This window comes from Jatrophihabitans sp. (assembly GCF_036000465.1).
In the GTDB taxonomy this organism is placed as follows: Bacteria; Actinomycetota; Actinomycetes; order Mycobacteriales; family Jatrophihabitantaceae; genus Jatrophihabitans.
The window spans coordinates 55478-110905 of sequence record NZ_DASYFV010000035.1 but is presented as its reverse complement, the minus strand read 5'-3'; the positions used below and the strand labels follow the sequence as shown (position 1 = coordinate 110905).

The window sequence follows — 55428 nt, the reverse complement described above, 5'->3', positions numbered from 1 at the left end:
CGAAGGTGACCTTCTTCAGGTACTTGCCCTTCGACGAGGACGGCTTGGCCCGCAGGATCTCGTCCAGCGCCGCGGCGTAGTTCTCGACCAGCTTCTCGGCGTCGAAGGACGCCTTGCCGATGACGAGGTGCAGGTTGGCCTGCTTGTCGACCCGGAAGCTGATCTTGCCGCCCTTGATGTCGGTGACGGCCTTGGCGACGTCGGGGGTGACGGTGCCGGTCTTCGGGTTCGGCATGAGGCCACGCGGGCCGAGCACGCGGGCGATGCGGCCGACCTTGGCCATCTGGTCCGGCGTCGCGATGGCGGCGTCGAAGTCGAGGAACCCGTCGGTGATCTCCTGGATCAGGTCGTCGCTGCCGACCTTGTCCGCACCGGCGGCACGGGCCTCCTCGGCCTTGTCGCCGGTCGCGAAGACGATGACGCGGGCGGTCTTGCCGGTGCCGTGCGGCAGGCTGACCGTGCCGCGGACCATCTGGTCGGCCTTGCGCGGGTCGACACCCAGGCGCAGGGCGACCTCGACGGTGCCGTCGAACTTCGTGGGGGAGACCTGCTTGGCCAGGTTCGCGGCCTCGAGCGGGGAGTAGATCTTGCCTTCCTCGACCAACTCGGCGGCCTTGCGGTAACCCTTGCTGCGCTTCATTGCTGTTCTCTCTTCTCCCGGATCGGACCCGGGTCCGTGGTCAGCGGTCACCGGCCTTCGGTGACCTCCCACTGGTACTGCGGGCTGGGGCTCAGCCCTCGACCGTGATGCCCATCGAGCGGGCGGTACCGGCGATGATCTTCGCGGCCTGGTCGATGTCGTTGGCGTTGAGGTCTTCCATCTTGGTCTCGGCGATCTCGCGGACCTGGGCCATGGAGACCTTGGCGACCTTCTTGGTGTGCGGCTCGCCGCTGCCCTTGTCGACCCCGGCGGCCTTCAGCAGCAGGCGCGCAGCCGGCGGCGTCTTGGTGACGAAGGTGAACGAGCGGTCCTCGTAGACCGAGATCTCGACGGGCACGATCTGGCCGCGCTGCGACTCGGTGGCCGCGTTGTAGGCCTTGCAGAACTCCATGATGTTGACGCCGTGCTGGCCCAGCGCGGGGCCGACCGGCGGCGCCGGGTTCGCCGCGCCCGCCTGGATCTGCAGCTTGATGACGGCGGAGAGCTTCTTCTTCGGAGGCATGACTTCTCTTCTTCTAGACGGGTAGGGCGGGCGGGATCAGATCTTCGAGACCTGGCTGAAGGCCAGCTCGACGGGAGTCTCGCGTCCGAAGATCGAGACCAGCACGTGCAACTTCTGGTGGACCGGGTCGATCTCGCTGATCGTGGCCGGCAGGGTGGCGAACGGGCCGTCCATGACGGTGACCGACTCGCCGACCTCGTAGTCGACCGTGACCTGCGGCTTGTCGCTCGTGGCGGCGCCGGTCTTGCCGGGCTGCGCGAGGCGCTGCGCCCGCTCGGTCGCGGGGGCGAGGATCTTGACGACCTCGTCGAGCGTCAGCGGGGACGGCCGCGAGGTGGCGCCGACGAAGCCGGTGACGCCCGGGGTATTGCGCACCGCGCCCCACGAGTCGTCGGTGAGCTCCATGCGCACGAGGATGTAGCCGGGGAAGACCTTGCGCTGCACCTGCTGGCGCTTGCCGTTCTTGATCTCCACGACCTCTTCGGTCGGCACCTCGACCTGGAAGATGTAGTCCTCCATGTCGAGCGACTGGATGCGGCTCTCGAGGTTGGTCTTCACCTTGTTCTCGTAGCCGGCGTAGGAGTGCACGACGTACCAGTCACCGAACTGGGTGCGCAGCTCGCGGCGCAGCGTCTCGACCGGGTCCTCGTCGTCGTCGCCCTCGGCGCCCGTCTCGGCCTCGTCGTCGTCGCCCTCGGCCGGGGCGATGTCGGGGAGCGTGGTGTCCTCGTCGTCGTCGGTCGAGGCCGGCGGTGCGCCCAGGTCGAGATCGTCGTCGTCGGCCGGGTTGGTCGTCGGCTCGTCGTTGTCGCCGCCGAGCAGCCGGCAGGCGGAGTCGAGGTCGACCGGGCCGTCGTCGTCGGCCTGGGCGGACCCGCTGCGGACCGATGAGGCGCCGAAGTCGTCAGAGGTCTCGTCGACCGCCGGAGGGGTCTCCCGCTCGGCGTCGCTGTACTCGGACACGATCAACTCTTCTCTGAAATCTTGGTTCGGACGGATTCCTGCCACGGCTGGGCGCCGGAGTTCGGCGCGGCCGGTCAGCCGAATGTCAGCAGCACCAGCTTGGCGAATCCGATGTCGAGCCCGGCGACGATCGCAACCATGATCACCACGAAGATGATGACCACGATCGAGTACGTGACGAGCTCACTGCGCGAGGGCCAGAGCACCTTGCGCATCTCCGAGACGCTCTCGCGGACGAAGCGCGTCGGACGTCCGCCACGGCCCTTGGACGGGCGCGACGCCGGGGACTCGGTGCGAGTCGCAGTCACGGCTTTCCTCTCACGATGCGAACGGAACTGACACTTGCAGGTACTGCGCAGGGGCGACAGGACTTGAACCTGCAACCGCCGGTTTTGGAGACCGGTGCTCTACCAATTGAGCCACGCCCCTAGGGACTGGGAGATCATCCGGCCTCGCGCGAGTGCATGCTGACGCAAGGCCCGCAATGGACCCCGGTGGGCGAGTCTACGTGTCACCCCCTGCCCGCTCCAACCCGGTGACGATCGGCCGACCCCGCGCGCGGCTGGCTCGCGGCTGGGAGGGCGGCAAACGCGGCTGCGCCGGTCTGGGACGATGGGTGTCATGGGAGACGCCACCTCGCGCCGAGTATCGGCCCGCATCGCCGCCATCGCCGAATCCGCCACTCTGGCCGTCGACGCCAAGGCCAAGGCCCTCAAGGCCGCCGGCCGCCCGGTCATCGGCTTCGGGGCGGGTGAACCCGACTTCCCGACGCCCGACTACATCGTCGAGGCCGCGGTTGCGGCCTGCCGCGACCCGAAGAACCACCGGTACACGCCGGTCGCCGGGCTGCCCGAGCTGCGCGCCGCCATCGCCGGGAAGACCGCGCGCGACACGGGCTACGAGGTCGACGCCGCCCAGGTGCTGGTCACCAACGGCGGCAAACAGGCCGTCTACAACACCTTCGCCGCCCTGTGCGATCCGGGCGACGAGGTCCTGCTCATCGCGCCGTACTGGACCACCTACCCCGAGGCCATCAAGCTCGCCGGCGGCGTGCCGGTCGAGGTCGTCACCGACGAGACCACCGGCTACCTGGCCTCGGTCGCCCAGCTCGAGGCCGCCCGCACCCACCGCACCAAGATCCTGCTGTTCGTCTCGCCGTCCAACCCGACCGGCGCGGTCTACCCGCGGGCCGAGGTCGAGGCCATCGGTGCATGGGCGAAGGAGCACGACATCTGGGTCGTCACCGACGAGATCTACGAGCACCTCGTCTACGGCGACGCCGAGAACGTGTCGATCGCCCACAGCGCCGGCGAGAAGGTCGTCGTGCTGAACGGCGTCGCCAAGACCTACGCCATGACCGGCTGGCGGGTCGGCTGGATGATCGGCCCCCTCGATGTCATCAAGGCCGCGACCAACCTTCAGTCGCACGCGACGTCGAACGTCAACAACGTCGCCCAGGTCGCGGCCCTCGCGGCGGTCACCGGCGACCTCTCCGCAGTGGCCGAGATGCGCGCCGCGTTCGACCGCCGCCGCCGCACGATCGTCTCGATGCTCAGCGACATCCCCGGCATCGTCTGCCCCGAACCCGAGGGCGCGTTCTACGTGTACCCGTCGGTCAAGGGCCTGCTCGGACGCCCGCTGCGCGGGCGGACGGCCGCCACGTCGGCCGAGCTCGCCGGGATCATCCTCGACGAGGCCGAGGTCGCGGTTGTGCCGGGCGAGGCGTTCGGCACCCCGGGCTACGTCCGCATGTCGTACGCGCTCGGCGACGACGACCTCGCCGAGGGTGTCGGCCGCATCGCCAAGCTCGTCGCCGAGGGCTGATCCCCCGCGCCCTCCGTTGCTCGTCGAGCGCCCTTCCATGCTGTTGAGTGGCGAGTTACGCGTTCAGTGGCGCGCAGAAGGTCGCCACTCAACGCGTCAACTCGCCACTCAACGTGGGGCGGCGGCCACCTCGGGGGCGGCGGCCACGTCGGAGGCGGCCGCTACCTGAGGGCGCCGGCCTCGCGCAGGATCGTGATCGCGCCCGGGAAGGCCGCGATCGCCCTGGCGAAGTCGGCCGGGACGACGATGCGCCAGGCGTTCGCGGCCACGTAGCAACGCAGCGCGGCGTCCCATTTCGCCGGGCCGGCGACGGCCCGGGCGGCGTTGAGCGCGGCCGCGCCCTTGTTGTAGGTCGTGAAGTAATAGCGGTCGACGTCGTGGCCGTAGGACTCGGTGGAGGCGTCGACCGGGCCGGGGGCGTTGAGCGCGTCGTCGGCCGGGGCGTCGCGGTCGACCAGTTGCTCGGCGTACTCGGCGAACGCCTCGTCCAGCCACGGGTGCAGGGCCTGGCTGTCGCCGACCATCCCGTAGAACCACTGGTGCGCGGTCTCGTGCACGGCGACGAGGCGGGAACCGTCGAGCATCAGGATCGAGCTCGGGTACTCGATGCCGCCACCCTGGGCCGGCAGCCGGGCGACCGACAGCGACGGGAACGGGAAGGGTCCGAAACGGGCCGAGAGTTCGCGCAGCGCCCGCTCGAACTCGGGGACCAGCGCGTCGCGCAGCCCGACGGTCGGGGCGCCGACCCGCAGCCGGGTGCTCCCGACGTTGACGTCGGCCACCTGGAACGGCCCGGCAGCCACGCTGACGTCCCGGGCCGAGGCGAGGTGTGACACCCAGCGCCGCATCGTGCCGCCCGCCGGCGGGACGGCCGGGTCGCCCGACATGATCACGGTGTCGGCGGCCGGGGCGCGGACGGCGAGGTCGACCGCCATCGCCTCGCTCGTGGCGCTCTCGGCCGGGAAGTTGATCAGATCCTCGGCGTGCCAGCCGAAGCCGCGCTGCCAGGACAGCAGGGGTTGGGCCGAGGCGAAGTAGGCGTACGGGCCGGCCTGGCCGAACCGGTCGAACGAGTCGGTGCCGAGCGTCAGGGTGAAGGCGAGGTCGGCGGTGACCGTCGTGCCGGCCGGGACGCTCGCCCCGAAGGGGATGCGCAGCAGCCCGCCCTGGGTCGAGGGGGCCGCGTTGGCCCGGCTGAACCGGTAGGCCTTCGCGCCGTGGTCGGCCCGGGCCGCGGTCACCACGATCCGGTTGCCCTCGGCCACGGTCGGCGCGGTGTTGGCGGTGAGGCGGAAGACGAGCTCGGTGATCGGGCGATCAGGGGTGAACGAGATGTGCTCGGTGCCCCTGACCGTGCGGTGGCCGGGCGCGATGACGAAGTCGAGACTCATCCGCGGCCGGTTCGGGTCCGGGGCCGCGTAGGCGGTCGGGCAGGCGATCGCGGCCGGGGTGGACGGCGGCCCGGGCGGCGTCGACGACGCGCTCGTCGACGGAGCCGGCCGCGAGGACGAGGCGGACGGGACGGGCGAGCCGTGGCCGCTGACGGCCGAGGTGCACGCCGTCAGCGCCGTGGTTGCGCCGAGCAGCACGAGGGCCGCCCGGCGCCGCGAGGTCAGGCTGCGTCTTCCGTCCATGTCAGGCCCGTCTGCTCCTCGGCATCGATCACCGAGACGATGATCGGGGCCGCGAGCTTCTCGATCTTGCCACCCACCACCGGCACGAGAGCCTTGAACTCGGCGTCGACCACGACGACCGCCGAACCGTCCTCGTGCGGTTCGAGGCGGATCGTGCCGTGCATGCGAGCCGGGGCGCCGTGGAAGTCGACGTGCAGCTGGGCCGTGCGCGAGCCGTCGGCGGCCGCCGGGCCCCAGGTGATGGTCTCGGTCGAGGTGACCCCCGACGGGACGATCTTGCGCAGCATCGAGGGGAACCCGATGGTCGGCAGCTTGCGCTTGGTCTTCACGACGGCGGTGTCGCCCTCGACGATGACCGTGACGTGCCAGCTGAGCGCGCCGGCGTCGGCGCACTTCTTCTCCTGGAACGCCTGGGTGCAGGCCATCGCGAACACCTCGTGCGGTGCCCGGTGGTGGTGGCGCATCATCCGTTCGATCTTCATGCCGCGTCCTTCCAGCGGACCACGGCCCGCGCCTTTGCCATGACGGTGTCCCCGTTCACGGTCGCCGTCAGTGAGACCTCGAGCAGGCCGTCCTCGCGGACCGACCTGACCTCGCCGCTGACCGAGATCACCGCCCCCTCGGCGTCGGGCACGACGACGGGACGGGTGAACCGCACGCCGTACTCGACCACCGCACCCGGGTCGCCCGTCCAGTCGGTGACGACGCGGACGGCGGTGGCCATGGTGAACATGCCGTGCGCGATGACGTCGGGCAGGCCGACCTCCTTGGCGAACCGCTCGTTCCAGTGGATCGGGTTGAAATCGCCCGACGCACCGCAGTAGCGCACGAGGTCGACCCGCCGCACCGGGAACTCCTGCGCCGGCAGCTTGTCGCCGACCGCGGGACTCACGCCGTCCCCCGCGCGACGAGCGTGGCGTACGCGGTGAGGACGTCCTCACCGTCGAGGGTCTGCACGTCGGCGCGGGTGCTGACCATGTCGTTGCCGGCCGCGGCCCGGATGCTCTCGATCGTGACGACGGCCCGCAGCACGTCGCCCGCCCGGATCGGGCGTCGGTGCACGAAGCGCTGTTCCCCGTGCACGACGCGCGAGTAGTCGATGCCGAGGTCGGGGTCCTCGATCACCTGGTGCCCGGCCGGCAGGGTGATGACGATCGCGAAGGTCGGCGGCGCGATGACGTCGTCGTATCCGAGCGCCCGGGCGGCGTCGGCGTCGCGGTAGACCGGGCTCGCGTCGTTGATGGATTCGGCGAACTCGCGGATCTTCTCGCGCCCCACCTCGAACGGTGCGGTCGGCGGGTAGACCCGTCCGACGTACTGCTGGTCGACGGCCATGGGCAGAGGTTAGCGAGCGTCCGCGTCGGTGTCGGGCAGGGTGTCGAGAACCGCGAACGGTGTCGCCCCGAAGCCCTCGACCCGGGGCCGGCCCCACGGGTCGACGTCGGACAGCGCCGTCTCGACCTCGGCGTGCGGCGTGCGCAGCCGCACCTTCCGGGCACCACCGTCGAGCAGCGCGGTGACCTCGGGGCTCGCCGCGACCCGGCCGTACCAGCTGTACCTGCCGCTGATCGGATCGAAGTGCCCGCGCAGCGTGACGGTGACGGCCACGGTGTTCTCGCCGTCGATCAGCTCGGCCGGCCCGTCGTACCCGTCGTCGGCCGGGGTGTCGTCGGCCGCTTCGGAGCCGGGGAACGGGACGACCGTGCTCACGAGGACTCCTGCGGGGTCAGGGCTCCCACCGGGAGCGGTTCGTCGTAGGCGATCCGGATGCCGCGGTCGCGCGCGGTGCCCTCGAGCATGTGCCAGACCCCGGTGCAGACGATGGCGGTGAAGCGCTCGCGCGGCATCGAGCGGTGCTGCAGCCACCAGCCGCCACAGGCCTCGACGAAGCCGACGATGCCGAAGGCCCCGGGCTCGACCTCGTCGCCGTCGACGCCGAAGAACATCAGCAGCATCTTCAGCAGCGCGGCGATGTTGTCGGCCAGCGTCGTCTCGACCGAGTCCAGCGACGAGCCGTCGTTGCGGCTGCGCAGGAAGAAGTAGAGGTTCGGGTGCTCGTCGAGCCAGCCGACGATGGTGCCGATGGCGGCGTCGATGATCTCGCGCGGGGTGCGTTCGGGGCTGAGCGCCAGCTTGGGCAGCACGCTGTCGAGCACCGCCTGGGCCACGTGCTCGGCGATGGCCTGGCGGAGGTCCTCGCGGTCGCGGAAGTAGCGGTAGAGGACGGTGCGGCTGACGCCGGCGGCCTCGGCGATCTGCTCGGCCGAGGCGTTCGGGCCGTGGGTGTCGACGGCGGCCGCGCCGGCGGCGACGAACGCGGCCCGGCGCTGGGCCCGGTGCTCGGTCCAGCGCAGCCGACGGCCGTCGGGCGCCGGTTCGTCCCGGCCGGGTCGGGCCGCGGCACTACTCGACATCGCGCCTCCCCTCCACGGTGCGTCGACCGAGACGTCGGTGCGACCTGGTGCAGATGTCTGTGACAGCACCCTATCCGCAGACGGCAATTTGTGCGCGACGTCTTGTCACAGCTTCTCCGGGACCCTACGCTCGCAATAGTTAGCAGGACATCGTGTTACAGAATCTCCCGACCGAGGTGACCGCCATGACCGCACTGTTGCGTGACCGCTCGACCCCCTCCGCCGTGAACCCGCGCGAGAAGACCGCGAAGCGGCTGCTCGGCTCGTCGTCGAAGAACTCCTACGACCCCGAGCTCGACATCGACTGGGACGCCCCGCCCGTCCCGGGCCTGTGGCACATGCAGCCCGAGCGCATGTCGCTCTACGGCACGCCGCTGTGGGAGTCGCTCACCGAGGAGCAGCGCATCGAGCTGTCCAAGCACGAGGTCATCAGCGTGGCCCGGGTCGGGCTGTGGTTCGAGATCCTGCTCATGGGCATGCTCGCCGCCCACGCCTACAACCAGGACCCCGCCTCGGCGCACACCCAGTACGCGCTCACCGAGATCGGCGACGAGACCCGCCACTCGGTCATGTTCGCCCGCTGGGCCGAAAAGTACGGCGGCTCGGACTACAAGCCGCACCCGGCCGTGCACCACCTCGGCAAGCTGTTCCGCCTCGTCGGCCCCACCGGACCGTCGATGTGGGCCGCCACCCTCGTGGCCGAGGAGCTGCTCGACCGCCTGCAGCGCGAGGGGATGGCCGCCGAGCGCATGCAACCGCTGTCGCGGATGGTGTCGCGCATCCACGTGATCGAGGAGGCGCGGCACGTCCGCTTCGCCCGCGAGGAACTCGTCCGCGAGATGGAGAGGTCGCACGCCGGCCCGGTGCTCTGGTTCCACCAGACCTTCGCCGCGCTGGCCGCCGCCTTCATCGCCGAGAGCATCATCAGCCCGAAGGTCTACGAGTCGGTCGGCATCGACGCGAAGCAGGGGCGCACGGCGGCCCGGAACAACCCGAACTTCCACGACACGAGGGCCTGGATGGCCGAGAAGATCATCCCGTTCCTCGACGAGGTCGGCATGGTCAACCCGGTCGCCCGCTGGATCTACCGCCGGGCCCACCTGATGCCGTGACCCCGGGACGAACGAAAAGCCCCGCCCGGCTGAGCCGGGCGGGGCTTTCTGCTGCTGTGGGGCGCTGGGTCAGCGCGTCTCGCGGTGCTCGGTGTGCTTACCGCAGTTCGGGCAGAACTTGTTCATCGACAGCCGGTCGGGGTCGTTGCGCCGGTTCTTGACGGTGATGTAGTTGCGGTGCTTGCACTCCTGGCACGCCAAGGTGATCTTCGGACGGACGTCGGTGGCTGCCACGGGAGGTGCCTTTCAATCGGAGGTGATGCTCTAACGGTACTGCGCGTGCGGTGATCGACCGCTGGCGTGACCAGGACCGATCAGTAGCGAGGGCCGGATTTGAACCGGCGACATAGCGATTATGAGCCGCTTGCTCTGCCAGACTGAGCTACCCCGCCCCGAGCTGTCCCTGGGGTGGGACTGCCGGAGCCCCCTTACGGAATCGAACCGTAGACCTTCTCCTTACCATGGAGACGCTCTGCCGACTGAGCTAAGGGGGCCTTCCACTGCTTCGTGCAACGGCGCGCGATGACACCTGCGCCAGCGGATGAGCCTACACGATGCGCGACGGTGCTCGTGCGCACCGACAAGGCTCTACACCTCGGCGTGAACCGTCACGTGCGCGTCCCATCGGGAACACTGCCCGGTCACATTGTGTTGGCACCGGGTGCCCGTCTCGGCCAGACTCGAAAGCCGGAATGTCTGTCCCCGGGAGCTTGCCAATGGCCATCATGTCCGCGTCGATCACGCTGTCCCACAAGGTGGGTTCGGCCTCTACACCGGACGGGTCGAACCGGTGACCCGCGCCACCGAGAAGCCGCAGCCGCAACTGGCGAAGATGAAGAATGGCACAGCCGCGCCGGGTCGCGCGAGCATCCCGGAGCGGACACTCCGCACCGACAACTGGCGCAAGGCCCCGATCATCACCTTCATCCTGCTCAGCGGCTGGGTGCTGTACGCCTTCCTGCGCACGGTGTGGCAGGCCGCGTACTTCGCCGGGCCCGAGCACTACCTCTCGCCGTTCTACTCGCCGTGCGTCACGGCCAGCTGCACGCCCGAGGCGCGCGACTTCGGCACCTGGTTCGGCCACTTCCCGGCGCTGATCCCGTTCGCGATCGTCACGCTGCCGTTCCTGCTCGGCTTCCGGCTCACCTGCTACTACTACCGCCGCTCGTACTACCGGGCCTTCTGGCAGTCGCCGCCGGCCTGCGGCGTGGCCGAGCCGCACGCGGGCTACTCGGGCGAGACGAAGTTCCCGCTGATCGTGCAGAACCTGCACCGCTACTTCTGGCTGGCTGCGGGCCTGATCTCGATCATCAACACCTGGGACGTCGTGCAGGCGTTCCGTCCCGCGGGCCACAGTTTCGGCTTCGGCCTGGGCACGATGATCATGCTGATCAACGTCGTGCTGCTGTGGGCGTACACGATCTCGTGCCACTCCTGCCGGCACATCATCGGCGGCAAGCTGCGCAATTTCTCGCGCCACCCCTTCCGCTACAAGATGTGGGGCGTCGTGTCGAAGCTGAACGCCAAGCACATGGAACTGGCCTGGACGACGCTGGCGACGCTGCTGCTGACCGACCTGTACGTCGCGCTCGTCGCCTCGAACACCATCTCCGACCTGCGCTTCATCAATTAAGAAGGACCCCGCTTTGACTTCCCAGAGCACCGAGATCGAGAAGCACAACTACGACGTCCTGGTCGTCGGCGCCGGCGGTGCCGGCCTGCGCGCGGCCATCGCCGCCCGCCAGGCGGGCCTGCGCGTCGCCATCATCACCAAGTCGCTGTTCGGCAAGGCGCACACCGTGATGGCCGAGGGCGGCATCGCGGCCTCCATGGGCAACCGCAACAGCAACGACAACTGGCAGGTCCACTTCCGCGACACGATGCGCGGCGGCAAGTTCCTGAACAACTGGCGGATGGCCGAGCTGCACGCCAAAGAGGCGCCCATGCGCGTCTGGGAGCTCGAGACGTACGGCGCGCTGTTCGACCGCACGCCCGACGGCAAGATCAGCCAGCGCAACTTCGGCGGTCACGAGTACCCGCGCCTCGCGCACGTCGGTGACCGCACCGGCCTGGAGCTGATCCGCACCCTGCAGCAGAAGGTCGTCTCGCTGCAGCAGGACGACGCCAAGGCCAACGGCCGCGAGAGCGGGGCCGACGAGGGCAAGCTGCGCGTCTTCGCCGAGTGCTCGATCACCGAGCTGCTCAAGGACGAGTCGGGCCGCATCTCCGGCGCGTTCGGCTACTACCGCGAGAACGGCAAGCTGGTCCTGTTCCGTGCTCCCGCCGTCATCCTCGCGACCGGCGGCATCGGCAAGTCGTTCAAGGTCACCTCGAACTCCTGGGAGTACACCGGCGACGGTCACGCGCTCGCGCTGCGGGCCGGCTCGACGCTGTTGAACATGGAGTTCATCCAGTTCCACCCCACGGGCATGGTGTGGCCCCCGTCGGTGAAGGGCATCCTCGTCACCGAGTCCGTCCGCGGTGACGGCGGTGTGCTGCGCAACTCCGAGGGCAAGCGCTTCATGTTCGACTACGTCCCCGCCGTCTTCCGCGGCCAGTACGCGGAGACGGAGGAGGAGGGCGACCGCTGGTACACCGACCCGGACAACAACAAGCGCCCGCCGGAGCTCCTCCCCCGGGACGAGGTCGCCCGCGCGATCAACTCCGAGGTCAAGGCCGGCCGCGGATCGCCGCACGGCGGAGTCTTCCTCGACATCGCGAGCCGGTTGCCCGCCGCCGAGATCCTCAAGCGGCTGCCGTCGATGCACCACCAGTTCAAGGAACTCGCGGACGTCGACATCACCGCCGAGCCGATGGAGGTCGGCCCGACCTGCCATTACGTGATGGGGGGCGTCGAGGTCGAGCCCGACACCGCTGCGGCCACCGGCGTGCCCGGCCTGTTCGCGGCCGGCGAGGTCGCCGGCGGCATGCACGGCTCGAACCGGCTCGGCGGCAACTCGCTGTCCGACCTGCTGGTCTTCGGCCGGCGGGCCGGCGACGGCGCCGCCGAGTACGTCGCGTCGCTCAAGGGCCAGTACCCGGCGGTGACCGAGATCCAGCTGCGCGAGGCCGAGCGCACCGCGCTCAAGCCGTTCGACGTCGCCGCCGGCGGCGAGGCCGAGAACCCGTACACGCTGCACGCCGAGCTCCAGCAGACGATGAACGACCTCGTCGGCATCATCCGCACCGAGTCCGAGATCGAACAGGCCATCGCCAAGCTCGAGACGCTCAAGGAGCGCACGCCGAAGGCGGGCGTCGAGGGCGGCCGGGCGTTCAATCCGGGCTGGCACCTCGCGCTCGACCTGCGCAACATGCTGCTGGTCAGCCAGTGCGTGGCGAAGGCGGCGCTGCGGCGTCAGGAGTCGCGCGGCGGTCACACCCGCGACGACTTCCCGAAGATGGACGCCGAGTGGCGCACGAAAAACCTGGTGTGCACCGCCCAGGACGACGAGGTCACGGTCGTCGAGCAGCCGATGATCCCCATGCGTGAGGATCTGCTCGCGCTGTTCGAGGTCGACGAGCTGAAGAAGTACCTCACCGACGCCGAGCTGCCGCAGGGAGCAAAGTAAATGTCATATGACGCCAAGTTCCGCGTGTGGCGCGGCGACGACGAGGGCGGCGAGCTGGTCGACTACACCGTCGAGGTGAACGAGGGCGAGGTCGTCCTCGACATCATCCACCGGCTGCAGGCCACCCAGGCCGGCGATCTCGCCGTGCGCTGGAACTGCAAGGCCGGCAAGTGCGGCTCGTGCAGCGCCGAGATCAACGGCCGTCCGCGCCTGCTGTGCATGACCCGCATGTCGACCTTCACCGAGGCCGAGACGATCACGGTGACGCCGATGCGCACCTTCCCGGTGATGAAGGACCTCGTCACCGACGTCTCGTACAACTACAAGAAGGCGCAGGAGGTGCCGGCCTTCGCGCCGCCGGAGGGCGTCGAACCGGGCGACTACCGCATGGCCCAGGTCGACGTCGAGCGCTCGCAGGAGTTCCGCAAGTGCATCGAGTGCTTCCTGTGCCAGAACGTCTGCCACGTCATCCGTGACCACGAGGACAACAAGGAGTCCTACTCGGGCCCGCGCTTCCTGATGCGCGTCGCCGAACTGGACATGCACCCGCTCGACGCCCTCGACCGCCAGCACGCGGCGCAGGACGAGCACGGTCTCGGCATGTGCAACATCACCAAGTGCTGCACCGAGGTGTGCCCCGAGCACATCAAAATCACCGACAACGCGCTGATCCCGCTCAAGGAGCGCGTCGTCGACCGCAAGTACGACCCGCTGGTGTGGCTCGGCAACAAGATCATGCGCCGCCCCAGCTGACGCCGGCGGTCGATCAGGGCCCGGTTCGCCTTCCGCGAACCGGGCCCTTCTCGGTCTCCCGGCGACCTAGGTTGCTCGTATGCGAGTGATCTTCGTGCACGGAGCGTTCGTCCGCGACGGCGCGTGGTGGTGGCAGCCGGTGGCGTCGCTGCTCGAGCAGTCCGGGGTGGCGAGCACGGCGGTGGCGCTGCCGTCGTGCGGCGAGGGGTCGGGCGCCGCCGGCGGGTTCGGGCTCGCCGACGACGCGGCCGCCCTGCGCGCGGCCATTGCGGCCGACCCGGAGCCGGCGATCGTCGTGGCGCACTCCTACGGCGGCATCGTGACGGCCGAGGGCGGCGCGGGCGCCGCGCACCTGCTGTACCTCAGCTCGTTCCTGCCGCGGGTCGGCGAGACGATCGCCGAGCAGTCGGCCTCGCCCGACCCGGTGCCGGTCGAGCCGCAGGACGACGGCACGGTGAGCGTCCTGGTCACCGACGCCTTCGATCGACGCTTCCTGCACGACGTGGCTGATCCCGAGCTGGTGCGCGGGGCGCGCGAGCGGCTGGCCCCGCAGTCGGGTGCGGTGTTCGGCACCCCGGTCACCGCGGCGGCGTGGCAGCAGGTGCCGAGCACCTACCTCGTCTGCGCGGAGGACCGCAGCACGCTCCCCGCACTGCAGCGCGAGCAGGCGACGCGCGCCGGGGCGGTCGTCGAACTGCCGACCGGCCACCACCCGATGCTCTCCCGCCCCGACCTCGTGGCTGCCGCGGTGACGGCGCTCCGGTCGACCGGGCACTGACCGATCGAGGCGATCATGAGGTGGGCCATGCGGTGACGTTCCGGGCCAAATTCGTCCGCGCGCGACCTTTGCGGACGAGCCGCCCCTTCGATTTGACGGCCTGATTCGGCGGCTCGACGCTGCGCGAAGCGTGCGGCTCGGCCGGACGCTTCCCCCGGCAGAAACGCTCGGCGGTCTCGCCTCGCTCCTCTCCCTCGGCTACACCGCCACCTTCGCCGGTGACGGGCTGCTCGCGCCGAGTTCGGGACGCGGCAGCCTCGTGCGCGTCGGGTAGCCACGCACCTTCCGGCACCATCAGGTCGGCGAGCTCGTCGTGGGTGCCGACGGCGTCGCGTTCGGTGGAGATGTTGTCGTGCGTCGGTACCTTCAGCCGCGCCCGGAGGAACGTCTCCGGTGAACAAGTTCGGGCCCCCGGAACTCCGGGGGCCCGAACTGTCGGTGGCGGGTGTTGGGTTTGAACCAACGTAGGCTGAGCCGGCGGTTTTACAGACCGCTCCCTTTGACCACTCGGGCAACCCGCCTCGCACTGACGCTGCCGGAATCACTTCCGGCAACGGCCTGTGAGCTTACCCGACGCCGTCGGCGCATTCGTCGCCGATCCCCCTCGGCTACGGTCTCAGGCGAGCACCGAATCCGCAGGAGGAGCAGTCATGGCAGACCCGTCGTTCGACATCGTCAGCAAGATCGACCGTCAGGAGGTCGACAACGCGCTGAACCAGGCGGCCAAGGAGCTCTCCCAGCGGTTCGACTTCCGCGGCGTGAACGCGGGCATCGAGTGGTCGGGCGAGCTGGGCATCACCATCAAGGCCGACACCGAGGAGCGCGCGAAGGCGGCCCTGGACGTGTTCAAGGAGAAGCTGGTCAAGCGCTCGATCTCGATGAAGGCGCTCGACGCCGACGAACCCAAGCAGTCGGGCAAGCAGTACGTCATCAGCGGCACCCTGCGCCAGGGCATCGACCGCGACCACGCCCGCGAGATCGTCAAGCTCATCAAGGACGAGGGCCCCAAGGGCGTCCAGGCCGCGATCCAGGACGACCAGGTGCGCGTCTCGGGCAAGAAGAAGGACTCGCTGCAGGAGGTCATGAGCCTGCTCAAGGCGGCCGACCTCGAGGTGCCGCTGCAGTTCACCAACTACCGCTGAGCGTCACCCGGTTCGGCCCGACCACTTCCGTCGCCGGAAAGTGGTCGGCCGGCGCCGGGCCGGCGCGATCAGCGGCGGTAGCGGGGGTCGCTCGCGGCGAGCCGCTCGAGGCGCTCGACCCGCGCGGCCATCGGCGGGTGGGTCGAGAACAGGCCGCGGACGCCACCGAACGGGTTGGCGATCATCATGTGGCTCGCCGTGGCCAGCCGCGGGGTCTTGACCAGTGGCACCGCGTTCGTGCCGGCCTCGAGCTTGCGCAGTGCCGAGGCGAGCGCGAGCGGGTCGGCCGAGAGTTGGGCACCCGAGGCGTCAGCCTGGAACTCGCGCGAGCGGCTGATCGACAGCTGGATCATCGTCGCCGCGAGCGGGCCCAGGAAGATCATGAGCAGCTCGGTGAAGGGATTGCGGTCGCGGTCGCCGCCCGGGGTGAAGAACATCGCGAAGTTGGCCAGCATGGTGATGCCGGCCGCCAGGCACCCCGCGACCGACGAGATCAGGATGTCGCGGTTGTAGACGTGGCTGAGCTCGTGCCCGAGCACGGCCCGCAGCTCGCGCTCGTTCAGCATCCGCAGGATGCCCTCGGTGGCGCAGACGGCGGCGTGCCGCGGGTTGCGGCCGGTGGCGAAGGCGTTGGGCTGGGCCGTCGGCGAGACGTAGAGCCGCGGCATCGGCTGGCGGGCGCTCGTCGCGAGCTCGCGGACGATGCGGTACATCGCCGGCTGCTCGGCCTCGCTCACCGGGCGGGCCGCCATCGTGCGCAGCGCGATCTTGTCGGAGTTGAAGTAGCTGAAGGCGTTGATGCCGACCGCGAGAAGCAGCCCGATCAGCAGTCCGCCGCGCCCGCCGACCACGCCGCCGATCACGACGAACAGCCCGCCGAGCACGCCGAAGAGCACCGCGGTCTTGAGACCGTTACGAACGCCGTCCATACCCGGTCAACGCGCGAAACCGGCGCTCTCGTTCCCGCGGGCCGGTGAGGTGACGCACGCCGGTGCGCGCGGTCCGGACGGCTCTGCTTCCATAAAGGGTGTGACCGCCATCGACAACATCGCCCAGGCCAACACCCGCTACGCCGCCACGTTCCCGGGCCCGCGCTCGCGCCATCCGCGGCTCAAGCTCACCGTGATCACCTGCATGGACTCGCGGCTCGACCTGTTCGGGGCCCTCGGCCTCGAGGTCGGCGACGCGCACCTGATCCGCAACGCCGGCGGCATCCCCACCGACGACGTGCTGCGCTCGCTCGCCATCAGCCAGCGCGCGATGGGCACGAGCGAGGTCGTGCTCGCCCACCACACCGAGTGCGGCATGGCCGGCTTCGACGACGACGCGTTCCGCGCCGAGCTCGAGGCCGAGTCGGGCCAGGCGCCGACGTGGCGGGTGCCCGGCTTCGACGACGTGTACGACGACCTGCGCCGGTCGGTCGAGACGGTGCGCACCTGCCCGTGGCTGCCGAACCGCGACCACGTCCGCGGATTCCTGTTCGACGTCGCGACGGGCGTGCTGCACGAGGTCAGCTGACCCGCCGTCCCCCAGAATGGACGGGTGACGGGACACAGGCAGGCGACGCTCGCCGCCGCCGGTCTCGTGCTCGGCGTCGTCGCAGTCGTCGCCGGCGGCCAGTCACCGACCGGCACGACGACGCCCCCGACGACCTGGTTCGGGCTGCTGTCGCCCACCGGCTACCGCGCGGGTGACCCCTGGGGCTGGGGCGCGGCCTCGCTGCTGGCGTCGGCCCTTCTCGTGCCGCTGTGGGTCGTCGCCGTCGGGTCCCGCCTGCCGGAGCGGGCGGTGTGGCGGCTCGCCGCGGTCTGGGGGCTGCCGTTCGTCATCGGGCCGCCACTGATCAGCAAGGACGTCTACGCCTACGCCGCGAACGGGCTGATGCTCCGGGCCGGGGTGGACGTCTACACCCACGGCGCCGACGGGCTGCAGCAGCTGCACACGGCCGACGCCACCCGCGCCCTCGCCGCGGTCGACCCGACCTGGCACCAGACCCCGAGCCCGTACGGGCCGCTCGCGTCGTTGCTCGTCCGCACCGCGGCCCAGGTCAGCGGCGGGAACCCGGTCGGCACCGTCGTCGTACTGCGCGCGGTGGCGGTCGTCAGCGTCGTCGCGCTGGCCGCGGCCGCCGCGGCGCTCGCCGGCCGACACCGCGCCACTGCCGTCGCGCTCATCGCCCTCAACCCGCTGGTGCTGCTGCACGCGGTGTCGGGCGCGCACGTCGAGGCACCGATGTGCGCCCTGCTCCTGCTCGGCCTGCTCGCGGCCACTCGCAACCGCTGGGCCCTCGCGGTCGTGCTGGTCTGCGCCGCCGGCGCGATCAAGGCGCCGGCCTATGCCGCCCTGGGCGCGATGGTCGTCCTGCACGCGCGGCAGCGCGATCCCGTCCGCGCCGTCGGCCAGGACGTCGCGGTCGCGCTCGCCGCCTCGGCTGCCTTCACCGTGCTCGTGCCGCACGGCCTCGGCTGGCTGGCCAACCTCACGACCCCGACAAAGGGCAAGGCGCCGGTGTCACTCGCGAATGCTGTCGCCGCGTTGCTGCCCGGCGTCGGCGCGCACCCGGTGCAGCTGGGGTTCCTGGCCGCCGGCGCGGTGATCGTGGTCGGCCTCGCCCTCACCGCGGAGCGGCGTCCGCTCGAGACGTCGGTCGGGATCGGGCTGCTCGCCCTGATGGCGCTCGCCCCCGTCTTCTACCCCTGGTACGTGCTGTGGGGGGCGGCCTGCCTGCTGCCGACGGCGCGCGGGCGGGGGCGCGAAGGGCTGATCGTGCTGTGCGGGCTGGCGGCGCTGTTCGCCACGACCGGCACGCCGAGCCGGTTCGCACTGATCCTGCACGGGGTCGAGGCGGCGGTGGCCGCGGGCTGGCTGGTGCAGCGCTATCGCGCCCAGCCGGTTGAGGAGGAGCCGCTTACGCGACCTCGGCCTGCCACCGGAACGAGGTCATGAGCCGCTCCACGCGCTGCTCCAGCTCGTCGTCCAGATCGTCCTGCAGCACGAACTCGGCGACGAGCGCGAGCCGCTGACCCGGGGCCGGCATCACGAAACGGCGCGTGCCCGGGGCCTGGTCGAAGTCCAGCAGCTCGTGCGCGGCCGAGCCGGGGGCGACCTCGCGGAACTCGAGGTCCTCGTCGTCGTCGAGCAGCCCGACGGTCAGGGCCCCGGTGGCTTCACGGATGTCGTCCTCGATGACCATGGTGCTCAGCACGGCGAGGAGCGGAGCGCCCACGGTGTCTTCGGGCAGGCCGGCCTCGTTCGGGCTGACCACCATCCAGTCCCGGCAGTCCATCTCGAAGGCCGGGAGCACCAAGTCCGCCATGACTTCTCCTCGCGGTTGGTCGGGCTTTTCTGTCAAGAGACCTTGTACCCCGTTGCATGTAGGCGATCACGGTACGGAACTTCGCGGCAAATCCGGACGTAGGTGATGATCAAGCTGTGAGTTCCGAGTCAAGATCATGGCGACGATAGCCAGTCGGTGGCCCCGACGTCCAGACCCGTTGATCAAGGTCCGGATAGCCCTGACATCCGGGGCGCAGGTCCCGAGATCGGCTGATTCCCCCCATAGCGGGCGGTCGAGCGCGCCTGCGTGAGCCAACACACCAGCAGGGTGTGGACTCCCCTACGTAGGATGAACCGGTTGTGTTGCGGGCGGTTTCTCGTCGCGTGTCGAATGCATCGCAGCGCCCGCGCCAGTTGGTTCACACGACGGATCAAGGACAAAGGATGAGCAAGAGCGTCGAGCAGCTCGATCAGGTCGTGATCCGGATCGCCGGGGACTCCGGCGACGGCATGCAGCTGACCGGTGACCGCTTCACCCAGGAGACCGCCGTCTTCGGCAACGACCTGGCCACCTTCCCGAACTTCCCGGCCGAGATCCGGGCGCCCCAGGGCACGTTGGCCGGCGTCTCGTCCTTCCAGCTGCACTTCGCCGACCACGACATCCTGACCCCGGGTGACCGTCCGGACGTGCTCGTGGCGATGAACCCGGCGGCGCTCAAGGCCAACATCGGCGATCTGCCCAAGGGCGCCACGCTCATCGTCGACACCCACGACTTCACCACCCGCGCCCTGGCCCGGGTGGGCTGGCCGAGCAACCCGCTCGAGGACGGCACGCTCGAGGGCTTCAACGTCCACGCGGTCGACCTCACCCAGCTGACCCTCGACGCGCTGTCCGGCAGCGAGCTCTCCCGCAAGGATGCCGGCCGGTCGAAGAACATGTTCGCGCTCGGCCTGCTGTCGTGGATGTACTCGCGGCCGACCGAGGGCACGATCAACTTCGTCCGGACGAAGTTCGCCAACAAGCCCGAGATCGCCGAAGCCAACATCACCGCGTTCAAGGCGGGCTGGAACTTCGGTGAGACGACCGAGGCGTTCGGCGTCTCCTACGAGGTCAAGCCGGCGACGGTCGCCAAGGGCACGTACCGCAACATCAGCGGCAACCTGGCCCTGGCCTACGGGCTCATCGCGGCCTCGCAGCGCTCGGGGCTGCCACTGTTCCTCGGCGCCTACCCGATCACGCCGGCGTCGGACATCCTGCACGAGTTGTCCAAGCACAAGCGCTTCGGCGTGCGCACGTTCCAGGCCGAGGACGAGATCGCCGGCATCGGCGCCGCCCTCGGCGCGGCCTTCGGCGGCGCGCTGGCGGTCACCACGTCGTCCGGTCCGGGTATCGCGCTCAAGGGCGAGACCATCGGCCTGGCCGTGTCGCTCGAGCTGCCGCTGGTCATCTGCGACATCCAGCGCGGCGGCCCGTCGACCGGCCTGCCGACCAAGACCGAGCAGTCCGACCTGCTGCAGGCGATGTACGGGCGCAACGGCGAGGCGCCGGTGCCGATCGTCGCCCCGCAGTCGCCGGGTGACTGTTTCGACGCCGCGGTCGAGGCCGCCCGCATCGCGCTGACCTACCGCACCCCGGTCTTCCTGCTCTCCGACGGCTACATCGCCAATGGGTCCGAGCCGTGGGCCGTACCGTCGGTCGACGACCTGCCCGACCTGCGGGTCGAGTTCGCCACCGCCCCCAACGGCGACGGCGCGAACGGGGGCCCGGAGGGTTCCTACCTGCCCTACCTGCGCGACGCCGAGACGCTCGCGCGGCCGTGGGCGGTGCCGGGCACGCCCGGGCTCGAGCACCGCATCGGCGGCATCGAGAAGGCCGACCGCACCGGCAACATCAGCTATGACCCCGACAACCACGACTTCATGACGCGCACGCGCCAGGCCAAGGTCGACGGCATCGCGAACTCGCTGCCGCCGCTGCAGGTGGACGACCCCGACGGAGATGCCCGGGTGCTGGTGCTCGGCTGGGGCTCGACCTACGGGCCGATCGGGGCCGCGTGCCGGCAGGTTCGCGAGTCGGGTGCGTCCATCGCGCAGGCCCACCTGCGCCACCTCAACCCGTTCCCGAACGACCTCGGCGAGATCCTGAAGCGCTACGACAGGGTCGTCATCCCGGAGATGAACCTGGGCCAGCTGGCCCAGCTGATCCGGGCCAAGTACCTGGTCGACGCGCTGTCCGTCACCCAGGTGCGCGGGCTGCCGTTCAAGGCCGACGAGCTCGCCGAGATGCTGCGAGGAGTGATCGAGCATGGCTGACATCAAGGACCTCGGACTGAAGGCCAAGGACTTCAAGACCGACCAGGAGGTCCGCTGGTGCCCGGGCTGCGGTGACTACGCGATCCTGGCCGCCGTCCAGGGCTTCATGCCTGAGCTCGGGGTAGCGCGCGAGGACATCGTGTTCGTCTCGGGCATCGGCTGCTCGTCGCGCTTCCCGTACTACATGAACACCTACGGCATGCACTCCATCCACGGACGCGCGCCGGCGATCGCCACCGGGCTGTCGACTTCGCGCACCGACCTGTCGGTGTGGGTCGTGACCGGTGACGGCGACGCGCTGTCGATCGGCGGCAACCACCTCATCCACGCGCTGCGCCGCAACGTGAACCTGAAGATCCTGCTGTTCAACAACCGGATCTACGGTCTGACCAAGGGCCAGTACTCGCCGGCGTCCGAGCTGGGCAAGATCACCAAGTCCTCGCCGATGGGCTCGATCGACAACCCGTTCAACCCGGTGTCGGTGGCCCTCGGCGCCGAAGCCACCTTCGTCGGCCGCACGCTCGACAGCGACCGCAAGCACCTGCAGTCGGTGCTGCGCGCGGCCGCCGACCACCAGGGCACCGCACTCGTCGAGATCTACCAGAACTGCAACATCTTCAACGACGGCGCGTTCGACGTCCTCAAGGATTCCGAGACCCGCGACGACTGGACGATCCGCATGGAGCACGGCCAGCCACTGCGTTTCGGCGCCGACGGCTCGAAGGCGGTCGTGCGCTCGGCCGACGGCGCGCTGTCGGTCGAGGAGGACGTCGCCGCCGACGACCCGCGAGTCGTCGTCCACGACGCGCACAACGACAACCCGGCCTACGCGTTCGCGCTGTCCCGGCTGCAGTCGGTCGATTCGCGCTACGCGCCGATGGGCGTCTTCCGCTCGGTCGAGCGTCCGGTCTACGACCAGCTGATGGCCGACCAGCTCGAGACCGCCGCCGCCTCCGCGCCCGGCGACGCCGCCGCGCTGCAGAAGTTGCTGCTGGGTGCGGACACCTGGTCGGTCGCCTGACCTCTGTGACCCCTGCGGGGGTGTCACAAATTTGTGTTACCTTTTCGTATGGCTCGGACCAGCGACCATGCCGTCGGGCTGCGCGAATTGCGGCACAAGACGCGCGAGGTGCTGGCCCGTGTCCGCGGCGGCGAGACCATCGACATAACCGAGTACGGGCATTTGGTGGCAAGGCTCGTCCCGGCCGGCGAACGCACCCCGACACCCGTCCTGGCGAAACTCATCGAGGCCGGGCGAGCCCAGCCTGCCCGCCGCCCCGGATATCGGCCACCCATGCGGGTTGGTGATGGCACCGACCGCCTGAGTGACGAATTGGCGGCCATGCGGTCCGAAGAACGGTGACGACCTACTACATCGATACGTCGGCCGCGATCAAACTGCTGGTTTGCGAGTCTCACTCGGTGGCCTTCGCCGAGTTCTACGACGAGCGCCACGACGACACCTGGGTCAGTTCGAGCCTGCTCCGCGTCGAGCTGATGCGCGCAGTGACCCGAACACTCCCGGCGGCCGTGTCCGACGCGCGCGCCCTGCTGCTCGCCTTTGATTACGTAGGCATGGATGACGAGGTCGTCGATGCGGCCATGAACGAGCAGGATCCGATGCTTCGTGCACTCGATGCCATCCATCTCGCGACCGCACGCCTATTGGGTTCCGACGTGGCCGGCTTCGTGACCTACGACGACCGACTCCGCACCGCGAGCACTCGGGCCGGGTTGACGGTAGTCAGTCCCAGGACCGGTGAGCGATGACCGATGAGCGATGAGCGATGACCGATGAGCGATCCAGCCAAGCCCCCGCCGGAGGACGAGCGACTCGGCGTCGTTTCACCGAGCGGCAGCCGCGGCATGAGCGACGCCAGATTAGCGGCGTCCGCAGTTGCGGCCGACTGCTCCGAGTAGGCCGATCCCGGGCCTGCCGGTCGGTAATGGACGGGGCACAGCGCCGGCCCGGTCCGTACCGTGGTGAGCGTGGAGGACGAGGCCGCCGAGCGGCGTAGAGGGCTGGCCTTCGGCACCGCGGCCTACTTCATGTGGGGCATGTTCCCCCTGTACTTCCCGCTACTGCGCCCGGCCGGGACGGTCGAGATCCTGGCCTCGCGCATGGCATGGTCACTGGTCGTCGTCATCGTGCTGCTGCAGTTCGGCTCCGGGTTCCGCGGCGTGCGGGCGGTGCTGCGGGACCGGCGCCGGTTCGGGACGCTGACCGCGGCCGCCGTGCTGATCAGCGTCAACTGGGGCGTCTACATCTACGGCGTGAACTCCGGGCACGTCGTCGAGACGAGCCTCGGCTACTTCATCAACCCGCTGTTCACGATCATCCTGGGCGTCGTGGTGCTCGGCGAGCGGCTGCGCCCGGCGCAGTGGGTGGCGGTCGGCATCGGCGTCGTCGCGGTGCTGGTGATCGCCATCGACTACGGGCGCCCGCCGTGGATCGCGTTGATCCTGGCCTTCTCGTTCGGCCTGTACGGCTTCGCCAAGAAGCAGGTCGGGGTCGGCGCCACCGACTCGCTGGCGATCGAGACCGGCGTGCTGTTCGTGCCGGCGGTCGTCGCGCTGATCGTGGTGGCGGCGCAGGGCGATCTCGTGTTCGGCACCCGCCTGCCGACCTCGCTGCTGCTGGCCGGCAGCGGGCTCGTCACCGCCGTCCCGCTCATCTTCTTCGCCGCCGGCGCGAGCCGGCTGCCGCTGTCCATCATGGGGCTGCTGCAGTACCTGACCCCGTCGCTGCAGTTCGCGGTCGGCGTCGGCATCCGGCACGAGTCGACGCCGGCGGCCGAGCTCGCCGGGTTCGTGCTGGTCTGGATCGCGCTGGCGGTGCTGAGCGTCGACGGCCTGCGTCACCAGCGGCGGCGCGGCTCGCGGATGGCCGAGGTCGAGCCCGTTCCGGGCTGAGCGGCCGGCACCTGCAACGATCAGCCCATGTCCGAACCGAACGCCCTCCTGCCCGCGCTGCGCGCCTCGACCGCCGACCTCGCGCTGGCCCTGGACGACTCGCAGTGGTCGGACGCCGACGTCGCCGCGCCGTCGCTGTGCGAGGGCTGGACCCGCGGACACGTGCTCACCCACCTCGCCCGCAACGCCGACGGCATCGCCGGCACCCTCGCCGGGGCGCTGCGCGGCGAGATCGTCGCGCGCTACCCGGACGGCTGGGAGGCGCGCAACGCCGCGATCGACGCCGGGGCGGGCCGCTCGTTCGCCGAGTTGCGGGCCGACGTCGTCGAATCCGCCGAGCGGCTCGACCGCGTGCTCGGAGCGATCGCCGACGCCGATGCGTGGGACCGGCCGACGGACCAGGATCGCCCGGCCGTCGAGTGGCTGATGGGGCGCTGGCGCGAGATCGAGATCCACCGCGTCGACCTCGCCGGCGACTACTCCCCCGACCGCTGGCCCCCACTGCTGGTGACGCTGCTCCTGCCGCAGGTCGCCGAGACCCTCGCCGACCGGGTGCCGTCGGCCGTCACGGTGGAGGTGTCGGCCGAGGGATCGCTCTCCGGCGAGCTCGTCGGCTCGACCTGGAGCGCCGGATCGGGGCCGGCCACCGTCGTGTCAGGTCCGGATTGGGCACTGCTGGCCTGGTTGGTCGGGCGCCCGGAGGTTGTCCAGCATTTGCTGGGTTCTCTACCGGAGCTTGCTCCCTTGCGGTAGTCGCCTGGTCACGCTCTGTCGTGAAGGCGCCGTAAGTAAAGCGGACGAACCTGCACTTCCCCTGCCCAAGATGGTTCAAGATTCGGATATTCCATGACGCCAAAGGTCCCGCCAACCCCGGCTGTAGGTCATGCAATTCCCGGTATATAGGACAAATCTCGTGACTTGCCAGGAAAACTTCGCCACATGATTTGAATCGACCCCACCCCTAGCCGATCATTACCTTGCACAGCGGCCAATCGATCAATATCGATCCTCCAGGGAAGCAATTCGGATCGAAATGGACTATTAGGCCGCAACCAGGGAAACGTGTTTCGGGTGGTGGGGTGGGTCATGGCGCATGCCATTTTCGCTGATACGACCACGCCCGTGAGCAGACGCTCGCGGCGGGTCTCCCTCAGCGTGCCGCAAGCCCCACGTTCCCGGGCGTCTACGCGGATCGTCCGCGGGCCGGCCGGGCAGCCGGCGCGGTTCTGATCAATTCGCTCTCCGGAAAGATCGAATTGCCCAGATCCGCGCGTAAATGGCACAGGCACACGTTTGCGATCCACCCCGGTCTGCGTATCCGATAACGCAGCTCGTCAGTTATCTGAATGAGAGCGCCGGGTTCCACAAATCATCCAGCACGACCCAACAACCAAGGGGAAGTACATGTACAAGCAGCTCAAGGCGGCACGCGAGAACGAGTCCGGCTTCACGCTCATCGAGCTCCTGATCGTTATCGTCATCCTCGGCGTCCTCGCCGGCATCGTCGTCTTCGCGGTCAGCGGCATCAATGACAACAGCAAGGCTTCGGCGTGTAAGTCCGACGTGAAGAACGTCGAGGTCGCGGGCGAGGCCTACTACGCCCAGAACAAGGCTTACCCGACGACCGCGGCCGACGCTCAGGCCAAGCTGGTGCCCGGCTACCTGCACAGCTGGCCGACCGGCACGACCATCGGCTGGACCTACACGGCCGCTTCCGGCGGTACGCCCGCGTCGTTCGCTGTCACCGGAAACAACGGCGGCTCCACCTGCTAGTCGGCCATGCCGGGGCGGGGCCGACTATCGCGGCCCCGCCCGATTCAACGAGCGATCCTCGACAGGAGACACAGTGACACGGCAGGCAATCGGCGAACGCATCGATTCACTCCTCGATTCGCTATGGCAAGCGCGTGGGACTGACCTCCTTCTCACGGTCGGATTGCCCCCGCAGCTTCGGGTTCACGGCGAACTCGTGCCGGTCGCTGGACCGGCCCTGACGTCCGACGACACCGACTCTCTCCTCGGCGAGTTGCTCACAGACGGCCAGTCCACTGCTTGGAAGACCCAACGCGAGTACGACTTCTCGTTCAGCTGGCGCGACCACGCGCGAGTGCGGGGCAACGCATTCACCCAGCGCGGGATGACAGCGGTGGCGTTGCGCATGATCCCCCGCGACATCCCTTCCATGAATGCGCTTGGCCTACCTCCGGCGCTGGGCGATCTCGCCCGTCAGCATCAGGGCCTCATCCTCATGACCGGGCCCACGGGCTCAGGCAAGTCGACAACACTCGCATCGGTGATCGACATGATCAACCGCGAGCGCGCTTGCCACATCATCACGATCGAGGACCCGATCGAGTACGTGCACGAGCATCAGCGCTCGGCCGTCAACCAGCGCGAGGTCGGCACAGATACCGACAGCTTCCCCGACGCCTTACGTTCGGTCCTGCGCGAGGATCCCGATGTCCTTCTCGTCGGCGAGATGCGTGACCTCGAGTCGATCCGGTTCGCGCTCACCATCGCCGAGACCGGTCACCTGGTTTTCGGCACCCTGCACACCAACGACACCGCACAGTCGCTCACTCGCATGATCGACGTCTTCCCGGCCGAGCAGCAGGCCCAGATCCGGGTCCAACTTGCCAGCGCGCTGAGCTGCGTGGTCTACCAGCGGCTCATTCCCCGCATCGGCGGCGGCATGGTCGCAGCCTATGAGGTACTTGTCGCCACGCCGGCCGTTCGCAACCTCATCAAGGAAGGCAAGACGCACCAGCTGCGCAACTCCCTGGTCACCGGTACCCGCGACGGCATGGTCACCTTCGAGCAGTCTCTCTCGGCTCTGGTTCAGGCCGGCGTCATCACCTATGACGACGCGCTGGCCCGCAGCCTGTACCCGAAGGACATCGAGGCCCGGCCCCGGTTGCGCGCCAGCGGCGTGACCGCATGAAGCTCGCTCGGTCCAAGCCGCACCCCGCCGTCGCCGGCGTCGACACGGTCGAGCGGGCGCCGCGGCACGCCGTCGACCACGACATCCACGCCGAAGGCCGGCGACTCGGCGAACTCGTCGTAGCCTCCAATCTCGCCGGCGAGGCCGACGTCGCCGCCGCCCTCGACGAGGCGCGGCGCTCCGATCGCATGCTCGGCCGGGTGCTCGTCGAGAAGCGGGTGCTGACCGAATCGCAGCTCGTGGACATCCTGTCCGAGCAGTGCGGCCTGCCCATCGCCGACTTCCGGATCATCAGCCCGAGCGCCGGTGCGATCGCCCTCGTCACCGAGGCCACGGCGCGGACCATGGCTTTCCTGCCGCTGTCCATCGAGGACGACGGGGTCATCCAGGTTGCCGTTGCCGACCCGACGGACGCAGCGCTCGACCGGGTGCGGCAGACGATCGGCCACCCGATTCAAGCCCTGCTCGCGGAGCCGGCCGATCTCATGCGAGCGATCGGCTCCAGCTACCGCGCCACCAGCCGTATCGACTCCCAGGTGCAGGCCTTCGAGACCCGCGACGCCCTCCGCAAGGACGCCGCGCGGTACGAGACGATCGCAGTCAACGACGAGGCCCCGGTCGTCCAGGTCGTGCAGCTGATCATCACGCAGGGTCTTCGCGACCGTGCGTCGGACATCCACATCGAGCCGAGTGACGACCGTATCCGAGTGCGTTACCGAATCGACGGCGCCCTGCACGACGTCCTTTCGCTCCCTGGCTCCATCGGGCCGGCGGTGGTCAGCCGGATCAAGATCATGGCTGAGCTCAACATCGTCGAGAAACGGCGACCGCAGGACGGCCAGATCAGCCTCCGCATCGAGGATCGCGAAGTGGACATCCGGGTCTCGACCACCGCCGTCGTCGGCGGTGAGCGCGTGGTCATGAGACTTCTCGACAAGAGTCGACCGCTGTTCGAACTGGCGCAGCTCGGCATGCCCGACGATGTCGCCACGAAGTACGAGTCGCTACTGCGCTCGCCCTACGGCATGGTGATCTGCGCCGGCCCGACCGGTGGCGGCAAGACAACGACGCTCTACGCGTCGTTGGGCGAGCTGAACTCGCCCGACCGCAACATCATGACCATCGAGGACCCCGTCGAGTACACCTTCGACACGATCAACCAGATCCAGATCCACGAGCAGGCCGGCATCACCTTCGCCAACGGCCTCCGGTCGATCCTGCGCCAGGACCCGGACATCATCCTGGTCGGCGAGGTGCGTGATGTCGAGACGGCGCGCATCGCGGTGCAGTCGGCACTGACCGGCCATTTCGTGCTTTCTTCGCTGCACGCCACCGATTCGATCTCAGCGCTGTACCGGCTCATCGACATGGGCATCGAGCGATTCCTCGTCGCTTCCTCGATCACCGCGGTCGTCGCGCAGCGCCTGGTGCGGCGGACCTGCACCTACTGCCGTGAGCCCTACAAGCCCTCACCCGAGGAACTCGCCTTCATGAACGAGTTCAGCGGTGTTACACCGGCGGGCGGCTTCACCCACGGTGCGGGATGCAACTTCTGCTCGCATACCGGATTCCTCGATCGCATCGGCGTCTACGAGTTGATGGCCGTCACCGATGAGGTCCGGGAGCTCATTCTCGAGCGCGGTTCACACGACGAGCTCCGCAAGCTGTGCCAGTCCCAGGGGATGAGCACCTTGCTCGAAGAATCCCTGCGCCTTGTCGGAGACGGCGTCACCACGCTGGCCGAGGTCATGCGCACCATCTACGTCGCCGGAGCCTGACATGCCGAAGTTCGCTTACGTCGCCACTGCCCCTGACGGTCTGCAGGCCAAGGGCGTCGAGAAGGCCGACAGCCGCAGCGCGGCGGAGCTCGCACTCTACGACCGCGAGCTCCGCGACATCCGGGTCACTGAGAAGAAGAGCATCTTGCAGCTCGAGATCTCGGGTCCGCGAGTCAAACGCGAAGACCTGATGCACCTCTCAAGGCAGATGGCGGCATTCGTGCGTGCGGGTCTCCCGATTCTCGATGCAGTTCACACCATCGCTCAAGAGACCGAGAATTCGTCGGTTCGTGTCGTCATGGAGGACATCGAGGAGAGCCTTCGATCCGGGGAGAGATTCTCCGACTGTCTCGACAGGCACGCGAAGATCTTTCCGGACTTCTACCGCGGAATCGTCCGCTCGGCGGAGTTGACGGGCGAACTCGATGTCGTGCTCACCCGTCTCGCGGTGTACATCGAGCGTGACCTCGAAGCTCGTCGGAAGATTCAGGCGGCGACCATCTACCCGGCCGTGATCATGGTGATGTCCATTGTCACGATCACGGTCCTGGCCGGCTTCGTCCTGCCGAAGTTCAAGGTGTTCTTCAAGAGCCTCGACGCGAAACTGCCGTTGCCCACTCGGATGCTGCTCGCCGTCACCGACTTCCTCACCTCATGGTGGTGGGCGCTTCTGGTCGGCGTCGGCGTGATTGTGCTGAGCATCGGGGTGGCCCTGAGGACCGAGACTGGCCGCTACACGAAAGATCGCATACTGCTCAAAACGCCGGTGCTGGGGACGACCATCCAGTACGCCCTCGTGGAACGCTTCTGTCGAATCCTGGCCTCCATGGTCAATGCCGGAGTGAATCTTCCCGAGGCGCTGCGAGTATCGACCGAGTCCTTACGGAACCGGGTCTATATCCGCGCTCTGTCCAGCGTGAACGAGGCAATGCTGGAGGGACAGGGAATCGCCACACCCTTGGCACGAACGCAGATGTTCCCGAACACGGCCGTGCAGATGCTTCGGGTCGGCGAGGACACGGGCACTCTCGACGCTCAGCTCGAGGTGACGGCGCAGTACTACGAGACCGAACTCGACTACAAGATCAAGAAGCTCACGTCGCTGTTCGAGCCCGCAATCATCGTCGTCATGGGCCTGTTGGTCGGCTTCGTAGCCGTCGCTCTCGTGTCGGCCATGTACGGCGTGTTCCATCAGGTCAAGGTCTGAGCATGGCGGAACATCGCCCGCGACACGAGGAGCGCGGTGAGACGCTGCTGGAGCTGATAGTGGCCATCGGGATACTCGGAGTCTGTGTCCTCGCCGTCGGAACCGGATTGGCCCTCGCCATAAAGGTTTCGTCGACCCACCGTGAAGCCGCGGACGCCGGCACCTACCTCCACAACTACGCCGAACAGCTCTCGGCCTCCTACGTTTGCGGAACAGCCGTTCCCGCACCCGCGGCGGGAGTAGCGATGCCCGGATTCGGAACTCCGAGCGTCAGCGTGACGTACTGGGACGGGTCCGCGTTCACGCTGGCGTCGTGTCCCGGCACCGACCCGGGCCTGGAGCAGATGAAGATCTCCCTGGCCTCGAGCGACAGTCGAGTCACGCAGTCCCTGATCGTGGTGGTCCGCAAGCCATGAGCGGCAAGCGCAGTACTGCGAACGACTCGGGTTTCACGCTTGTGGAGATTCTGCTGAGCGTGGTGATCATCGGTGTCATCACTGTGCCCCTCGGCAACCTGTTGATCAGCTACTTCACCACCACGGGCGTCACGAGCGGCCGCGTGAGCGAGTCACACGACGAGCAGCAACTTGCCACCTTCTTCGCTCAGGATGTGTCGAACGTCGGTACCCGTTCATTGACAAGCCCCTACACGGCGGCGCAGTCGATCTGGACCAGCGGCTTCCCGAGCGGCGCGTGTGGCGCCGGAACGACGGGAAGTGAGCTGCTGCTCCTCAAGAGCGATGACATCACCTGGGCCTCGGTCTCCCAAACGGCGAGTCGCACGGTCAATCTCGCCGCTTACTACGTCCGCACGGTCGGCAGTGAGACCCAACTGCATCGCGTCGCGTGCAGCGACTCCGGTGGCGGAGCCTCGCCCAGGACCGACGACGTGCTTGCGTACAACATCAACCCGAGCGCAGCTAACAGCGTCGCCTGCACGCCGGACTGCACGACCAACCCGACTTCGGTGACCATGACCCTCAGCATCGCGGCCGCGGGCCGAGGACAGCCGTACACGCTGGTCGTGTCCGGCCGACGGAGGCAGACATGACAGGTTCCCCCCGCACCGAGAAGGACCGCGGTGCTACCTTGATCATCGTCCTCATGCTGGTGACGATCATCGCCACCGTGCTGGGAGTCGTACTGAGCAATGTCAGCACCGGGGTCAAGTCCACAAACGCGTACAGCGACGCAGCGTCGGCCAGTTACGCAGCCGATGGCGCGGCTCAGGCTGCATTGACACGCCTGAGTCGAGGCACCTACCCCAATCTCTGCGCGTCGAAGACAGGGGATTCGCTCCAACTCGGGTCGGGTGGCGGGAGCGCCGCATTTTACCCGGCCAGCGGTTCCAGCGCCCATGCGTACAACGCCACGGTGACCTGCTCGCCGGATACGTCGACGGTGTCCGGGGGAGTCATCGGGGGTGCCAACAAGCCTCCCTACGCGCTGCTTACCCTCGGGACCTCGGCCGCGGAGACCGGGCAGTTGTTCGGACAGGCCAACAAGGACGTGACCGTGGCGAACGGAAGCGTCCTGTCCGACTCCTCGATCAACGCGTCCAAGGCGACCCTCATCGTCAACTCTCCGTACAGCATCTCAGCGGTGGGCACCTGCACCGGGGTGACCTGTACGAAGATCGCCAGCCCCGGGGCGCCCGACCCGGCATACGCGCCACCGAGCGCGCCAGTCAGTACGGCGCCTGCACCGGTGTGCACCGGTGGCCGAGCCGCATTCCGACCGGGTTTGTACACCGATGCCAGCGTCCTCAACAGCGGCTGCGGGCAGAACGGCCTGGTCTGGTTCAGTCCGGGTGCCTACTACTTCGACTTCAAGAACTCTGGCAGTCACACCTGGAACGTGCCGGCCCGGGTTGTGGGGGGCACGCCGATGGACAGCGCCTCGACGAGCAAGCCCATCACGGGTCTGGACCCCGCCACCGCGTCCACCCTGTCGAATCTGAGCGCACTGCATTCAGCCCCTGGAGGCTGTTCCAGCCCAGCAGTCGCCGCCCAGCCCGGCGTCGAATTCGTGTTCGGCGGAGACAGCGCGATCGACATGGGCACTTCGTTGATGGAGTTGTGCGCGTCCTATTCCTCGTCCGCGCCGCCGATAGCGATCTACGGCCTGAAGGCCGACATCACCAATGGAGGAACAGGCACTGCTCATGCCCAGAGCGGCTGCATCGTCACGGTGAATGGATGCACGTTCATGACGAGCAACGGCAACGGGCACGCGGAGATCCACGTGAACGGCATGGTCTACGCGCCCGGCGCCTGGGTCGACGCGACCTACAAGAACTCCGCGGGTCAGTCGTTCAACTGGGGTCTTGCCGTCCGGCGCTTCTCCGGCGACACCGTCGGCTCGACACCCACGGATCCATTCATCGAGTTGCCGCCGGACGGAACGTTCGGAACCACTGGATTCTCGACCGTCTACCTCACTGTCTACCTGTGTGACGCCTCGACGACGCCATGTCCCGTCGGGACCCCGGCGCTCCGGGCCAAAGCCGTAATCGGCTCGACCGCGCCGCCCGCCACGGTGACTGTCCTCAGCTGGACGAACCTCAAGTAGGCCGACCCGCTTGACGTGAAGTTCACGTGAAGCGTCTAATAGGGGGGTCGGCGGGGGCCGCACAGCACAACCGGAGCTCCCAATGGCCTTCCTTGCGATCCTCGAGGTCACCCTCCTTCTGGCGTCGATCGCCATCGTCGCCTCGCGTCCCCGTCACCGGATGGTCCGTCCCCAGCTTCCCGAGCCCACGCCCACCGCGGTCGCGGTCGACGGGACGCCCACCCCGATCGAGCTGCCGGCCGTGCTGCGCATGCGTCGGGTCGGACGCTCGCAGATGACCGAGGAGACACCGACCACCGCCCGTATCGCCCCGCTCGGCTGCGACGCGGCGCTGCAGGTGCTCTGGGTCGGCGAGACCGTGCTGGCCGATCTCGACCCGGCCGATCTCGTCACCGTCCGGGCGTGGTCGCAGGGCCGGCTGGCCTACGCGATCGGCGAGACCCGGCGCGACTACGGCTCGTGGATCCCCCAGGACGCGGCCGTCGCCGGCTGGGAGATCTACCTCGTCACCGCGTCGGGCCGCATCATGCACCTGCTGGGTGAGCCGGGCACGGACATCGACCGCGAGCTGGCCCGGCTCGACGATCGCGTTCGGGTCGCCCTCGTGGCCGACGCGGCCTGATCACCTCCGCGCGGCTCACCGGCCGCGCCGAGTGGCCCCGGCACAATGGATGGCATGGCGGCACTCGACGGAATGTTGGTCGCGTTCGCCGGCCTACTCGGCCTCGCCGTCGGATCGTTCCTGAACGTCGTCATCTACCGCGTCCCGGCCGGGCTGTCGGTGATCAGCCCGCCGTCACGCTGCCCGGTCTGCGAGCACGACATCCGCAACCGGCACAACGTTCCGGTGCTCGGCTGGCTGATCCTGCGCGGGCGCTGCTACGACTGCAAGACCCCCATCAGCCCGCGCTACCCCGCCGTCGAGGCCACGACCGGCGTCCTGTTCGCGGCGGTGGCGGCCGTGCTGCTCCATCGCCATCTGGGTCAGGCCGTCCCCGCGTACCTGTACCTGACCGCGGCCGGCGTCGCGCTCGCGATGATCGACTTCGATCACAAGCGCCTGCCGAACGCGATCGTGCTGCCGTCGTACCCCGTGCTCGCCGGCCTGCTCGTCGTGGCCTCCGCCCTCACGCACGACTGGTGGGCGCTGGCCCGTGCGGGCATCGGCGGCGTCGCGCTCTACGCCGCGTTCTACGCGCTGATGGCCGCCTACCCGAAGGGCATGGGCTTCGGCGACGTGAAGCTGGCCGGGGTACTCGGCGGTGCCATGGCCTGGTTGTCCTGGGCGACGTTCGGAGTCGGCGCCTTCGGCGGCTTCGTCCTCGGTTCCCTCGTCGGCCTGGGGGTGATGGCCAGCGGTCGGGGCACGCGCAAGACCGCGATCCCGTTCGGGCCGTTCATGATCGCCGGAGCACTGCTCGCGATCTTCGTCGCCCAGCCGCTCGCCGACGCCTACCTGCACCTCATGGGACGCCGCTGACCGGTCAGGTGAGGGTCAGCAGCGAGGTCTGTTCGGGATACGGCAGCGTCGGGGTCAGGCCGGCGAGGCGGCGCTCGGTCACCGGCGCGGCGGCGATCGCGGCGCGGTAGCGGCGGCGGGCGGTGTTGTCGAAGACGATCAGGCCGTCGAGGGCGAGGCGGGCCACGGCGCGGCGCAGGCACGCCTCGCGGGCGCGGCCGTCGATGACGATCAGGTCGAACTCGCCGTCGAGCCCGTCGATGGCGGCGACGTAGCGGGCGAAGTCGAGGCCGCGGTGCCCGCCCTTGGCTGACGGCACGACCGGGTCGGTCATCGCCTCGGGCTCGACCACGTGGAAGTCGATGTTGCCGGCAGCGGCGAAGGCCGGCGCCATCGCGCCCGCGAACGCGCCGTCGTGCTCGACCGAGTGCACCTGATCGACCCGCTTCGCCAGCCAGAGCGTGCTCGCGCCCGAGCCGTACTCGAAGACTCGGACGGGGTGGGGGCGGGCGGCCAGCCAGGCGTCGACCGCCTCGACGGCCCGGTACGTCCACCACGGCACGTCGAGCTCGGCGATCGCGAGCGAGTCGTGCACCCGCACTAGGCTGTGGGCCCAGTGCGCCCAGCGGCGATCGCGCGGCGGCGGGGTCGGCGAAATCCAGCCGCGGCGCACCAGGGTCGTGCCGAGGCGCCGGACCCCGCCGGCATACGTCTGCTTGAGGCGCCGGCTCACGGCTGCTCCGCGACGGCCGGGCGGCGGCGCCCGCTGTACGCGAGGCCGAGCACGCCACCGGCGGCGTCGACGGCGACGAGCAGGATTCGGGCGATCGCGGCGACGGCGGTCGCCGGGCCGGCGTCCAACCCGCAGATCGCGACGAACAGCACCTCCCGTACGCCCGCGCCGGCCGGCACCGGGACGGCGAGGAACCCGACGATCCAGGCCACGACCGCGGCCAGCGCGACCTGCATCGGCCGCTGGTCGAGGTGCAGCGCCGCCGTCACCGCGACGGCCGCGCCGCCGACGAGCAGCCAGGTCGGCACCGCGCCGAGCACGAGTCGGACGAGCTGGGCCCAGCTCGGCGGCGTCCAGGTGATCCGGCCGCGGGTGACGCGAGTGGTGAGCGCGGCGGCGGCCCGGAGCGCCGGCGGCGCGCCGCTGAGCAACCCGAGCGGGACGAGGACGGCGAGCAGCCAGAAGGCCGGCGCGCCGCCGTCGAGCGCCGCGGCGGGGCCGAGCAACCCGCACGCGAAGCCGGCCGCGAGTGCCATCACCGCGTAGGCGGCGAGCGTGGTCAGGTAGGCGTCGCGGCGACCGACGGCGCCGCTGCGGGCGGCGAGTTCCCCGCGGCCGAGCACGCTCCACACGCTGCCGGGCAGGTACTTGCCGAGCTCGCCACCGAAGTACCAGGCCACGACGGCGAGCGGTCGCAGCGCGGCCCCGGCCCGGCGCAGGCACGCCCACCACAGCAGGGCGAGACCGAGCATGGCCAGGCCGCTCGCCAGCAGGGCGAGCGCGAGCAGGCCGACATCGGCCCGCCGGATCGCCGCCGACACCCGCCCCCACTGGTCGACGAGCGTAACCACGCAGAACGCCACCGCCGCCAGCGCGACGGTGAGGCCGACCGCGCGCAGGAGCCGGTTCCGAGCCTGCCCCGCGCCCGGCTGGTGCCCCACGAAGCGCGAGCCTAGACCCAAGCCTTGACGTTAGATCAACGTTAAGGCTTCAATGGTCAGGACGGCGGGGGTGCCGACGAAACGGGAGTTCTGGCCCCTCATGACTGCTGTCGCGATCCTCGAGGTCTCGCTGCTGCTGGCCTTCATCGCCATCTGCGTCTCCCGCCCTCGGCACCCGCTCGCCGTCGCGGCCCCGGCCCTGATTCCGACCGACCGCCTCGACGCCACCCTGCGACTGCGCCGCCTCGATCATGGCGGCACGACCGAGGCCACACCGACCTCCGTCCGCATCGCCCCGCGCGACGACGCGGGCGCGGCGCTCCAGGTGCTCTGGGTCGGCGACACCATGCTGGCCGATCTCGAGCCGGCCGACATCGTCACCGTCCGCGCCTGGTCGCAGAGCGCGCTCGCCTGCTCCTTCGGCGAGATCCGGCGCGACTACGGCGCCTGGATCCCGGCGCCCACGGCCGGTTGGGAGCTCTTCCTCGTCACCCGCTCCGGACGCCTGCTGCACCTGCAGGGCCGGGCCGAGGCGAGCGTCGATCTGGCCCGCCTGACCGCCCGGCTGCAGGCCGCCCGCGTCGCCGACGTCGCCTGAACGAACGACCGCGAGCGGTAAGAACCCGCGGCGCCCGGCGGCGGTAGCGTCGGGGTATGCGCAGCCCCGCCCTCGTCATCACCGGCGTGATCGTCGCGCTGTTCGGCCTGCTGTTCACATTGCAGGGCGTCGGGATCGTCAAGGGCAGCTTCATGAGCGACACGACGTTCTGGACGATCGCCGGCCCGGTGATCGCCGCGGCCGGCCTCGCGCTCGCCGCCGCGGGCGCGCGGGGTCGCGCCCGCTGAGGCGTCGCGATGGACGAGCCGTCGGACGAGCGCAGCACCCCGGTCGGTCGCCGCACGGTGCTCGGCCTGCTCGGCCTGGGCGCGGCCGGCGTGATCGGCGGCAGCCACGTGCAGTCGGTGCTGTCGCGCTGGCTCGCGCCGCTCGAGCAGAACGACCCGACCGGGTTGCTCTCGCTCTTCCCGCTCGGCGCGACGTTCCGCTACTACTCCGTCGTCGGCAGCGTGCCGCCGCGCTCCCGCGCCGCCTACCGGCTGGCGGTGTCGGGGCTGATCGAGGCGCCGCACACCTACCGCTTCGACGAGCTGGCGGCCATGCCGCAGACCTCGTTCACCCGCGACTTCCAGTGCGTCACCGGCTGGCGGGTGCCGGAGGTGCGGTGGAGCGGCGTCCGACTGTCGACGCTCATCGACGCCGCCCGGCCGACCGGCACGGCCCGGGCCGTCCGCTTCCGCTCGTTCGACGGCACCTACACCGAGAACATGACCCTCGAGCAGGCGCGGGCCTCGGACGTCATCGTCGCCCTGCGCATGCTCGGCGGGCCGGTCACGCACGACCACGGTGGGCCGGTGCGCATCTACGCCGGCTCGCTCTACGGCTACAAGAGCACCAAGTGGCTCTCGGGCATCGAGCTCACCGACCGCAACGTCCCGGGCTACTGGGAAGACCGCGGCTACCCGCTCGACGGAACGATCTCGAACTGATGAACCGGACGCTGCCGCGCTTCGCCCGTGCCGAACGGCTCGTGCACCGCACCGTCGCCGGACTGACCGGCATCTGCATCGTGACCGCCGCGATCCTCTACCTCGGCCCGCTCGCGCTGCTGGTCGGGCACCGGCGCGTGGTCGTGCTGGTGCACGTGACGGCTGGGCTGGCGCTGCCGGTGCCGCTGCTGCTCGGCCTCGGCTCGCGCGCCTTCCGGGCCGATCTGGGGCGGCTCAACCGGTTCACGCCGTCGGACTGGCGCTGGCTGCGTTCCAAGACGCGGCGCGACGGCACGATCCGGGTCGGCAAGTTCAACGCCGGGCAGAAGCTCAACGGCGCGCTGTCGGCCGGCTCGGTCCTCGTCCTGTTCGGGACGGGGCTGCTCATGTACTTCCCGTCGCTCGCCCGGCTGGCCTGGCGCACCGGCGCAACCTTCGTGCACGACTGGTTCGCCCTCGCCTTCGGCCTGCTCGTGCTCGGTCACATTGCCTTCGCGCTCAAGGACGTCGAGGCCCGGCGCGGCATGCGCACCGGATCGGTCTCGGCCGAGTGGGCGCGCGAGGAGCATGCGGCCTGGGCCGACGAGCTGTCGCCCTGAGCCCGGAGGGCGGCGACGAGGCGAGCAGCGCGATTGCGGATGCCGCCTCATCTTCAGAAGCTGCCGTCCCCCCTATGAGGCGAAGCTGGGCGAGCCGTTCTTCCGAGTGCGGCTGGACCGGGCTACCGAGATGGGGCGCATCCACCTGCGCGCGACGGCCGAGCTCGGCCCCGATGCGCAGAAGGCCCGAGACGTCGCAGCTGTCATCGGGCGCCAGCCCTGAACTCGTGATGCCGCCGACTCGACGGCGAGGATCTCGCAACGTGGACTGACCACACCGAACGCGGACACTTCGGCAGCTCTGACCCCCGCGCCGATGAGACCGGATGTGAATCATGAGCCAATGCGCTACCGCGTCACGTTGAGGTTCTGGAGCGCCTTCGCGACGTCGATGATGCGGGCGTTCTGCAGTTCGGGCTTCTCGATCTCGCGGCGGACGAACTTGGCGACCGACTTCTTCAGCTCGCCCTCGACGCCGCCGATGACCTGCACGACCGAGGCGCGCAGGCCCTCGGCCTGCAGGTCGACCTCGATCGCGCGCGGCTTGGGCGCCTCGACGTCGATGACGATGCGCAGCGGCTCGGCGGCCCGCGCCGTGATCGGCAGCAGCACCCGCACGGCGGCGGTGAAGCGGTACCTGTCCAGGCCGATCTCGATGGTGAGCTGCAGCGCGACCGGGATGGTGAGCCGGAACGCGACGTGCTCGCCCTCGGTGCGGGCGACGTCAGGGTCGCCGACAGCTCCGGTGGCGCTCACCTTCACGAGACCGAGGGGGCCGACCCCGAGCGGGCCGAAGTCGACCGGGCGGCCGGCCAGGTTGCCGGCGGCCTCGACGACGCGCTCCTGGGTCACCGCGGTCTCGAAGAAGCGCTGGCCGAAGTCGGCGTAGCTCATGAGGACGAACCCGTCGGATGCCTCTGCGGGCAGCGGGGCACTCTCGGCCACGAGGCCTCCTCAGCCCGTGCGGGCGATGACTATCTCGGTCAGGGCATTCAGTGCATCACGCGCCGGGACATCCGGCATGTCGGCGAGGTGCTGGTGCGCGGCGTCGGCGTAGTCGCGCAGGGTCTCGCGGGCCTCGGCCATCGCTGCCGACGTGCGGAGCAGTTCGAGGGCCTCGGCGTGCTCGGCGTCATCGGTGAGCGGGTGCGACACGAGCTCGCGCAGCCGGGCGGTGCCGGCCTCGCCCGAGCGCAGCGCGTACAGGACGGGCAGGGTGGCGATGCCCTCGCGCAGGTCGGTGCCCGGGGTCTTGCCCGACTCGTCCGTGCCGGAGGCGATGTCGAGGATGTCGTCGCTCAGCTGGAACGCGACGCCGATCTGCTCGCCGAACGAGCGGAGCCCGGCGATGATCTCCGGCGCCGCCCCCGCGTAGTGCGCGCCGAACTCGGCCGCGGTGGCGATGAGCGAGCCGGTCTTGTCGGCCAGCACCGCGAGGTAGTGCTCGATCGCGTCGGTGCCGGACTGCGGCCCGACCGTCTCGCGGATCTGGCCGACGACCAGCCGCTCGAAGGTCTGGGCCTGCAGCCGGACGGCGTACGGGCCGAGGTCGGCCAGGAGGTTCGAGGCCCGCGAGAACAGGAAGTCGCCGGTGAGGATCGCGACGGTGTTGTCCCACCGCGAGTTCGCCGAGGCCGCCCCGCGGCGCACGGGCGCCTCGTCCATGACGTCGTCGTGGTAGAGCGTGGCCAGGTGGGTCAGCTCGCAGACCACGGCCGAGGAAACGACCTCGGGCCGGGTCGGGTCACCGAAGTGCGCAGCCAGCACCGACACCATCGGGCGGAACCGCTTGCCCCCGGCGTCGACCAGGTGCCGGGCCGCACCCGCCACGAACTCGTCGTCGGCCGACACGGCCGTGCGCAGCGCGGCCTCGATCGTCTCCAGACCGGCCCGGACCGACTTCTCGAGGACCGGGTCGTCGAAGGCGACGCCGAGCGAGACTGGGGCCACCGCAGCGTCAGCCGGTCAGCTTGGCGGCTTGGCTGGCGACGTCCAGCAGCCACTGCGGGTAGAGGCCGAGAACCACGGTGACGACCACGCCGAAGGTCAGGGCGACCGAGGTCGACCAGCCCGGGATGGCGATCGTCGGACCGTTCTCCGGCGGCTCGGCGAAGAACATCAGCACGATGATCCGCAGGTAGAAGAACGCGGCGATGGCCGAGCAGATCAGCGCGATGACGACCAGCGGGGCGGCCACGTGATAGGCCGCGCGGAACACGAAGAACTTGCCGGTGAAGCCCGAGGTCAGCGGGATGCCGGCCATCGACATCAGCAGGATCGTCATGACCACGGCGACGAACGGGCTCTTGCGGGCGAGCCCCGACCATTGCGACAGGTGGGTGGCCTCGCCGTCGGAGTCGCGCACGATCATCAGCAGGCCGAACGCGGCCAGCGTGGTGAAGCCGTAGGTGAGGATGTAGAAGAGGACGCTCGAGATGCCGTCCTTCGTCAGCGCCACCATGCCGACCAGGATGAACCCGGCGTGCGCGATCGACGAGTAGGCGAGGATGCGCTTCACGTCGGTCTGGGTGAGTCCGAACAGCGCGCCGACGACCATCGACGCGATGGCGACGCCCCACACGACCGGGCGCCAGTCCCACGCGCTGGAGCTGAAGCCGACGTAGAGCACGCGCAGGATCGCGCCGAACGCGGCGACCTTGGTGCAGGCCGCCATGAACGCGGTGACCGGCGTGGGCGAGCCCTGGTAGACGTCCGGCGTCCAACTGTGGAACGGCGCGATGCCGGCCTTGAACAGCAGACCCACGAGCAGCAGGGCGAGGCCGAGGTAGAGCAGGACGTCCGAACTCGACGACTCGCGCGTCGCCGCGAAGATCTTCGGAAGGTCGACCGAATCGGCGTAGCCGTAGATGAGCGCGAGGCCGTAGAGGAAGAACGCCGACGCGAACGCGCCGAGCAGGAAGTACTTGACCGCAGCCTCCTGCGAGAGCAGGCGACGGCGGCGCGACATGCCGGCCATCAGGTACAGCGGCAGCGACAGCACCTCGAGGGCGACGAACATGAGCAGGAGGTTGTTGGCAATCGGGAAGATCAGCATGCCCGAGACCGCGAACATCATCAGGGGGAAGACCTCGGTCTGCACCCGGTCGGTCAGCGCGAGGCGGCGGTCCTCGGGCGAGCCGACGACCGTGGCGGCCGACGCGACGATCGGGCTGCCGACATCGACGCTGCGCTCGGCCATCAGCAGCACCGAGAGGATCGCCAGGGCCAGCACGGTGCCCTGGATGAACAGGCCGACCGGGTCGATGGCGAGCGACCCGGCGAAGGGGACGTTGTTGCCCGCCGGGGACGGCGTGGTGAGCGAGGTGCCGTGGATGGCGCCGACCCAGATGACCGCGCCGATCAGGCCGGCCAGCGCGAGGCCGACCTGCACGTTGAACCGCTCACGCCGCGGCACGACGGCCTCGACCAGCACGCCCAGCAACGCCGCGCCGAGCACGATGAAGATCGGAGCGAGCGCCTTGTAGGCGACCGAGGGCGTCGTGATGTGCTGCGGTGCCGCCGCGAGAAGGGCGCTCATCGAGCGACCTCGCTGCGCTCGGTGCCGGGCTTCGCGATCGCTGTGCCTCTACTCGCACGGCTTGCGTCGCTCACTTCTGTCCTCCGTTGGCGATCTTGTACACCGGCGCCGGGTCGGTCTTCTGCACGTCGTGCAGCGTGGCCCTGACCGCCGGGTTGATGACATCGAGCACCGGCTTCGGGTAGACGCCGAGGAACACGATGATCGCGATGAGCGGCGCTACCGACAGGATCTCGCGAGCGTTGAGGTCGCGGAACTTGGTGACCTTCTCACTCACCGCCCCCTGGAACGTGCGCTGGTACAGGTACAGCACGTAGATCGCGGCCAGGATGATGCCGGTGGTGGCGATGATCGCGAAGCCCTTGTAGCGGGTGAAGGTGCCCACGAGGACGAGGAACTCGCTGACGAACGTGCTCATGCCGGGCAGCGCGAGGGCCGACAGGCCAGCGAGCAGGAACAGCCCGGCCAGGATCGGCGTCACCTTGGCCGCGCCGCCGTAGTCGTCGACGTTGCGGCTCTTGCCCCGCGCGATCAGCAGGCCGACGACGATGAACAGCGCGCCGGTCGAGAAGCCGTGGTTGACCATGTACAGCACCGCACCGGTGCCGCCCTGCGTGGTGAAGGCGAAGATGCCCAGGCCGATGAAGCCGAAGTGGGCCACCGAGGTGTACGCGACGAGGCGCTTCATGTCGCGCTGGCCGATCGCCAGGAACGCGGCATAGAGGATGCCGATCACCGACAGCACGAGGATCACCGGCGCGAAGAACTTCGACGCCCCGGGGAACAGCGGCAGGCAGTAGCGCAGGAAGCCGAACGTGCCGACCTTGTCGAGCACGCCGACGAGCAGCGCCGCGCCGCCGGCCGGGGCCTCGGCACCGGCGTCGGGCAGCCAGGTGTGGAACGGCACGAGCGGCGCCTTGATCGCGAACGCGATGAAGAAGCCGAGGAACAGCCACTTCTGGGTCGCGCCGTCGGGCACATGTCCGATGAGGTCGGTGATGGCGAAGCTGCGCGAGCCGGTCGTCACGTACAGGCCGATGACGCTCGCGAGCATCAGCAGGCCGCCGATGAGCGAGTACAGGAAGAACTTCATCGCGGCGTACTGACGGCGCGGGCCGCCGAAGCTGCCGATGATGAAGTACATCGGCACGAGCATGGCCTCGAAGAAGACGTAGAAGAGGAAGACGTCGGTGGCGGTGAAGACGCCGACCATGAAGAACTCGAGCAGCAGGATCAGCCCGAAGTAGTTCTTGACGCTGCGCTGCCGCGCGCCCGGAGCCGCGATCTCCTCGGCGCCGGCCTTGCTGTCCAGCGAGTTCCACGACGCGAGGATCACGGCCGGCACCAGCAGCACAGCCATCGCCACGAGGACGAGCGCGATGCCGTCGACACCGAACGCGATGTGCACGCCGAACGCCTTGATCCACGTCCAGCTGCCCTGCCACTGGAAGCGGGCCGCGCCGGAGGACGTGTCGAAGCTGAACAGCAGCACGAGCGCGTAGACGAGGGTGACGAGCGAGACGAGCAGGCTGACCAGCTTGGCCAGCCTGGCCTGGGATTCGCGCATCGACAGGACGGCGACCGACCCCACGAGCGGGATCAGCACCAGGATCAGGAGCGTGACGCTGTGCTGGTTGGTCACTGGAAACGCACCGCCAGGAGCACCGCGACGACGGCGACGGTGCCGCCGAGCATCGACAGCGCGTAACTGCGGACGAAGCCGGTCTGGGCCCTGCGCAATCGCGCCGAACCGCCACCGAATCCGGCTGCCATGCCGTTCACCGCCCCGTCCACACCACGGTTGTCGAAGAAGACCAGCGCTCGCGTGAGCCACTGACCCGGACGCATGAGCACCTTCTCGTTGAAGGCGTCGGCGTACAGGCTGTTGCGCGCGGCCAGGGTGACCGGCGAACCGATGGGCTGCCGGGTCGGGATCGGCTTGCGGCCGAACGCGACCCAGGCCCCGGCCGCGCCGAGCACCACGACGAGCAGCGTGAGGACCGTGAGCACGGCGGGCGAGATGGTGTGCACCCCGACCTCGACGCTGGGGCCGACCGAGGGGGTCAGCCAGTGCTGCACGCCGCCGCCGAAGATCAGCAGGAAGCCGCCGACGAGGGCGAGAGCGCCGAGCACGATCATCGGGAAGGTCATGCTCACCGGTGCCTCGTGCGGGTGGACGTCGTCCTCCCACCGCCGCTTGCCCAGGAAGGTCATCACCAGCGCGCGGGTCATGTAGAACGCGGTGATGCCGGCGCCGAGCAGCGCGCAGCTGCCGAGGAGGTAGCCCGAGGTGCCGCCCTTGTCGAACGCGGCCTCGATGATCTTGTCCTTGGTGAAGAAGCCGGTGGCACCCGGGAAGCCGATGATGGCCAGATAACCGCAGGCGAAGACGCCGAAGGTGACCGGCATGACCCGCCACAGGCCACCGAAGCGGCGCATGTCGATGCGGTCGTTCATGGCGTGCATGACCGAACCGGCCGAGAGGAACAGCGCGGCCTTGAAGAAGCCGTGGCCGAGCAGGTGGATGATGCCGATCGCGTAGACGCCCGGGCCGAGCCCGACGGCCAGGAACATGTAGCCGATCTGGCTGACCGTCGAGTTGGCGAGCACCTTCTTCAGGTCGTCCTGGCCGCAGCCGGCGATGCAGCCGTAGAGCAGCGTGATCGCGCCGATGACCGTGACCACGGTGCGGGCGGCCGAGGAGAGGTCGAAGATCGGGGCCGAGCGGGCGATCAGGTACACGCCGGCGGTGACCATCGTGGCCGCGTGGATGAGCGCCGACACCGGGGTCGGGCCCTCCATGGCGTCGGGCAGCCAGGTCTGCAGCGGGAACTGGCCCGACTTGCCGCAGGCGCCGAGCAGCAGCATCAGCGCGATGGCCGTGGCCACGCCCTTGCTGTACGGCACGTTGGAGTAGAGGACGTCGGCGAAGGAGGTGCTGCCCACGTAGGTGAACATCAGCATGATCGCGATGGACAGCCCGACGTCACCGACCCGGTTGGCGAAGAACGCCTTGTTGCCGGCCGTGGCCGCGGAGTTGCGGTTGAAGTAGTACGAGATGAGCAGGTAGGACGCGAGACCCACGCCCTCCCAGCCGACGTACAGGCCGAGGTAGCTGTCGGCCAGCACCAGCAGCAGCATCGCGGCGATGAAGAGGTTGAAGTAGCCGAAGAAGCGGCGTCGCCCGGCGTCGTGGGCCATGTAGCCGATCGCGTAGATGTGGATCAGCGAGCCGACACCGGTGATGAGCAGGACGAACACCATCGCCAGCGGGTCGATCAGCAGACCGGCGTCGACGTGGAAGCCGGCGACCGGGATCCAGCTGAACAGGTGCCGGTCGACGAGCCGGTGGCTCTCCCCCTTGATGGAGAAGAACAACATGACGGCGTAGACGAAGAGGACGACCGGCACGAGGGCACCGAGCAGGTGCCCCCACTTGTCGGCGCGCCTGCCGGCGATCAGCAGGACCGCGGCCGAGATCGCCGGGAGGGCGACCAACAGCCAGGCTGCCGACTGGATGCCGCTTGCGGTGGTGAGCAAGGCTCCCGCTCCTAGTACTTCAGCAGGTTCGCGTCGTCGATCGACGCGGACCTGCGGGTTCGGAAGATGGCCATGATGATCGCGAGACCGACGACGACCTCGGCGGCGGCGACGACCATGACGAAGAACGCCATGACCTGCCCCTCGAGATCGCCGTTGATGCGGGAGAACGTGACCAGGGTCAGGTTGACGGCGTTGAGCATCAGCTCGACCGACATGAAGACGACGATCGCGTTGCGCCGCACCAGCACGCCGACCGCGCCGATGGTGAACAGCGCCGCCGAGAGCACCAGGTAGTACGCCGGGGTCATGAGCGGACCTCGCTGTCGGAGTAGTCGCCGGTCGGCAGGGCACCGGGCTTGCCCTCGTACGGCGGGAAGTCCTGCACGCCGGCCATGACCGACTCGTGGGAGATCGAGCCGTCGGGCAGCAGCGCCGGGGTGCCGATGGAGTTGCCGGTCGACAGCACGCCCGGGCCGGGCAGCGGTTGCGGTCGGCCGGAGCGGATGCGCTCGCGGGCCAGCACCTTCTGCGTCGGCTTGCGGCCCTCGCGCTCGATGTGGGCCAGCACCATCGCGCCGACCGCGGCGACGATCAGCAGGGCCGAGGTGAGCTCGAAGGCGAACAGGTACTTGGTGAACAGCAGCTGGGCGATCGAGTGCACGTTCTGCCCGTTGGCGTTCGGGGCGTCCAGGTTGACCGGGCGGCGGCCGGTGAAGGCGCGTCCGACAGCCAGCGCGACCATCAGCGCGAAGCCGATGCCGAACAGGGCGGCGGCCCAGCGCTGGCCCCGCAACGACTCGACGATGGAGTCGGAGGAGTCACGTCCGATGAGCATCAGCACGAACAGGAACAGGATCATGATCGCGCCGGTGTAGACGATGATCTGCACCAGGCCGAGGAACGGCCCCTGCTGGATCACGTAGAACGCGCCCAGGCTCATCATCGTGGCGACGAGCGACAGAGCCGAGTGCACGGCGTTGCGCAGCAGCACCATGCCGATGGCACCGGCGAGGGAGATGGGGCCGAGCACCCAGAACGCGATGGCCTCGCCGAGCGGGACCTGTCCGTTCATCAGCGGGCCGGCCGCGGTGATTGCACTCATGAGCCGTGGTGCCTCCCGACCTCGATCGCGTTGCCGGTGATCGGCTTGCCGGCGACGTTGGCGGTGCTGTTCGGCGCCCCCTGCTGGAGCGGGGCCTGCGACGCGACGGTGTAGTAGTCCTTCTCGTCGTCGCCGAGCCGCATCGGGTGCGGCGGCGCCTCCATGCCCGGCAGCAGCGGGGCCATCAGCTGCTCCTTGGTGTAGATCAGCTCCTGGCGGTTGTCGAGGGCCAGCTCGTACTCGTTCGACATGGTGAGCGAGCGGGTCGGGCAGGCCTCGATGCACAGGCCGCAGAAGATGCAGCGCAGGTAGTTGATCTGGTAGACCGCGCCGTAGCGCTCACCCGGCGAGAAGCGGTTCTCGTCGGTGTTGTCGCCGCCCTCGACGTAGATCGCGTCGGCCGGGCAGGCCCAGGCGCACAGCTCGCAGCCGACGCACTTCTCCAGGCCGTCCGGGTGCCGGTTGAGCACGTGCCGGCCGTGGTAGCGCGCCTTCGTCGGGTAGAAGTCGAACGGGTACTGCTCGGTGTAGACGTGCTTGAACATCGCACCGAACGTGAGGCCGAAGCCCTTCGCGAACCCGCCGACGGTGCCGGTCGGCTGGACGGGCGCCGGGGCGGCGACCCCGGACGCGGGGACTGGCAGGTCAGCCATCGGAATCTTCCTCATCGGTTCCGCCGGGCAGTTGGCCGGCGGGCCGGCGCACGCTCGCGGTGGCGAGCTGGCGCGGCGGGGTGGGGACGCGGAGGTCCATCGGCGGGATCGGGAACGTCAGCGGTTCCTGGGCCTCGTCGGCCTCGTCCTCGGCGAGGGCGGCCTCGTGCTTGGCGCGGGTGCCCTCCCAGACCATCAGGCCGGGGACGACGACCACGAGCAGCACGATCGCGAGCGGGATCGCGGTGGCCTCCCAGGCCGGGAAGTTGCGGTCGCGCAGGACGTGGATCGCGGTGACGGCGAGGATCCAGACCAGGTTGATCGGGATCAGCACCTTCCAGCCGAACGCCATGAACTGGTCGTAGCGCAGGCGGGGCAGCGTGCCGCGCAGCCACACGAAGACGAAGATGCCGACGATCACCTTGAGGGTGAACCAGATCATCGGGAACCAGCCGGAGTTGCAGCCGCTCCAGATGGCGTGCAGGCCCCACGGGGCGTGCCAGCCGCCCAGGAACAGCGTGGTGGCCAGGGCCGAGACGGTGACCATGTTGATGTACTCGGCCAGGAAGAACATGGCGAACTTGAACGACGAGTACTCGGTGTGGAAGCCACCGACGAGCTCGGACTCGGCTTCGGCGAGGTCGAACGGCGCGCGGTTGGTCTCACCGACGACCGAGATCGCGTAGATGCCGAACGACACGAACAGCGGGATGACGTTCCAGACCTTGTTCTGCGCGAGGACGATGCCCGACGTCGACATCGTGTTCGAGAAGAGGAAGACCGCGACCATCGACAGGCCCATCGCGATCTCGTAGGAGATCATCTGGGCCGCCGAGCGCAGGCTGCCGAGCAGCGGGTAGGTCGAGCCGGACGACCAGCCCGACAGCACGATGCCGTAGACGCCGAGTGAGGAGCAGGCGAAGACGACCAGGACGCCGACGGGCAGGTCGGTCAGCTGCAGCGCCGTGTGGTGACCGAACATCGACACCTCGGGCCCGAACGGGATCACCGAGAAGGCGAGGAAGGCCGGCGTGGCCGAGAGGATCGGGGCCAGGAAGTAGATCGGCTTGTCGGCCAGGACCGGGATGATCTCTTCCTTGAAGGCGAGCTTCACGCCGTCGGCGAGCGACTGCAGGATGCCCCACGGTCCGACGCGGTTCGGGCCGATGCGGTTCTGCATGCGGCCGACGACCTTGCGCTCGAAGACGATCGAGAACAGCGTCATGACGACGAGGAACACGAAGACGCCGAGGGTCTTGATCAGCGAGATCCAGATCGGCTGGTCGCCGAACCCGGGCAGGTTCTGGCTCACCGCGAGCGTGGCACTCATCGGCCTACCCTCGCTTCGCTCGGTCCGGCCGCCACAGGACTTCTGCGCTCATGATTCGCTCCGCAAGCGTCGCTACTTCTGCGCTCATGATTCGCTCCGCAAGCGTCGCTCATTCGCCCTCCTCCGCGTCGACACCGACGACCGGCGGGGCCGCTGCATTGGTCAGCCGCACCGTCGATCCCGCGACCGCCCCGAGCGTGCCGCGCACCGCGCAGCCTCTCGCATTGGTCGGCAGCCACACGACGCGGTCGGGCATGACGTCGACGGCGACCGGCAGGGTCAGCGCCCCGGCGTCGGTCGAGACCGACAGCGTGCCGCCGTCGGCCACACCGATCTCGGCCGCGGTGGCGGCGCTGACGCGGGCGAACACCGGCTTGGCCGTGCCGGCCAGGTGCTCGTCGCCGTCCTGCATGCGGCCGGCGTCGATCAGCTCGTGCCACGTGGCGAGCAGGGCTTCCCCCGCGGCCGGCGGGGTCGGGCTCGTGCCCTTGACCGACGGCGCGGCGGCGACGGTGGCGACGGCGCCGAGGCGCAGCAGCTCGTCGCGCGCGGCCTCGAGGCTCGCCAGGTTGAGGTCGACGTCGAGTTCCTCGGCCAGGGCGTTCAGCACCCGGGCGTCGGACAGCGCACCGGTGCCGGCGATGGTCAGCTGGAACGGCCGGCGCCGGCCCTCCCAGGTGACGTAGCGACCGGCCTTCTCGGCCTGCGGGGCGACCGGCAGCACGACGTCGGCGTGCGCGGTGACCGCGCTGTGCCGCACCTCGAGGCTGACGATGAAGCCGGCCCGCTCGAGCGCCTCGGCGGCGACGGCCGGGTCGGCGGTGTCGGCCGGGTCGACGCCGCCGACGACCAGCGCGGCCAGCGAGCCGTCGGCCGCGGCGCGCAGGATCGCGTCGATGTCGCGGCCGGGCTGGGTCGGGAGCGCGCCGCCCCAGACAGCCTCGACCTCGGCGCGGGCGGCAGCGTCGCGCACCGCGCGGCCGCCGGGCAGCAGGGTGGGCAGCGCGCCGGCGTCGACCGCCCCGCGCTCACCGGCGCGGCGCGGCACCCAGGCCAGTTTGGCGCCGGTCTCGGCGGCCAGCCTGGCCGCGGCGCTCAGGGCGCCGGGCGAGGACGCGAGCCGCTCGCCGACCAGGATCAGCGCACCGGCCGCACCGAGCGCGCCGACGACCTCGCCGGGCAGCGCGTCGAGCGCCTCGCCCTCGGCGCCGGGCAGCGTCGGCAGCAGCGTGCCGTCGAGCTTGGTGAGCCCGCGCGAGGCGAGGGCCGCGATCGAGAAGACGCGGGTCGCGCCGTCGCGGGTCGCCTTGCGGAGCCGCAGGAAGACGATCGGCGACTCCTCCTCGGGCTCGAGGCCGGCCAGCAGCACGGCCGGCGCCTGCTCGAGGGAGGCGTAGGAGACGTGCTCCGGCGTCGTCCCGGCGACATGCGCGAGAAAGTCGAGCTCCTCGGCCGAGACCGGGCGGGTGCGGGCGTCGACGTCGTTCGTGCCGAGCGCGACGCGGGCGAACTTCGCGTAGGCGTAGGCGTCCTCTTCGGTGAGGCGACCGCCGGGCAGCACGCCGACCCCGCCGCGGTCGACCGCCTCGGCCAGACCCTGCGCCGCGCGCTCGAGCGCCTCGGGCCAGCTGGCCGGCACGAGCTCGCCGTCGGCGGTGCGCACCAGCGGGCCGGTGATGCGATCGGCCTGGGTGGCCGAGTGGAACGCCCAGCGACCCTTGTCGCAGTTCCACTCCTCGTTCACCAGCGGGTCGTTGCCCGCGAGGCGACGCGTGATCTTCGATCGGCGCCAGTCGGTGCGCTGCGCGCAGCCCGAGGAGCAGTGCTCGCAGACCGAGTCTGTGGACTGCAGGTCGAACGGGCGGGCCCGGAACCGGTAGGAGGCACCGGTGAGCGCGCCCACCGGACAGATCTGCACGGTGTTGCCGGAGAAGTACGACTGGAACGGGACCTCGTCGGAGGTGCCGATCTGCTGCTGGGCGCCGCGCTCGAGCAGCTCGATGAACGGGTCGCCGGCGATCTGCAGCGAGAAGCGGGTGCAGCGCTGGCACAGCACGCAGCGCTCGCGGTCGAGCAGCACGTTCGACGAGATGGCGACCGGCTTGGGGAAGGTGCGCTTGACCTCGTGGAAGCGCGAGTCGGCGCGCCCGTTGCTCATCGCCTGGTTCTGCAGGGGGCACTCGCCGCCCTTGTCGCAGATGGGGCAGTCGAGCGGGTGGTTGATGAGCAGCAGCTCCATGACACCCTGCTGCGCCTTGTCGGCCACGACCGACGTCAGCTGGGTCTTGATGACCATGCCGGGCATGACCGTGGTGGTGCACGACGCGGCCGGCTTCGGCATGCCGCGGCCGTTGCCCATGTCGGTGACCTCGACGAGGCACTGGCGGCAGGCGCCGGCCGGGTCGAGCAGCGGGTGGTCGCAGAAGCGCGGGATGGAGATGCCCAGCTGCTCCGCGGCGCGGATCAGCAGCGTGCCCTTGGGAACGGAGATCTCGATGCCGTCGATGGTGACGGTGACAAGATCTTCCTTCGGTGGTGCCTCAGTCATTTAGTGGGCTCCTGCCAGCGCGCGGTCGGAGGCGAAGGGGCAGCCCTTGCCCTCGACGTGGGCGAGGTACTCGTCGCGGAAGTACTTGATCGAGGACGACACCGGGCTGGTCGCGCCGTCGCCGAGTGCGCAGAACGAGCGCCCGAGGATGTTGTCCGAGAGGTCGAGCAGGGTCTCGAGATCCTCCTCGGTGCCCGCACCGTTCTCGAGCCGCTCGTAGATGCCGACGTACCAGTAGGTGCCCTCGCGGCACGGCGTGCACTTGCCGCACGACTCGTGCCGGTAGAACTCCGACCACTTCTTCACGGCGCGCACGACACAGTCGTCCTCGTCGAACAGCTGGACGGCCGAGGTGCCGTTCATCGAGCCGGCCTTGACGGTCGCGTCGAAGTCGAGCGGGGTGTCGAGGTGCTCGCGGGTGAACAGCGGGGTCGACGAGCCGCCCGGCGTCCAGAACTTGAGCTCCTTGCCGCGGCTCATGCCGCCGGCGAGCTCGAGCAGCTCGCGCAGCGTCGAGCCCATCGGCGCCTCGTACTGGCCGGGGTTCGCGACGCGACCGGACAGCGAGTAGACGTTCGGGCCGGGCGAGCCCTCGGGGCCCATCTCCTTGAACCAGTCGGCCCCACCGAGAACGATGTACGGCACGCTCGCGAGCGTGCCGACGTTGTTCACGACCGTCGGGGCGTCGTAGAGCCCGTTGGTCGCCGGGAACGGCGGCTTGAGACGTGGCTGGCCGCGGCGACCCTCCAGCGAGTCGAGCAGCGCCGTCTCCTCGCCACAGATGTACGCGCCCGCGCCGGCGTGCACGGTGATGTCGCAGCCGAAGCCGCTGCCCAGGATGTTGCGACCGAGGTAGCCCTTGGCCCTCGCCTCGTTGACGGCGGCGGTGACGCGACGGATCGCGTGCACGGCCTCGCCGCGGATGTACACGAACGCGTGCTCGGCCCGCACCGCGTAGCAGGCGATGATGATGCCCTCGATCATCGAGTGCGGGTCGTTCATCATCAGCGGCAGGTCGCGGCAGGTGCCGGGCTCGCCCTCGTCGGCGTTGATGACCACGTAATGCGGCTTGACCGGTTCGCCCGGCTTCGCCTGCGGGATGAACTGCCACTTCATGCCGGTCGGGAAGCCGGCGCCGCCGCGTCCGCGCAGGTTGGAGTCCTTGACCATCGCGATGAGGTCGTCGGGCGCCATCGTCAGCGCCTTACGCAGCGCGGCGTAGCCGTCGAGACGCTCGTAGTTCTCGATCTTCCACGGCTGCTGGGTGCCGAACCGCTTGCTCAACACTGGGGTGAGTGGCATGTCAGTCGTCCTTCTTGCCGGCCGGGTCGCTCGGGTGCGCCGAGTCGGACTCGGCCGTCTCGAGCGGGGCGTCGTGCTCGCTCGGGCCCTCGGAGGTCGCGGGGCTCGACGGTGCGTCGGCGGCGGGTTTCGCCGTGCGCTTGCGGGCCGCCTTCTTCGCCGGAGCGGGGGCCGTCTCGGCCGCCTTCGGCTCGGTGGCGCCGCCGGTGCGGTCGACCGCGTAGGACGGCGCGGTGTCGCCCCGCTCGATCGCGAGCTTCACGCCCGCCTCGGTCGGGACGCCCGAGCCGTTCGCCTCCGAGGCCAGCGCGGCCTCGTCGTGGAAGCCGGCGATCTGGCGCTCGATCTGCTTGAACGAGCAGAGCGGCGCGCCGCGGGTGGGCAGCGGCCGGTCGCCCGACTGCAACTGGCTCACGATGTTGCGCGCGCTACCGACCGTCTGGTTGTCGAAGAACTCGTAGTTGACGGTGACGACCGGTGCGTAGTCGCAGGCGGCCAGGCACTCGGCGTGCTCGAGGGTGATCCGGCCGTCGGGCGTGGTCTGGTTGTTGCCGACGCCGAGCTGATCCTTCAGCGCGCCGAAGATCTCGTCGCCGCCGAGCATGCCGCACAGCGTGTTGGTGCAGACGCTGACCAGGTACTCACCGGTGGGCGAGCGCTTGTACATCGTGTAGAACGTCGCGACCGCGGCCACCTGGGCCTTGGTGATGCCGAGGGTGTCGGCGCAGAACGCGATGCCGTCGGGCGTGACGTAACCCTGCTCGGACTGCACGAGATGCAGCAGCGGCAGCAGCGCCGACCGCGCCTGACCCTCGGGGTAGCGCGAGATCAGCTCGGCCGCCTCGGCCCGCGTCTTCTCCCCGAAGACCGACGGGTCACCCGGCCGGTCCAGGTTGATGACGCTCGTCCGGAAGTTCGCCCGACCGGCGGCGGCATTGGTCGGGGCCACGCTCGCCGGGGCATCGGCGAACGTCTTGAGCTCGTAGTCGGGACTCATCTGTCCACTCCACCCATCACGGGATCGATCGAGCCGACGGAGGCGATCACGTCGGACACCATGCCGCCGACGGACAGCGCCGCCGCCGACTGGAGGTTCACGAAGGAGGGCTCGCGCAGGTGCACGCGGTAGGGCCGCGTGCCGCCGTCGCTGACGACGTGCGCGCTGAGCTCGCCGCGAGGCGACTCGACCGACGTGTACACCTGGCCCGGCGGGACCCGGAAGCCCTCGGTGACGAGCTTGAAGTGGTGGATCAGCGACTCCATCGAGCCGCTCATGATCTTCTGCACGTGCTCGAGCGAGTTGCCCATGCCATCGGGACCGATGGCCAGCTTGGCCGGCCAGGCGATCTTCGGGTCGTCGACCCACACCGGGCCGGGCTCGAGCCGGTCGAGGGCCTGCTCGACGATGCGGACCGACTGCTCCATCTCGTCGATGCGGACGAGGAAGCGCGACCAGCAGTCGCCGCCGTGCTGCACCGGGACGTCGAAGTCGAAGGTCTCGTAGCCGAGGTAGGGCTCGGTCTTGCGGATGTCCCACGGCAGTCCGGCGGCGCGCAGCATCGGGCCGGTCACGCCGAGAGCGATACAGCCCTCGACGCCGAGCCAGCCGACGTCCTTGAGCCGGTTGATCCAGATCGGCTGGCCGGCGAGCAGCCCGCGCAGGCCCTTGATCTCGCCGCGGATGTCGGTGACCCACTTGCGCAGGGCAGGGACGGCCTCGTCCGGCAGGTCCTGGGCCACGCCGCCGGGGCGGACGTAGGCGTGGTTCATGCGCAGACCGGTGATCAGCTCGAACATGTCGAGGCAGCGCTCGCGGGCGCGCAGGCCGTTGGTCATCGCGGTGAGCGCGCCCATCTCCATGCCGCCGGTCGCGAGGGCGACCCAGTGCGACGAGACGCGGTTGATCTCCATCATCATCAGCCGGATGAGCTGGGCCCGCGCGGGCACCTCGACGCCGAGCAGCTTCTCGACGCCCAGGCAGTAGGCGGTCTCGTTGAACAGCGGCGCGAGGTAGTCGGCGCGGGTCAGGAAGGTGACGCCCTGCGTCCACGTCCGGAACTCGACGTTCTTCTCGATGCCGGTGTGCAGGTAGCCGATGACCGTGCGCAGGTCGGTGACCGTCTCGCCCTCGAGCTCGACGACCAGGCGCAGCACGCCGTGGGTCGACGGGTGCTGCGGGCCCATGTTGAGCACGAGCCGCTCGTCATGGATCGGGTCGGTGCCGCCGAAGATCTCGTCCCAGTCGCCGCCGGCCAGGTTGTAGACCCGACCCTCGGTCGTCTCGCGACTCGGCGCGTAGTCGTCAGTAGTGCTCATTTGTAGGCCCTCCGCTCGTCCGGCGGTGGAATGGTGGCGCCCTTGTACTGCACCGGGATGCCACCCAACGGGTAGTCCTTGCGCTGCGGGTGGCCGTCCCAGTCGTCGGGCATGAGGATGCGCGTCAGCGCGGGGTGCCCGTCGTAGACGATCCCGAACATGTCGAAGGTCTCGCGCTCCTGCCAGTCGGCCGTCGGGTAGAGCCCGGTCAGCGACGGCACGTGCGGGTCCTCGACGCTGACCGACACCTCGAGGCGCACCCGACGGCGGTACGTCATCGAGGTGAGGTGCACGACCGAGTGCAGGCGCTGGGCCGAGCCGAGATAGTCGACGCCCGACACCGACGAGCAGAGCTCGAAGCGCAGGTTGGCGTCGTCGCGCATGGCGGCGGCGACACCGAGCAGGTGCTCGCGCTCGATGTGCAGTGTCAGCTCGCCGCGGTCGACGACGACCTTGCGGATCGCCGCGCCCGCCTGCGGGTAGGCCTCGTGCAGCGCGTCGACGACGTCGTCGAAGTAGCTGCCGTACGGGCGCTCGGCCGCGGTCGGGGTCCACGGCTCGCGGACGAGACCGCCGAAGCCGGAGGTGTCACCGCTGCCGGCGACGCCGAACATGCCGTGCCGCTCGACCCCGAACGGGGAGTCGGCGCTGCCCGTGCCGACCGTCGCCCGCGCGACGTCGGCCGCGCCCTGCTCGGGAGCCGCGTCGTCGGGGACGGGACGCTCTACTGGTCCACCCATGCCTTATCGCCCGTACTTGTAGCTGGAGGGAACGAGGTCGACCTGCTGGCCCTCGAGGCGGCGCGCGCGCTTCGGCCCGAGGGGCTCGTTCATGATCTTGTGGTGCAGCTTGAGGATCGCGTCGATCAGCATCTCCGGACGCGGCGGGCAGCCCGGCAGGTACATGTCGACCGGGACGACATGGTCAACGCCCTGGACGATCGCGTAGTTGTTGAACATGCCGCCCGACGAGGCACAGACGCCCATCGCGAGAACCCACTTCGGCTCGGGCATCTGGTCGTAGATCTGGCGCAGCACCGGGGCCATCTTCTGGCTCAGCCGGCCGGCCACGATCATGAGGTCGGCCTGGCGCGGCGAGGCCCGGAAGACCTCCATGCCGAAGCGGGCCGAGTCGAAGCGCGGGCCGCCGAACGCCATCATCTCGATCGCGCAGCACGCGAGGCCGAACTGCACCGGCCACAGCGACGACTTGCGCGTCCAGTTGACCAGTTTCTCGACCGACGTCAGCAGGACGCCGTCGGGCAACTTCTCTTCTAGTCCCACGGCCTATCAGTCCCAATCCAGTCCGCCGCGGCGCCAGACGTAGGCGTAGGCGACGAACACCGTGACGATGAACAGGATGATCTCGACGAGCCCGAACAGACCGAGCGCCTTGTTCGACACGGCGTACGGGTACAGGAAGATCGTCTCGATGTCGAAGACGATGAACAGCATCGCCGTCAGGA

At 69.4% G+C, this 55428-nt stretch carries 60 protein-coding genes and 4 tRNA genes (2 of these 64 only partly in view); 29 read left to right on the top strand and 35 right to left on the bottom strand.

Annotated features, from left to right (window positions below):
• From rplA to VGN18_RS11800, 5 genes are all read right to left on the bottom strand, one after another.
• Positions 1–640 carry the 5' portion of a 50S ribosomal protein L1 gene (rplA, locus tag VGN18_RS11820; RefSeq protein WP_327539887.1) on the bottom strand. It extends 80 nt beyond the left edge of the window, so only the first 640 of its 720 coding nucleotides appear in the window; it begins with the start codon at positions 638–640; its stop codon lies off the left edge, out of view.
• Positions 641–731: 91 nt separating this feature from the next.
• Positions 732–1163: a 50S ribosomal protein L11 gene (gene rplK / locus VGN18_RS11815; RefSeq protein WP_327539886.1), complete on the bottom strand. Its 432-nt coding sequence runs from the start codon at positions 1161–1163 to the stop codon at positions 732–734.
• 36 nt (positions 1164–1199) lie between these two features.
• Positions 1200–1985 carry a transcription termination/antitermination protein NusG gene (nusG, locus tag VGN18_RS21110; RefSeq protein WP_414655047.1) on the bottom strand — a complete coding sequence of 262 codons (786 nt, stop codon included), beginning with the start codon at positions 1983–1985 and terminating at the stop codon, positions 1200–1202.
• Positions 1986–2200: 215 nt separating this feature from the next.
• Complete coding sequence (secE, locus tag VGN18_RS11805) at positions 2201–2434, bottom strand: preprotein translocase subunit SecE (RefSeq protein ID WP_327539885.1); 234 nt, start codon at positions 2432–2434, stop codon at positions 2201–2203.
• A gap of 48 nt (positions 2435–2482) precedes the next feature.
• Positions 2483–2555, bottom strand: a tRNA-Trp gene (locus VGN18_RS11800).
• Positions 2556–2738: 183 nt separating this feature from the next.
• Here VGN18_RS11800 and VGN18_RS11795 point away from each other — a divergent pair.
• Positions 2739–3950 (top strand): pyridoxal phosphate-dependent aminotransferase, encoded by a 1212-nt coding sequence (locus VGN18_RS11795; protein ID WP_349259886.1) that lies wholly within the window; start codon positions 2739–2741, stop codon positions 3948–3950.
• A gap of 161 nt (positions 3951–4111) precedes the next feature.
• On the opposite strand, the gene VGN18_RS11790 is transcribed toward VGN18_RS11795, so the two are convergent.
• Genes VGN18_RS11790 through VGN18_RS11765 form a run of 6 tightly spaced genes read right to left on the bottom strand, consistent with a single transcriptional unit; the run spans position 4112 to position 7998 of the window.
• Entirely contained in the window at positions 4112–5584 is a 1473-nt protein-coding gene (locus tag VGN18_RS11790) for a M1 family aminopeptidase (RefSeq protein WP_327539883.1), read from the bottom strand.
• Complete coding sequence (locus VGN18_RS11785) at positions 5563–6066, bottom strand: DUF2505 domain-containing protein (RefSeq protein ID WP_327539882.1); 504 nt, start codon at positions 6064–6066, stop codon at positions 5563–5565. Before VGN18_RS11785 ends, VGN18_RS11790 begins: the two co-directional genes overlap by 22 nt.
• Positions 6063–6476: a MaoC family dehydratase gene (locus VGN18_RS11780; protein WP_327539881.1), complete on the bottom strand. Its 414-nt coding sequence runs from the start codon at positions 6474–6476 to the stop codon at positions 6063–6065. The genes VGN18_RS11785 and VGN18_RS11780 overlap by 4 nt, the downstream gene beginning before the upstream one ends.
• Positions 6473–6919: an FAS1-like dehydratase domain-containing protein gene (locus VGN18_RS11775; RefSeq protein ID WP_327539880.1), complete on the bottom strand. Its 447-nt coding sequence runs from the start codon at positions 6917–6919 to the stop codon at positions 6473–6475. The genes VGN18_RS11780 and VGN18_RS11775 overlap by 4 nt, the downstream gene beginning before the upstream one ends.
• A gap of 9 nt (positions 6920–6928) precedes the next feature.
• Entirely contained in the window at positions 6929–7294 is a 366-nt protein-coding gene (locus VGN18_RS11770; protein WP_327539879.1) for a DUF4873 domain-containing protein, read from the bottom strand.
• A complete protein-coding gene (locus VGN18_RS11765; RefSeq protein WP_327539878.1) occupies positions 7291–7998 on the bottom strand; it encodes a TetR/AcrR family transcriptional regulator in 708 nt (235 codons plus the stop codon). The genes VGN18_RS11770 and VGN18_RS11765 overlap by 4 nt, the downstream gene beginning before the upstream one ends.
• Positions 7999–8183: 185 nt before the next feature.
• Between VGN18_RS11765 and VGN18_RS11760 the strand changes: the two genes are divergently transcribed.
• Complete coding sequence (locus tag VGN18_RS11760; RefSeq protein WP_327539877.1) at positions 8184–9110, top strand: diiron oxygenase; 927 nt, start codon at positions 8184–8186, stop codon at positions 9108–9110.
• A 69-nt stretch (positions 9111–9179) separates the two neighbouring features.
• Here the strand turns inward: VGN18_RS11760 and rpmG are convergent, their stop codons facing one another.
• From rpmG to VGN18_RS11745, 3 genes are all read right to left on the bottom strand, one after another.
• Complete coding sequence (gene rpmG / locus VGN18_RS11755; protein ID WP_327539876.1) at positions 9180–9344, bottom strand: 50S ribosomal protein L33; 165 nt, start codon at positions 9342–9344, stop codon at positions 9180–9182.
• Between the two features lie 84 nt (positions 9345–9428).
• Positions 9429–9502: transfer RNA gene (locus tag VGN18_RS11750), tRNA-Met, on the bottom strand.
• 29 nt (positions 9503–9531) lie between these two features.
• Positions 9532–9604 (bottom strand) — tRNA-Thr (locus VGN18_RS11745).
• A 338-nt stretch (positions 9605–9942) separates the two neighbouring features.
• Here VGN18_RS11745 and VGN18_RS11740 point away from each other — a divergent pair.
• From VGN18_RS11740 to VGN18_RS11720, 5 genes are all read left to right on the top strand, one after another.
• Positions 9943–10743: a hypothetical protein gene (locus tag VGN18_RS11740; protein ID WP_349259892.1), complete on the top strand. Its 801-nt coding sequence runs from the start codon at positions 9943–9945 to the stop codon at positions 10741–10743.
• A 13-nt stretch (positions 10744–10756) separates the two neighbouring features.
• Positions 10757–12679, top strand: a complete 1923-nt coding sequence (locus tag VGN18_RS11735; protein ID WP_327539874.1) for a fumarate reductase/succinate dehydrogenase flavoprotein subunit — start codon at positions 10757–10759, stop codon at positions 12677–12679.
• A complete protein-coding gene (locus tag VGN18_RS11730) occupies positions 12680–13432 on the top strand; it encodes a succinate dehydrogenase/fumarate reductase iron-sulfur subunit (protein WP_327539873.1) in 753 nt (250 codons plus the stop codon).
• Positions 13433–13511: 79 nt separating this feature from the next.
• Positions 13512–14210 carry an alpha/beta hydrolase gene (locus VGN18_RS11725; RefSeq protein ID WP_327539872.1) on the top strand — a complete coding sequence of 233 codons (699 nt, stop codon included), beginning with the start codon at positions 13512–13514 and terminating at the stop codon, positions 14208–14210.
• A 130-nt stretch (positions 14211–14340) separates the two neighbouring features.
• A complete protein-coding gene (locus VGN18_RS11720; protein ID WP_327539871.1) occupies positions 14341–14484 on the top strand; it encodes a hypothetical protein in 144 nt (47 codons plus the stop codon).
• 165 nt (positions 14485–14649) lie between these two features.
• Here the strand turns inward: VGN18_RS11720 and VGN18_RS11715 are convergent.
• A tRNA-Tyr gene (locus VGN18_RS11715) sits at positions 14650–14731 on the bottom strand.
• A gap of 129 nt (positions 14732–14860) precedes the next feature.
• Between VGN18_RS11715 and VGN18_RS11710 the strand changes: the two genes are divergently transcribed.
• Positions 14861–15352, top strand: a complete 492-nt coding sequence (locus VGN18_RS11710) for a YajQ family cyclic di-GMP-binding protein (RefSeq protein ID WP_327539870.1) — start codon at positions 14861–14863, stop codon at positions 15350–15352.
• 68 nt (positions 15353–15420) lie between these two features.
• Here the strand turns inward: VGN18_RS11710 and htpX are convergent, their stop codons facing one another.
• Positions 15421–16281: a zinc metalloprotease HtpX gene (gene htpX / locus VGN18_RS11705; protein WP_327539869.1), complete on the bottom strand. Its 861-nt coding sequence runs from the start codon at positions 16279–16281 to the stop codon at positions 15421–15423.
• A 100-nt stretch (positions 16282–16381) separates the two neighbouring features.
• Between htpX and VGN18_RS11700 the strand changes: the two genes are divergently transcribed.
• Both VGN18_RS11700 and mptB read left to right on the top strand, forming a co-directional pair.
• A complete protein-coding gene (locus tag VGN18_RS11700) occupies positions 16382–16870 on the top strand; it encodes a carbonic anhydrase (protein ID WP_327539868.1) in 489 nt (162 codons plus the stop codon).
• Between the two features lie 24 nt (positions 16871–16894).
• Entirely contained in the window at positions 16895–18298 is a 1404-nt protein-coding gene (mptB, locus tag VGN18_RS11695) for a polyprenol phosphomannose-dependent alpha 1,6 mannosyltransferase MptB (protein WP_327539867.1), read from the top strand.
• Here the strand turns inward: mptB and VGN18_RS11690 are convergent.
• On the bottom strand, positions 18261–18668 hold the full coding sequence (locus VGN18_RS11690) for a hypothetical protein (protein WP_327539866.1): 408 nt from the start codon (positions 18666–18668) through the stop codon (positions 18261–18263). The genes mptB and VGN18_RS11690 overlap by 38 nt on opposite strands.
• A 404-nt stretch (positions 18669–19072) precedes the next feature.
• On the opposite strand from VGN18_RS11690, the gene VGN18_RS11685 reads away from it, so the two are divergent.
• The 15 genes from VGN18_RS11685 (at position 19073) to VGN18_RS11615 (ending at position 33831) form a co-directional block, all read left to right on the top strand.
• Positions 19073–20941: a 2-oxoacid:acceptor oxidoreductase subunit alpha gene (locus VGN18_RS11685; RefSeq protein ID WP_327539865.1), complete on the top strand. Its 1869-nt coding sequence runs from the start codon at positions 19073–19075 to the stop codon at positions 20939–20941.
• A complete protein-coding gene (locus tag VGN18_RS11680) occupies positions 20934–21962 on the top strand; it encodes a 2-oxoacid:ferredoxin oxidoreductase subunit beta (protein WP_327539864.1) in 1029 nt (342 codons plus the stop codon). The genes VGN18_RS11685 and VGN18_RS11680 overlap by 8 nt, the downstream gene beginning before the upstream one ends.
• A gap of 48 nt (positions 21963–22010) precedes the next feature.
• Entirely contained in the window at positions 22011–22304 is a 294-nt protein-coding gene (locus tag VGN18_RS11675) for a hypothetical protein (protein WP_327539863.1), read from the top strand.
• Positions 22301–22711: a type II toxin-antitoxin system VapC family toxin gene (locus VGN18_RS11670; RefSeq protein ID WP_327539862.1), complete on the top strand. Its 411-nt coding sequence runs from the start codon at positions 22301–22303 to the stop codon at positions 22709–22711. The genes VGN18_RS11675 and VGN18_RS11670 overlap by 4 nt, the downstream gene beginning before the upstream one ends.
• A 219-nt stretch (positions 22712–22930) precedes the next feature.
• Complete coding sequence (gene rarD, locus VGN18_RS11665; protein ID WP_327539861.1) at positions 22931–23854, top strand: EamA family transporter RarD; 924 nt, start codon at positions 22931–22933, stop codon at positions 23852–23854.
• A 27-nt stretch (positions 23855–23881) separates the two neighbouring features.
• A complete protein-coding gene (locus VGN18_RS11660; RefSeq protein WP_327539860.1) occupies positions 23882–24607 on the top strand; it encodes a maleylpyruvate isomerase family mycothiol-dependent enzyme in 726 nt (241 codons plus the stop codon).
• Positions 24608–25258: 651 nt separating this feature from the next.
• Positions 25259–25627 carry a type II secretion system protein gene (locus VGN18_RS11655; protein ID WP_327539859.1) on the top strand — a complete coding sequence of 123 codons (369 nt, stop codon included), beginning with the start codon at positions 25259–25261 and terminating at the stop codon, positions 25625–25627.
• Positions 25628–25700: 73 nt separating this feature from the next.
• Positions 25701–26795, top strand: a complete 1095-nt coding sequence (locus tag VGN18_RS11650; RefSeq protein WP_327539858.1) for a type IV pilus twitching motility protein PilT — start codon at positions 25701–25703, stop codon at positions 26793–26795.
• Positions 26792–28573, top strand: a complete 1782-nt coding sequence (locus tag VGN18_RS11645; protein ID WP_327539857.1) for a GspE/PulE family protein — start codon at positions 26792–26794, stop codon at positions 28571–28573. Before VGN18_RS11650 ends, VGN18_RS11645 begins: the two co-directional genes overlap by 4 nt.
• A 1-nt stretch (position 28574) precedes the next feature.
• A complete protein-coding gene (locus VGN18_RS11640; RefSeq protein ID WP_327539856.1) occupies positions 28575–29780 on the top strand; it encodes a type II secretion system F family protein in 1206 nt (401 codons plus the stop codon).
• Between the two features lie 2 nt (positions 29781–29782).
• A complete protein-coding gene (locus VGN18_RS11635) occupies positions 29783–30196 on the top strand; it encodes a type II secretion system protein (protein ID WP_327539855.1) in 414 nt (137 codons plus the stop codon).
• Positions 30193–30831: a type II secretion system protein gene (locus tag VGN18_RS11630; protein WP_327539854.1), complete on the top strand. Its 639-nt coding sequence runs from the start codon at positions 30193–30195 to the stop codon at positions 30829–30831. The genes VGN18_RS11635 and VGN18_RS11630 overlap by 4 nt, the downstream gene beginning before the upstream one ends.
• Positions 30828–32351 carry a hypothetical protein gene (locus tag VGN18_RS11625; RefSeq protein ID WP_327539853.1) on the top strand — a complete coding sequence of 508 codons (1524 nt, stop codon included), beginning with the start codon at positions 30828–30830 and terminating at the stop codon, positions 32349–32351. Before VGN18_RS11630 ends, VGN18_RS11625 begins: the two co-directional genes overlap by 4 nt.
• A gap of 82 nt (positions 32352–32433) precedes the next feature.
• Entirely contained in the window at positions 32434–32973 is a 540-nt protein-coding gene (locus tag VGN18_RS11620) for a hypothetical protein (RefSeq protein ID WP_327539852.1), read from the top strand.
• Between the two features lie 54 nt (positions 32974–33027).
• Positions 33028–33831, top strand: coding sequence for a prepilin peptidase (locus VGN18_RS11615; RefSeq protein ID WP_327539851.1), 804 nt, complete (start codon positions 33028–33030; stop codon positions 33829–33831).
• A gap of 4 nt (positions 33832–33835) precedes the next feature.
• Here VGN18_RS11615 and VGN18_RS11610 read toward each other — a convergent pair whose 3' ends face one another.
• Positions 33836–34543 carry a hypothetical protein gene (locus VGN18_RS11610; RefSeq protein WP_327539850.1) on the bottom strand — a complete coding sequence of 236 codons (708 nt, stop codon included), beginning with the start codon at positions 34541–34543 and terminating at the stop codon, positions 33836–33838.
• Entirely contained in the window at positions 34540–35484 is a 945-nt protein-coding gene (locus tag VGN18_RS11605; RefSeq protein ID WP_327539849.1) for a lysylphosphatidylglycerol synthase domain-containing protein, read from the bottom strand. The genes VGN18_RS11610 and VGN18_RS11605 overlap by 4 nt, the downstream gene beginning before the upstream one ends.
• Positions 35485–35584: 100 nt before the next feature.
• Between VGN18_RS11605 and VGN18_RS11600 the strand changes: the two genes are divergently transcribed.
• Genes VGN18_RS11600 through VGN18_RS11585 form a run of 4 tightly spaced genes read left to right on the top strand, consistent with a single transcriptional unit; the run spans position 35585 to position 37631 of the window.
• Complete coding sequence (locus VGN18_RS11600) at positions 35585–36082, top strand: hypothetical protein (RefSeq protein WP_327539848.1); 498 nt, start codon at positions 35585–35587, stop codon at positions 36080–36082.
• A gap of 56 nt (positions 36083–36138) precedes the next feature.
• On the top strand, positions 36139–36330 hold the full coding sequence (locus tag VGN18_RS11595) for a hypothetical protein (RefSeq protein WP_327539847.1): 192 nt from the start codon (positions 36139–36141) through the stop codon (positions 36328–36330).
• 9 nt (positions 36331–36339) lie between these two features.
• Entirely contained in the window at positions 36340–37032 is a 693-nt protein-coding gene (locus VGN18_RS11590) for a molybdopterin-dependent oxidoreductase (protein ID WP_327539846.1), read from the top strand.
• Complete coding sequence (locus tag VGN18_RS11585; RefSeq protein WP_327539845.1) at positions 37032–37631, top strand: cytochrome b/b6 domain-containing protein; 600 nt, start codon at positions 37032–37034, stop codon at positions 37629–37631. The genes VGN18_RS11590 and VGN18_RS11585 overlap by 1 nt, the downstream gene beginning before the upstream one ends.
• A 348-nt stretch (positions 37632–37979) precedes the next feature.
• On the opposite strand, the gene VGN18_RS11580 is transcribed toward VGN18_RS11585, so the two are convergent.
• From VGN18_RS11580 to VGN18_RS11505, 16 genes are all read right to left on the bottom strand, one after another.
• Positions 37980–38576, bottom strand: a complete 597-nt coding sequence (locus VGN18_RS11580) for a hypothetical protein (protein ID WP_327539844.1) — start codon at positions 38574–38576, stop codon at positions 37980–37982.
• A gap of 9 nt (positions 38577–38585) precedes the next feature.
• Positions 38586–39581: a polyprenyl synthetase family protein gene (locus VGN18_RS11575; protein WP_327539843.1), complete on the bottom strand. Its 996-nt coding sequence runs from the start codon at positions 39579–39581 to the stop codon at positions 38586–38588.
• A 7-nt stretch (positions 39582–39588) separates the two neighbouring features.
• Positions 39589–41169, bottom strand: a complete 1581-nt coding sequence (gene nuoN, locus VGN18_RS11570) for an NADH-quinone oxidoreductase subunit NuoN (protein WP_327539842.1) — start codon at positions 41167–41169, stop codon at positions 39589–39591.
• A 70-nt stretch (positions 41170–41239) separates the two neighbouring features.
• Entirely contained in the window at positions 41240–42811 is a 1572-nt protein-coding gene (locus VGN18_RS11565; RefSeq protein WP_327539841.1) for an NADH-quinone oxidoreductase subunit M, read from the bottom strand.
• Positions 42808–44709 (bottom strand): NADH-quinone oxidoreductase subunit L, encoded by a 1902-nt coding sequence (gene nuoL / locus VGN18_RS11560; protein ID WP_327539840.1) that lies wholly within the window; start codon positions 44707–44709, stop codon positions 42808–42810. Before nuoL ends, VGN18_RS11565 begins: the two co-directional genes overlap by 4 nt.
• Positions 44710–44720: 11 nt before the next feature.
• Positions 44721–45020, bottom strand: a complete 300-nt coding sequence (gene nuoK, locus VGN18_RS11555) for an NADH-quinone oxidoreductase subunit NuoK (protein WP_327539839.1) — start codon at positions 45018–45020, stop codon at positions 44721–44723.
• Positions 45017–45814 (bottom strand): NADH-quinone oxidoreductase subunit J, encoded by a 798-nt coding sequence (locus VGN18_RS11550; protein ID WP_327539838.1) that lies wholly within the window; start codon positions 45812–45814, stop codon positions 45017–45019. Before VGN18_RS11550 ends, nuoK begins: the two co-directional genes overlap by 4 nt.
• Positions 45811–46359 carry an NADH-quinone oxidoreductase subunit NuoI gene (gene nuoI, locus VGN18_RS11545; RefSeq protein WP_414655046.1) on the bottom strand — a complete coding sequence of 183 codons (549 nt, stop codon included), beginning with the start codon at positions 46357–46359 and terminating at the stop codon, positions 45811–45813. Before nuoI ends, VGN18_RS11550 begins: the two co-directional genes overlap by 4 nt.
• Before the next feature lie 100 nt (positions 46360–46459).
• Positions 46460–47797 carry an NADH-quinone oxidoreductase subunit NuoH gene (gene nuoH, locus VGN18_RS11540; RefSeq protein ID WP_327539836.1) on the bottom strand — a complete coding sequence of 446 codons (1338 nt, stop codon included), beginning with the start codon at positions 47795–47797 and terminating at the stop codon, positions 46460–46462.
• Between the two features lie 109 nt (positions 47798–47906).
• A complete protein-coding gene (locus VGN18_RS11535; RefSeq protein ID WP_327539835.1) occupies positions 47907–50345 on the bottom strand; it encodes an NADH-quinone oxidoreductase subunit G in 2439 nt (812 codons plus the stop codon).
• Positions 50346–51647 (bottom strand): NADH-quinone oxidoreductase subunit NuoF, encoded by a 1302-nt coding sequence (gene nuoF, locus VGN18_RS11530; protein WP_327539834.1) that lies wholly within the window; start codon positions 51645–51647, stop codon positions 50346–50348.
• Between the two features lies 1 nt (position 51648).
• Positions 51649–52644, bottom strand: coding sequence for an NADH-quinone oxidoreductase subunit NuoE (nuoE, locus tag VGN18_RS11525; RefSeq protein WP_327539833.1), 996 nt, complete (start codon positions 52642–52644; stop codon positions 51649–51651).
• A complete protein-coding gene (locus tag VGN18_RS11520; RefSeq protein WP_327539832.1) occupies positions 52641–53963 on the bottom strand; it encodes an NADH-quinone oxidoreductase subunit D in 1323 nt (440 codons plus the stop codon). The genes nuoE and VGN18_RS11520 overlap by 4 nt, the downstream gene beginning before the upstream one ends.
• Entirely contained in the window at positions 53960–54577 is a 618-nt protein-coding gene (locus VGN18_RS11515; protein WP_349259891.1) for an NADH-quinone oxidoreductase subunit C, read from the bottom strand. Before VGN18_RS11515 ends, VGN18_RS11520 begins: the two co-directional genes overlap by 4 nt.
• A 129-nt stretch (positions 54578–54706) precedes the next feature.
• A complete protein-coding gene (locus VGN18_RS11510; protein WP_327539830.1) occupies positions 54707–55246 on the bottom strand; it encodes an NADH-quinone oxidoreductase subunit B family protein in 540 nt (179 codons plus the stop codon).
• Between the two features lie 6 nt (positions 55247–55252).
• Positions 55253–55428, bottom strand: partial view of an NADH-quinone oxidoreductase subunit A gene (locus VGN18_RS11505; protein ID WP_327539829.1) — the end only. Its footprint extends 187 nt past the window's final position; only the last 176 of its 363 coding nucleotides appear in the window; its start codon lies off the right edge, out of view — the gene reads right to left on this strand; the stop codon is at positions 55253–55255.

Excerpts from the sequence above, each read along its gene's own strand:
- VGN18_RS11520 (WP_327539832.1), bottom strand. The coding sequence starts at position 53,963 with ATGAGCACTACTGACGACTACGCGCCGAGTCGCGAGACGACCGAGGGT.
- VGN18_RS11625 (WP_327539853.1), top strand. The coding sequence starts at position 30,828 with ATGACAGGTTCCCCCCGCACCGAGAAGGACCGCGGTGCTACCTTGATC.
- VGN18_RS11600 (WP_327539848.1), top strand. The coding sequence starts at position 35,585 with ATGACTGCTGTCGCGATCCTCGAGGTCTCGCTGCTGCTGGCCTTCATC.
- VGN18_RS11585 (WP_327539845.1), top strand. The coding sequence starts at position 37,032 with ATGAACCGGACGCTGCCGCGCTTCGCCCGTGCCGAACGGCTCGTGCAC.
- VGN18_RS11595 (WP_327539847.1), top strand. The coding sequence starts at position 36,139 with ATGCGCAGCCCCGCCCTCGTCATCACCGGCGTGATCGTCGCGCTGTTC.
- VGN18_RS11725 (WP_327539872.1), top strand. The coding sequence starts at position 13,512 with ATGCGAGTGATCTTCGTGCACGGAGCGTTCGTCCGCGACGGCGCGTGG.
- VGN18_RS11790 (WP_327539883.1), bottom strand. The coding sequence starts at position 5,584 with ATGGACGGAAGACGCAGCCTGACCTCGCGGCGCCGGGCGGCCCTCGTG.
- VGN18_RS11680 (WP_327539864.1), top strand. The coding sequence starts at position 20,934 with ATGGCTGACATCAAGGACCTCGGACTGAAGGCCAAGGACTTCAAGACC.
- VGN18_RS11765 (WP_327539878.1), bottom strand. The coding sequence starts at position 7,998 with ATGTCGAGTAGTGCCGCGGCCCGACCCGGCCGGGACGAACCGGCGCCC.
- VGN18_RS11655 (WP_327539859.1), top strand. The coding sequence starts at position 25,259 with ATGTACAAGCAGCTCAAGGCGGCACGCGAGAACGAGTCCGGCTTCACG.
- VGN18_RS11535 (WP_327539835.1), bottom strand. The coding sequence starts at position 50,345 with ATGACTGAGGCACCACCGAAGGAAGATCTTGTCACCGTCACCATCGAC.
- VGN18_RS11615 (WP_327539851.1), top strand. The coding sequence starts at position 33,028 with ATGGCGGCACTCGACGGAATGTTGGTCGCGTTCGCCGGCCTACTCGGC.
- VGN18_RS11795 (WP_349259886.1), top strand. The coding sequence starts at position 2,739 with ATGGGTGTCATGGGAGACGCCACCTCGCGCCGAGTATCGGCCCGCATC.
- nuoK (WP_327539839.1), bottom strand. The coding sequence starts at position 45,020 with ATGACCCCGGCGTACTACCTGGTGCTCTCGGCGGCGCTGTTCACCATC.
- VGN18_RS11685 (WP_327539865.1), top strand. The coding sequence starts at position 19,073 with ATGAGCAAGAGCGTCGAGCAGCTCGATCAGGTCGTGATCCGGATCGCC.
- VGN18_RS11630 (WP_327539854.1), top strand. The coding sequence starts at position 30,193 with ATGAGCGGCAAGCGCAGTACTGCGAACGACTCGGGTTTCACGCTTGTG.
- VGN18_RS11635 (WP_327539855.1), top strand. The coding sequence starts at position 29,783 with ATGGCGGAACATCGCCCGCGACACGAGGAGCGCGGTGAGACGCTGCTG.
- VGN18_RS11690 (WP_327539866.1), bottom strand. The coding sequence starts at position 18,668 with ATGGCGGACTTGGTGCTCCCGGCCTTCGAGATGGACTGCCGGGACTGG.
- VGN18_RS11640 (WP_327539856.1), top strand. The coding sequence starts at position 28,575 with ATGCCGAAGTTCGCTTACGTCGCCACTGCCCCTGACGGTCTGCAGGCC.
- VGN18_RS11620 (WP_327539852.1), top strand. The coding sequence starts at position 32,434 with ATGGCCTTCCTTGCGATCCTCGAGGTCACCCTCCTTCTGGCGTCGATC.
- VGN18_RS11590 (WP_327539846.1), top strand. The coding sequence starts at position 36,340 with ATGGACGAGCCGTCGGACGAGCGCAGCACCCCGGTCGGTCGCCGCACG.
- nuoH (WP_327539836.1), bottom strand. The coding sequence starts at position 47,797 with ATGAGTGCCACGCTCGCGGTGAGCCAGAACCTGCCCGGGTTCGGCGAC.
- VGN18_RS11645 (WP_327539857.1), top strand. The coding sequence starts at position 26,792 with ATGAAGCTCGCTCGGTCCAAGCCGCACCCCGCCGTCGCCGGCGTCGAC.
- htpX (WP_327539869.1), bottom strand. The coding sequence starts at position 16,281 with ATGGACGGCGTTCGTAACGGTCTCAAGACCGCGGTGCTCTTCGGCGTG.
- VGN18_RS11515 (WP_349259891.1), bottom strand. The coding sequence starts at position 54,577 with ATGTTCGGCGTCGCCGGCAGCGGTGACACCTCCGGCTTCGGCGGTCTC.
- VGN18_RS11760 (WP_327539877.1), top strand. The coding sequence starts at position 8,184 with ATGACCGCACTGTTGCGTGACCGCTCGACCCCCTCCGCCGTGAACCCG.
- VGN18_RS11740 (WP_349259892.1), top strand. The coding sequence starts at position 9,943 with ATGAAGAATGGCACAGCCGCGCCGGGTCGCGCGAGCATCCCGGAGCGG.
- nuoF (WP_327539834.1), bottom strand. The coding sequence starts at position 51,647 with ATGCCACTCACCCCAGTGTTGAGCAAGCGGTTCGGCACCCAGCAGCCG.
- nuoI (WP_414655046.1), bottom strand. The coding sequence starts at position 46,359 with ATGTTCAAGCACGTCTACACCGAGCAGTACCCGTTCGACTTCTACCCG.
- VGN18_RS11785 (WP_327539882.1), bottom strand. The coding sequence starts at position 6,066 with ATGAAGATCGAACGGATGATGCGCCACCACCACCGGGCACCGCACGAG.
- rplK (WP_327539886.1), bottom strand. The coding sequence starts at position 1,163 with ATGCCTCCGAAGAAGAAGCTCTCCGCCGTCATCAAGCTGCAGATCCAG.
- VGN18_RS11660 (WP_327539860.1), top strand. The coding sequence starts at position 23,882 with ATGTCCGAACCGAACGCCCTCCTGCCCGCGCTGCGCGCCTCGACCGCC.
- nuoE (WP_327539833.1), bottom strand. The coding sequence starts at position 52,644 with ATGAGTCCCGACTACGAGCTCAAGACGTTCGCCGATGCCCCGGCGAGC.
- VGN18_RS11775 (WP_327539880.1), bottom strand. The coding sequence starts at position 6,919 with ATGGCCGTCGACCAGCAGTACGTCGGACGGGTCTACCCGCCGACCGCA.
- VGN18_RS11730 (WP_327539873.1), top strand. The coding sequence starts at position 12,680 with ATGTCATATGACGCCAAGTTCCGCGTGTGGCGCGGCGACGACGAGGGC.
- VGN18_RS11675 (WP_327539863.1), top strand. The coding sequence starts at position 22,011 with ATGGCTCGGACCAGCGACCATGCCGTCGGGCTGCGCGAATTGCGGCAC.
- VGN18_RS11550 (WP_327539838.1), bottom strand. The coding sequence starts at position 45,814 with ATGAGTGCAATCACCGCGGCCGGCCCGCTGATGAACGGACAGGTCCCG.
- nuoN (WP_327539842.1), bottom strand. The coding sequence starts at position 41,169 with ATGAGCGCCCTTCTCGCGGCGGCACCGCAGCACATCACGACGCCCTCG.
- VGN18_RS11710 (WP_327539870.1), top strand. The coding sequence starts at position 14,861 with ATGGCAGACCCGTCGTTCGACATCGTCAGCAAGATCGACCGTCAGGAG.